The 56,912-nt window shown below is 60.7% G+C and carries 51 protein-coding genes and 1 pseudogene (2 of these 52 cut by a window edge); 31 read left to right on the top strand and 21 right to left on the bottom strand.

Going from position 1 to position 56,912, the window contains the following annotated elements; all coding sequences use genetic code 11:
* The 3 genes from tig to CFAEC_RS10460 all read left to right on the top strand — a co-directional run.
* Positions 1 to 877: the 3' portion of a trigger factor gene (gene tig / locus CFAEC_RS10470; protein WP_290276651.1), read on the top strand. Its footprint begins 476 nt before the window's first position; only the last 877 of its 1,353 coding nucleotides appear in the window; its start codon lies off the left edge, out of view; its stop codon occupies positions 875 to 877.
* A gap of 185 nt (positions 878 to 1,062) precedes the next feature.
* Positions 1,063 to 1,662 (top strand): ATP-dependent Clp protease proteolytic subunit, encoded by a 600-nt coding sequence (locus tag CFAEC_RS10465; RefSeq protein WP_290276649.1) that lies wholly within the window; start codon positions 1,063 to 1,065, stop codon positions 1,660 to 1,662.
* Between the two features lie 30 nt (positions 1,663 to 1,692).
* Positions 1,693 to 2,319, top strand: coding sequence for an ATP-dependent Clp protease proteolytic subunit (locus CFAEC_RS10460; protein WP_290276647.1), 627 nt, complete (start codon positions 1,693 to 1,695; stop codon positions 2,317 to 2,319).
* Positions 2,320 to 2,735: 416 nt separating this feature from the next.
* Here the strand turns inward: CFAEC_RS10460 and CFAEC_RS10455 are convergent, their stop codons facing one another.
* From CFAEC_RS10455 to benA, 6 genes are all read right to left on the bottom strand, one after another.
* Positions 2,736 to 4,124 (bottom strand): MFS transporter, encoded by a 1,389-nt coding sequence (locus CFAEC_RS10455; RefSeq protein ID WP_290276646.1) that lies wholly within the window; start codon positions 4,122 to 4,124, stop codon positions 2,736 to 2,738.
* A gap of 334 nt (positions 4,125 to 4,458) precedes the next feature.
* Entirely contained in the window at positions 4,459 to 7,146 is a 2,688-nt protein-coding gene (locus CFAEC_RS10450) for a helix-turn-helix transcriptional regulator (protein WP_353960109.1), read from the bottom strand.
* A 10-nt stretch (positions 7,147 to 7,156) separates the two neighbouring features.
* Entirely contained in the window at positions 7,157 to 7,987 is an 831-nt protein-coding gene (locus CFAEC_RS10445; protein WP_290276643.1) for a 1,6-dihydroxycyclohexa-2,4-diene-1-carboxylate dehydrogenase, read from the bottom strand.
* A complete protein-coding gene (benC, locus tag CFAEC_RS10440; protein WP_290276642.1) occupies positions 7,984 to 9,549 on the bottom strand; it encodes a benzoate 1,2-dioxygenase electron transfer component BenC in 1,566 nt (521 codons plus the stop codon). Before benC ends, CFAEC_RS10445 begins: the two co-directional genes overlap by 4 nt.
* Before the next feature lie 10 nt (positions 9,550 to 9,559).
* A complete protein-coding gene (benB, locus tag CFAEC_RS10435) occupies positions 9,560 to 10,066 on the bottom strand; it encodes a benzoate 1,2-dioxygenase small subunit (RefSeq protein WP_290276639.1) in 507 nt (168 codons plus the stop codon).
* Between the two features lie 60 nt (positions 10,067 to 10,126).
* Positions 10,127 to 11,623: a benzoate 1,2-dioxygenase large subunit gene (gene benA, locus CFAEC_RS10430; protein WP_290276637.1), complete on the bottom strand. Its 1,497-nt coding sequence runs from the start codon at positions 11,621 to 11,623 to the stop codon at positions 10,127 to 10,129.
* A gap of 484 nt (positions 11,624 to 12,107) precedes the next feature.
* On the opposite strand from benA, the gene catA reads away from it, so the two are divergent.
* The 7 genes from catA (at position 12,108) to pcaC (ending at position 17,624) form a co-directional block, all read left to right on the top strand.
* Positions 12,108 to 12,968, top strand: coding sequence for a catechol 1,2-dioxygenase (gene catA, locus CFAEC_RS10425; protein WP_290276635.1), 861 nt, complete (start codon positions 12,108 to 12,110; stop codon positions 12,966 to 12,968).
* Positions 12,969 to 13,044: 76 nt separating this feature from the next.
* Positions 13,045 to 14,166: a muconate/chloromuconate family cycloisomerase gene (locus CFAEC_RS10420; protein WP_290276633.1), complete on the top strand. Its 1,122-nt coding sequence runs from the start codon at positions 13,045 to 13,047 to the stop codon at positions 14,164 to 14,166.
* Positions 14,167 to 14,175: 9 nt separating this feature from the next.
* Positions 14,176 to 14,469, top strand: a complete 294-nt coding sequence (catC, locus tag CFAEC_RS10415; protein ID WP_290276632.1) for a muconolactone Delta-isomerase — start codon at positions 14,176 to 14,178, stop codon at positions 14,467 to 14,469.
* Between the two features lie 250 nt (positions 14,470 to 14,719).
* On the top strand, positions 14,720 to 15,412 hold the full coding sequence (gene pcaH, locus CFAEC_RS10410) for a protocatechuate 3,4-dioxygenase subunit beta (RefSeq protein ID WP_290276630.1): 693 nt from the start codon (positions 14,720 to 14,722) through the stop codon (positions 15,410 to 15,412).
* 52 nt (positions 15,413 to 15,464) lie between these two features.
* Positions 15,465 to 16,079 (top strand): protocatechuate 3,4-dioxygenase subunit alpha, encoded by a 615-nt coding sequence (gene pcaG / locus CFAEC_RS10405; protein ID WP_290276628.1) that lies wholly within the window; start codon positions 15,465 to 15,467, stop codon positions 16,077 to 16,079.
* A gap of 34 nt (positions 16,080 to 16,113) precedes the next feature.
* A complete protein-coding gene (pcaB, locus tag CFAEC_RS10400; RefSeq protein WP_290276626.1) occupies positions 16,114 to 17,229 on the top strand; it encodes a 3-carboxy-cis,cis-muconate cycloisomerase in 1,116 nt (371 codons plus the stop codon).
* Positions 17,226 to 17,624 carry a 4-carboxymuconolactone decarboxylase gene (pcaC, locus tag CFAEC_RS10395; protein WP_290276624.1) on the top strand — a complete coding sequence of 133 codons (399 nt, stop codon included), beginning with the start codon at positions 17,226 to 17,228 and terminating at the stop codon, positions 17,622 to 17,624. The genes pcaB and pcaC overlap by 4 nt, the downstream gene beginning before the upstream one ends.
* 32 nt (positions 17,625 to 17,656) lie before the next feature.
* Here the strand turns inward: pcaC and CFAEC_RS10390 are convergent, their stop codons facing one another.
* From CFAEC_RS10390 to CFAEC_RS10375, 4 genes are read right to left on the bottom strand one after another with little or no spacing between them, the layout of a single operon-like run.
* Positions 17,657 to 19,840 carry a helix-turn-helix transcriptional regulator gene (locus CFAEC_RS10390; RefSeq protein WP_290276622.1) on the bottom strand — a complete coding sequence of 728 codons (2,184 nt, stop codon included), beginning with the start codon at positions 19,838 to 19,840 and terminating at the stop codon, positions 17,657 to 17,659.
* Positions 19,841 to 19,851: 11 nt separating this feature from the next.
* Positions 19,852 to 20,610, bottom strand: coding sequence for a 3-oxoadipate enol-lactonase (gene pcaD, locus CFAEC_RS10385; protein ID WP_290276620.1), 759 nt, complete (start codon positions 20,608 to 20,610; stop codon positions 19,852 to 19,854).
* Positions 20,611 to 20,612: 2 nt separating this feature from the next.
* A complete protein-coding gene (locus CFAEC_RS10380; protein ID WP_290276618.1) occupies positions 20,613 to 21,833 on the bottom strand; it encodes an acetyl-CoA C-acetyltransferase in 1,221 nt (406 codons plus the stop codon).
* Positions 21,834 to 21,845: 12 nt separating this feature from the next.
* On the bottom strand, positions 21,846 to 22,613 hold the full coding sequence (locus tag CFAEC_RS10375; RefSeq protein ID WP_290276616.1) for an IclR family transcriptional regulator domain-containing protein: 768 nt from the start codon (positions 22,611 to 22,613) through the stop codon (positions 21,846 to 21,848).
* Between the two features lie 71 nt (positions 22,614 to 22,684).
* Here CFAEC_RS10375 and CFAEC_RS10370 point away from each other — a divergent pair, with 71 nt between their 5' ends.
* From CFAEC_RS10370 to CFAEC_RS10355, 4 genes are all read left to right on the top strand, one after another.
* Complete coding sequence (locus CFAEC_RS10370) at positions 22,685 to 23,428, top strand: CoA transferase subunit A (protein WP_290276614.1); 744 nt, start codon at positions 22,685 to 22,687, stop codon at positions 23,426 to 23,428.
* Positions 23,428 to 24,078, top strand: coding sequence for a CoA transferase subunit B (locus CFAEC_RS10365; RefSeq protein ID WP_290276612.1), 651 nt, complete (start codon positions 23,428 to 23,430; stop codon positions 24,076 to 24,078). The genes CFAEC_RS10370 and CFAEC_RS10365 overlap by 1 nt, the downstream gene beginning before the upstream one ends.
* A 152-nt stretch (positions 24,079 to 24,230) precedes the next feature.
* A complete protein-coding gene (gene clpX, locus CFAEC_RS10360) occupies positions 24,231 to 25,511 on the top strand; it encodes an ATP-dependent Clp protease ATP-binding subunit ClpX (protein ID WP_290276611.1) in 1,281 nt (426 codons plus the stop codon).
* Positions 25,512 to 26,444, top strand: coding sequence for an AEC family transporter (locus CFAEC_RS10355; RefSeq protein WP_290276609.1), 933 nt, complete (start codon positions 25,512 to 25,514; stop codon positions 26,442 to 26,444). It abuts the gene before it with no gap.
* Positions 26,445 to 26,463: 19 nt separating this feature from the next.
* Here the strand turns inward: CFAEC_RS10355 and CFAEC_RS10350 are convergent, their stop codons facing one another.
* On the bottom strand, positions 26,464 to 27,243 hold the full coding sequence (locus CFAEC_RS10350; RefSeq protein WP_290276607.1) for a TetR/AcrR family transcriptional regulator: 780 nt from the start codon (positions 27,241 to 27,243) through the stop codon (positions 26,464 to 26,466).
* 421 nt (positions 27,244 to 27,664) lie between these two features.
* On the opposite strand from CFAEC_RS10350, the gene CFAEC_RS10345 reads away from it, so the two are divergent.
* Positions 27,665 to 28,636, top strand: coding sequence for a malate dehydrogenase (locus CFAEC_RS10345; protein ID WP_290276605.1), 972 nt, complete (start codon positions 27,665 to 27,667; stop codon positions 28,634 to 28,636).
* 23 nt (positions 28,637 to 28,659) lie between these two features.
* Positions 28,660 to 29,548: pseudogene (locus tag CFAEC_RS10340) on the top strand (transposase family protein); the annotation flags it as partial.
* A gap of 205 nt (positions 29,549 to 29,753) precedes the next feature.
* Here the strand turns inward: CFAEC_RS10340 and CFAEC_RS10335 are convergent.
* Together CFAEC_RS10335 and CFAEC_RS10330 are read right to left on the bottom strand one after the other, a co-directional pair.
* Entirely contained in the window at positions 29,754 to 31,211 is a 1,458-nt protein-coding gene (locus CFAEC_RS10335) for an Hsp70 family protein (protein WP_290276603.1), read from the bottom strand.
* A gap of 104 nt (positions 31,212 to 31,315) precedes the next feature.
* A complete protein-coding gene (locus CFAEC_RS10330) occupies positions 31,316 to 31,615 on the bottom strand; it encodes a hypothetical protein (RefSeq protein WP_290276602.1) in 300 nt (99 codons plus the stop codon).
* 92 nt (positions 31,616 to 31,707) lie between these two features.
* On the opposite strand from CFAEC_RS10330, the gene CFAEC_RS10325 reads away from it, so the two are divergent.
* Genes CFAEC_RS10325 through CFAEC_RS10315 form a run of 3 tightly spaced genes read left to right on the top strand, consistent with a single transcriptional unit; the run spans position 31,708 to position 36,361 of the window.
* A complete protein-coding gene (locus tag CFAEC_RS10325) occupies positions 31,708 to 34,419 on the top strand; it encodes a valine--tRNA ligase (RefSeq protein ID WP_290279879.1) in 2,712 nt (903 codons plus the stop codon).
* Entirely contained in the window at positions 34,419 to 35,939 is a 1,521-nt protein-coding gene (folC, locus tag CFAEC_RS10320; RefSeq protein ID WP_290276600.1) for a bifunctional tetrahydrofolate synthase/dihydrofolate synthase, read from the top strand. Before CFAEC_RS10325 ends, folC begins: the two co-directional genes overlap by 1 nt.
* A gap of 2 nt (positions 35,940 to 35,941) precedes the next feature.
* Positions 35,942 to 36,361, top strand: a complete 420-nt coding sequence (locus CFAEC_RS10315) for a DUF4233 domain-containing protein (protein WP_290276598.1) — start codon at positions 35,942 to 35,944, stop codon at positions 36,359 to 36,361.
* A 75-nt stretch (positions 36,362 to 36,436) separates the two neighbouring features.
* Here the strand turns inward: CFAEC_RS10315 and CFAEC_RS10310 are convergent, their stop codons facing one another.
* A complete protein-coding gene (locus tag CFAEC_RS10310) occupies positions 36,437 to 36,787 on the bottom strand; it encodes a GNAT family N-acetyltransferase (RefSeq protein WP_290276596.1) in 351 nt (116 codons plus the stop codon).
* A 4-nt stretch (positions 36,788 to 36,791) separates the two neighbouring features.
* Here CFAEC_RS10310 and CFAEC_RS10305 point away from each other — a divergent pair, with 4 nt between their 5' ends.
* Together CFAEC_RS10305 and ndk are read left to right on the top strand one after the other, a co-directional pair.
* Positions 36,792 to 37,184, top strand: coding sequence for a hypothetical protein (locus CFAEC_RS10305; RefSeq protein WP_290276594.1), 393 nt, complete (start codon positions 36,792 to 36,794; stop codon positions 37,182 to 37,184).
* A 58-nt stretch (positions 37,185 to 37,242) separates the two neighbouring features.
* Positions 37,243 to 37,653 (top strand): nucleoside-diphosphate kinase, encoded by a 411-nt coding sequence (gene ndk / locus CFAEC_RS10300; RefSeq protein ID WP_290276592.1) that lies wholly within the window; start codon positions 37,243 to 37,245, stop codon positions 37,651 to 37,653.
* A gap of 56 nt (positions 37,654 to 37,709) precedes the next feature.
* Here the strand turns inward: ndk and CFAEC_RS10295 are convergent, their stop codons facing one another.
* The 3 genes from CFAEC_RS10295 to CFAEC_RS10285 form a co-directional block, all read right to left on the bottom strand.
* Complete coding sequence (locus CFAEC_RS10295; protein WP_290276590.1) at positions 37,710 to 38,162, bottom strand: carboxymuconolactone decarboxylase family protein; 453 nt, start codon at positions 38,160 to 38,162, stop codon at positions 37,710 to 37,712.
* Complete coding sequence (locus tag CFAEC_RS10290; protein WP_290276587.1) at positions 38,163 to 39,206, bottom strand: pirin family protein; 1,044 nt, start codon at positions 39,204 to 39,206, stop codon at positions 38,163 to 38,165.
* A 76-nt stretch (positions 39,207 to 39,282) separates the two neighbouring features.
* Positions 39,283 to 40,011 (bottom strand): hypothetical protein, encoded by a 729-nt coding sequence (locus CFAEC_RS10285; RefSeq protein WP_290276584.1) that lies wholly within the window; start codon positions 40,009 to 40,011, stop codon positions 39,283 to 39,285.
* A 252-nt stretch (positions 40,012 to 40,263) separates the two neighbouring features.
* Here CFAEC_RS10285 and CFAEC_RS10280 point away from each other — a divergent pair, with 252 nt between their 5' ends.
* The 3 genes from CFAEC_RS10280 (at position 40,264) to rpmA (ending at position 44,509) form a co-directional block, all read left to right on the top strand.
* Positions 40,264 to 43,665, top strand: coding sequence for a translation initiation factor IF-2 N-terminal domain-containing protein (locus tag CFAEC_RS10280; RefSeq protein ID WP_435384229.1), 3,402 nt, complete (start codon positions 40,264 to 40,266; stop codon positions 43,663 to 43,665).
* Positions 43,666 to 43,897: 232 nt separating this feature from the next.
* Positions 43,898 to 44,203 carry a 50S ribosomal protein L21 gene (gene rplU / locus CFAEC_RS10275; RefSeq protein WP_290276582.1) on the top strand — a complete coding sequence of 102 codons (306 nt, stop codon included), beginning with the start codon at positions 43,898 to 43,900 and terminating at the stop codon, positions 44,201 to 44,203.
* Positions 44,204 to 44,242: 39 nt separating this feature from the next.
* The gene (gene rpmA / locus CFAEC_RS10270; RefSeq protein WP_290276580.1) at positions 44,243 to 44,509 is read left to right on the top strand and encodes a 50S ribosomal protein L27; all 267 of its coding nucleotides are present in this window, start codon (positions 44,243 to 44,245) and stop codon (positions 44,507 to 44,509) included.
* A gap of 371 nt (positions 44,510 to 44,880) precedes the next feature.
* Here rpmA and CFAEC_RS10265 read toward each other — a convergent pair whose 3' ends face one another.
* Positions 44,881 to 45,546, bottom strand: coding sequence for a hypothetical protein (locus CFAEC_RS10265; protein WP_290276578.1), 666 nt, complete (start codon positions 45,544 to 45,546; stop codon positions 44,881 to 44,883).
* Positions 45,547 to 45,657: 111 nt separating this feature from the next.
* Between CFAEC_RS10265 and CFAEC_RS10260 the strand changes: the two genes are divergently transcribed.
* Positions 45,658 to 46,575, top strand: coding sequence for an aldo/keto reductase (locus tag CFAEC_RS10260; RefSeq protein ID WP_290276576.1), 918 nt, complete (start codon positions 45,658 to 45,660; stop codon positions 46,573 to 46,575).
* A gap of 48 nt (positions 46,576 to 46,623) precedes the next feature.
* On the opposite strand, the gene CFAEC_RS10255 is transcribed toward CFAEC_RS10260, so the two are convergent.
* Positions 46,624 to 48,495 carry a solute carrier family 23 protein gene (locus CFAEC_RS10255; RefSeq protein ID WP_290276574.1) on the bottom strand — a complete coding sequence of 624 codons (1,872 nt, stop codon included), beginning with the start codon at positions 48,493 to 48,495 and terminating at the stop codon, positions 46,624 to 46,626.
* 269 nt (positions 48,496 to 48,764) lie between these two features.
* Between CFAEC_RS10255 and obgE the strand changes: the two genes are divergently transcribed.
* The 3 genes from obgE to CFAEC_RS10240 all read left to right on the top strand — a co-directional run bounded on the left by obgE (position 48,765) and on the right by CFAEC_RS10240 (position 53,057).
* On the top strand, positions 48,765 to 50,273 hold the full coding sequence (obgE, locus tag CFAEC_RS10250) for a GTPase ObgE (RefSeq protein WP_290276573.1): 1,509 nt from the start codon (positions 48,765 to 48,767) through the stop codon (positions 50,271 to 50,273).
* A gap of 681 nt (positions 50,274 to 50,954) precedes the next feature.
* Entirely contained in the window at positions 50,955 to 52,064 is a 1,110-nt protein-coding gene (gene proB / locus CFAEC_RS10245; protein ID WP_290279875.1) for a glutamate 5-kinase, read from the top strand.
* Positions 52,065 to 52,145: 81 nt separating this feature from the next.
* Complete coding sequence (locus tag CFAEC_RS10240) at positions 52,146 to 53,057, top strand: D-isomer specific 2-hydroxyacid dehydrogenase family protein (RefSeq protein ID WP_290276571.1); 912 nt, start codon at positions 52,146 to 52,148, stop codon at positions 53,055 to 53,057.
* A 21-nt stretch (positions 53,058 to 53,078) separates the two neighbouring features.
* Here CFAEC_RS10240 and CFAEC_RS10235 read toward each other — a convergent pair whose 3' ends face one another.
* Complete coding sequence (locus CFAEC_RS10235) at positions 53,079 to 53,288, bottom strand: hypothetical protein (RefSeq protein WP_290276569.1); 210 nt, start codon at positions 53,286 to 53,288, stop codon at positions 53,079 to 53,081.
* 215 nt (positions 53,289 to 53,503) lie between these two features.
* Positions 53,504 to 54,127 carry a RodZ family helix-turn-helix domain-containing protein gene (locus CFAEC_RS10230; protein WP_290276566.1) on the bottom strand — a complete coding sequence of 208 codons (624 nt, stop codon included), beginning with the start codon at positions 54,125 to 54,127 and terminating at the stop codon, positions 53,504 to 53,506.
* 363 nt (positions 54,128 to 54,490) lie between these two features.
* On the opposite strand from CFAEC_RS10230, the gene CFAEC_RS10225 reads away from it, so the two are divergent.
* The 3 genes from CFAEC_RS10225 to CFAEC_RS10215 all read left to right on the top strand — a co-directional run.
* Complete coding sequence (locus tag CFAEC_RS10225; protein ID WP_290276564.1) at positions 54,491 to 55,786, top strand: glutamate-5-semialdehyde dehydrogenase; 1,296 nt, start codon at positions 54,491 to 54,493, stop codon at positions 55,784 to 55,786.
* Positions 55,787 to 55,873: 87 nt separating this feature from the next.
* Positions 55,874 to 56,812: a hypothetical protein gene (locus CFAEC_RS10220; protein WP_290276563.1), complete on the top strand. Its 939-nt coding sequence runs from the start codon at positions 55,874 to 55,876 to the stop codon at positions 56,810 to 56,812.
* 5 nt (positions 56,813 to 56,817) lie between these two features.
* A protein-coding gene (locus tag CFAEC_RS10215) for a PE-PPE domain-containing protein (RefSeq protein WP_290276561.1) crosses the window boundary here: on the top strand, positions 56,818 to 56,912 show its beginning. It continues 973 nt past the right edge of the window; only the first 95 of its 1,068 coding nucleotides appear in the window; its start codon is at positions 56,818 to 56,820; its stop codon lies off the right edge, out of view.

Here is a 56,912-nt window from a genome sequence, read left to right as displayed (position 1 = left end):
GAAGAAGGGTGAGTTCGTCACCATCAACCTGTCCGCTTCCGTGGACGGCGAGAAGGTTGAAGAGGCAACCACCGAGGGCCTTTCTTATGAGATCGGCTCCGGCGACCTGGTTGAGGGGCTGGACCAGGCACTGCTCGGCCAGAAGAAGGACGACACCGTCGAGTTCACCACCGAGCTGGCCAACAGCGAGTACCAGGGCAAGGAAGCAGTGGTCACTGTCGAGATCACCGCCACCAAGCAGCGCGAGCTGCCGGCGCTTGACGACGAGTTCGCACAGCTCGCATCCGAGTTCGACACTATCGAAGAGCTCCGCGAATCCACCCAGACTCAGGTTGAGGCCCGTTTCAAGAACGAACAGGCCGGCAACATCCGCGATGAGGTCCTCAAGGCCGCACTGGAGTCTGCAACCTTCGCACTGCCAGCATCCATCGTTGATGAGCAGGCACACTCCCAGCTCCACCAGCTGCTCGGCGAGCTCGCACACGATGACGCCGCACTGAACTCTGTTATTGAGTCCCAGGGCCTCACCCGCGAAGAGTTTGAGCAGCAGAACCGTGAGGACGCCGAGAAGGCTGTCCGCACCCAGCTCTTCCTCGACGTTCTCGCTGAGACCGAAGAGCCAGAGGTCTCCCAGCAGGAGCTCACCGACCACATCCTGTTCACCGCGCAGAGCTACGGCATGGATCCGAACCAGTTCATCGGTCAGCTCCAGCAGTCCGGCCAGATCGCGAACCTGTTCTCTGATGTCCGTCGTGGCAAGGCACTGGCTCAGGCCATCTGCCGCGTCAACGTGAAGGACTCCGAGGGCAACGAGGTTGACCCGAAGGCCTACTTCGGTGAAGAAGAAGTTGAAGAGGAAGCAGCAGACCAGGAGTAGTTTCTCCTAGTTTCCAGGCCCAGCAGACATCAGTGTGCTGGGCTTTTCCCATACCAGGATGAAGTTGCGGCACCGTGCTAAACGCTGATAGCGAACAGAAGCGGTGTACCGGAAATACGAGGGTAGTCTGGTGACATTGAACCTGACGAACCCTTTATTAGTCGAACGTAGGAGTTGACACATTCATGAGCGAAAACCTCAAGATGACAGCACCGGGCACTGGGCCTGGATACAGTGGCGACATTTATGATCGCCTGCTGCGCGAACGCATTATTTTCCTCGGCAGCCAGGTTGATGATGAAATCGCCAACAAGCTGTGCGCGCAGATTCTCCTGCTGTCAGCAGAGGATCCAACGAGGGATATCTCGCTGTACATCAACTCCCCAGGTGGCTCTGTCACCGCGGGCATGGCCATCTATGACACCATGAAGTACTCCCCATGCGACATCGCCACCTACGGCATGGGACTTGCTGCCTCCATGGGTCAGTTCCTGCTCTCCGGTGGAACCCCCGGTAAGCGTTATGCGCTGCCGCACGCACGAATCATGATGCACCAGCCATCCGCAGGCGTCGGCGGCACTGCTGCAGACATCGCCATCCAGGCGGAACAGTTCGCCCAGACCAAGCGCGAAATGGCCAAGCTCATCGCCGAGCACACCGGCCAGACCTTCGAGCAGATCACCAAGGATTCCGACCGCGACCGCTGGTTCACCGCCGAGCAGGCCAAGGATTACGGTCTCGTCGATCACGTAATCACCCTCGCTGAGGGCCCGATCAGCAACTAGGCGCACGGAAAACTTAAGGAGAAAATTTAAATGAGCAACGGATTCCAAATGCCTTCGTCCCGTTACGTGCTGCCTTCCTTCATCGAGCAGTCCGCCTACGGCACCAAGGAAACCAACCCTTATGCCAAGCTGTTCGAGGAGCGCATTATCTTCCTGGGTACCCAGGTCGATGACACCTCCGCCAACGATGTCATGGCACAGCTGCTGGTTCTCGAGGGCATGGACCCTGACCGAGATATCACCATGTACATCAACTCCCCGGGTGGCTCTTTCACTGCACTCATGGCGATCTATGACACCATGCAGTACGTCCGCCCCGATGTTCAGACTGTCTGCCTCGGCCAGGCAGCTTCTGCAGGTGCCGTTCTTCTGGCTGCGGGTGCACCAGGCAAGCGTGCTGCGCTTCCTAATGCTCGCGTTCTGATCCACCAGCCGGCAACCCAGGGCACCCAGGGCCAGGTTTCTGACCTTGAGATCCAGGCTGCTGAGATTGAGCGCATGCGCAAGCTCATGGAGCACACCCTGTCTCACCACACCGGTAAGACCCCGGAGCAGATCCGCATCGATACCGATCGTGACAAGATCCTCACAGCTGAGCAAGCCCTTGAATACGGAATCATCGACCAGGTCTTTGATTACCGCAAGCTCAACAACTAAGACTGTCCGATAAGGCCCTCATCAATTTGATGAGGGCCTTATTTGTTTGTCATCCAACTATCCCCAGGACACGGCTTAAGCACAAAGCGTCGTCCGATGAGACTGAGCTCCATCGCCGGATAACGCGAGGGATTGCAGCAGAGGATGATGCAATGCGGTGTCTTCATCTATTCGTCAATCCAAGGCCGAATTAACAGATCCAGACTTGTTCAGGGAGAACTAAAGGAGCAGGCTCGTAGCGGCACAGCAGGCAACAAGCTCGTGTCACCGTGGAAGAGAAGAAGACCGTTGGCAGCGTATTGCTGCCAACGGTCTAATGTCTTCTCACAGATCACCGTGATGCTTGTACTTTCATCTGCTCAGGATTCTCCAGTTTCAGGTGAACCTGGCGGAGGTGGATCGAACAGATCTTCTTCTTAGACGCGTGCTGGTGTCGGTTCGACGGTGATAGCCACGCTGGTCTCTGCCGGGGAGCGGGGGATCAGGCCGGTGCAGATGGCACCGATGACTGCAGCGCCAGCGAAGATGAAGAATGCGTAGGTTGGACCGAAGCCTGCACCGATGATGACACCACCGATGACGGGGCCGAAGATACCACCCAGGCGACCGAAGCCTGCACACCATGCGACACCTGCTGCTCGGCAGGCGGTGCCGAAGTAGTTGGAGGTCAGGCCGTAGGTGAGGACCTGGGTTCCCAGGACACCGATGCCAGCCAGGGCGATGGCGGTGTACATGAGTGGCCAGGAGGAGATGAACGGCAGTGATGCGAGGCAGATGGCGGCGAGGAAGAACGTGGAGGTGATGATGGTCTTGGCACCGATGCGATCAGCGAACCAGGATGCGATCAGACCGCCGAAGACTGCGCCACCGTTGAGGAACAGCAGTGAGTAGAGCGAATCGTGGGAGCTGGCTCCGTTGGACTCCATGATCTTAGGCAGCCAGGTGTTGAGACCATAGGTGGACAGCAGTCCGATGAAGCTCATTGCTCCGATCAGCAGGGTGCCGGGCAGGTAGGCGCGGGAGAAGATACCGGCGAAACCGGTGCGTTCCGGGGCTACAACTGTGTTGGTACGGGCAGCGCTGGTGGTCGGGACAGACACTGGAGCTTCTGCTGGAACGAAGTCCGCGGCGGGGAGATCGTAGCGGTCACAGAGGGCGAGGGCTTCCTTGCGGTGACCACGGCTGGCCAGCCAACGTGGTGACTCGGGGAGTGCGAAGTAGGCCAGTGGCAGCAGGAAGAGGATCGGGGTTGCACCGATGAAGAACAGTCCGCGCCAGCCGATCTGATCCTCCAGGAGGAGTGCCAGGAGCGAAGCCATGACTCCACCGGCAGGAACACCCGAGTACACGATGGCGTTGAAGAGGTTTCGGCGGTTTCGTGGAGCGAACTCCGCGATGACTGCTCCGCCTGTGGCCACGATCATGCCCACACCGAGGCCGGTGAGGAAGCGCAGGAAACCGAACATGGCGATGGAGTTGGCCATTGCGGTGAGAGCCATGCCGATGGAGAACCAGGCGATGGCGGTGAGCATTACCTTGCGACGGCCCAGTTTATCGCCGATAGCGCCGGCCGTAAGGGCTCCGATCATGACACCGATCATGGCGTAGGAACCGAGGGTTCCTGCCACCGCAGGGCTTAGCGCGCCGATATGTGATGGGTCATCCAAAAGGGTGGAGAGGACTGCGCCGTAGATGACGAGGTCGTAGCCATCGAAAAGGATCGCGATACCGACGATGCCGAGGACTGAATACACGGTGCGTCGATGCTTGGGGCTTTTCCAAACATCAGGGGAAGTGGTGGCCATGACGCCCTCCTAGGTGCTGTGAGATACAAGTTCATCACCAGTGATCGGTGATCTGATTCACAAGTCAATCCTGCGCAAACAATGTTTGAAACTAGGGAACACCCTAGTCCTTTCTAGGGGGTCATTGTGCGATGGCATCGGTGCTGATAGAACACCCATGCCGTGACAACTCGTATGTCACAACAGGGTCTCATCTAACGAATGAAGGGAAAATTCCCACGAATGAGAGGCGGTGTGGCTTGATTGGGTTGCACAGAGATGGCCGCATCACACAACAGAAAACCAGCGGCACCGCGGGGAGAAGGCCTTCTCACCTCATGCGTTTAAGAAGAACCTAATTCGAATCGTGGTACTTCTTCAATGCCTCACCCAGATCCATGCGGGTTCGTATATGGAGCTTCCTGTACACGCGGGTGAGGTGGTACTCCACCGTCTTGGGGGAGAGGAAGAGCTCATGGGCGACTTCACGGTTGGAATTGCCATCAGCGACCAACAGGGCGATCTCATACTCCTGGGGGGTGAGGCCACCGGCCTTTCCGGAACGGGGACCGAGACCACCCACGCGGCGTTCACGATTGGCCATGGACACCAGGGCTGTCGCACCCATCTCCTGAAACATCGACGATGCGCGGGCAAAGATCTCATCAGCGCGTCGCCGTTGTCCCTGGCGCCGGAGAGCCTGACCGTATTCGAAGAGGATCCGGGATCGGTAGAACGGTAGGGTGAGCCCATCGAGCATGTCCAGGGCCTCATCGAAACGGGCCAGGCCTTTACTGACGTCACCGTGGTGGATCATGAGCATGGCTTCCGGCACCGCGATCTTGGCCTTGATCGACATGATGCTGGTGTCCCGGTAGCTGTCCAGAGTGGATTCCACCAGCGCGGTGGCCTTGTCGATTTCACCCAGGCGGATGAGGTTGGTGGCATGGATGTCTTCCCAGGGCCAGAAACCTGGCTGGCCGACATTCTGAGCTGCGGCGATCTTCTCCAGGGTGTTGCCGGCGAGTTTGGCGGCAGCCATCTCATTTCGTCGAGAATAGACCCACATGCGACACATCGCTGAGGGAATGGACTGGACCACGAAGGAATCCTGATCTGAGGTCAGTCTGCTGAGATAGTGACGGGCCAGATCCATGTTGCCCTTGGCTGTGGCCACGGTGGCTCCGGTCCACAGAAGCAGAGGTTCAAGAAACCTGATGCCGAACTGTTCTGCGCGGGCCAGCCCGATCTCCACCGTGCGCATGGCGGAGTCCCATTCACCCAGGATGAGTTGGGAACGGGCGAGCCATGCATCCTGCCAGAGGCTGATGCGCTCAGATCCGCTGATGAAGGTGCGCCTCTCAAGTTTCTGGCGGGCAGTGATCGGATCATCATGGATCAGGTTCAACCATCCCATCGCCATGTGTCGACGCTGGGCGTGGAGGGTGGTCTCTCCTGAGATCGGTTCGTCCTCGGGGAGGGTGCCGTCCAGGATGGAGCGCCCGATGAGGGAAATGGCCTGGGCCTCGACCTTTTCGCCGGCATCCTCATCGGACCAGGCGATGGCACGATCAGCCCAGAGAAGAAGTTCCTCCGGCTCCCAGTCCAGGAGATTGAGCAGAACCTTGCGGGCAGCCAGGCGTGGTCCATGGACCGGATCGATGGGATCCTGCGCCAGGATCGCCTGGGCGGTGCGGTCGAGTAGGCTCCTGGCCTCTGACTGCCTGCCCTCATGGATGGCCAGGTATCCCAGCATGGAGTCCTGCTGGATACCGTGCTCACCCAGGTCCAGGGTGGCTGCCCGAATGCGTGCCTGGGGAAGATCAGATGCGGAGATCAGTGAATCGATCGATTCCAGCATGTACTGATCCGCCTCATCTGAATGGGCGGTACGGTTTGCAGCGAGGGACAACGCGTGGGCTGATTCCATCCACCGGCCACTGCGGCCGAGGTCATAACCGCGCATGGCCAGTGCTTTCACTGCCGAGTTGTTTGGTTCTGTGGCGGCGAACGCCTCGTGTTGGAGAGCCTGATCAACCTGGTCGAAGGACCGGTAGTAGGCAGCCACCTTGAGGTGGAGATCGGTGAGAATCTTCAAGGGGGTCCGGGATTGGATGACGGCGCGATCCGTGGGCAGAACCAGATCAAGGGTCGGGGGGCCATCCGTGGGCAGGATCGTGAGTAGGTCGTGCCGCACCGCCTCATCACAGGTGGTGCCATCCGGATCGTCGGCAAGCATCTTGATCAGGTCAATCGGACCGCCGCCGGGGAGCACCGAGGTGGCCAGCAGGACAGGCCACAGGCCTGTTCCATCAATGCGACGTGAGAGACTACTCCACCAACTCTCCGGAATCGGGACGTTGGGGTTGGTTTGTTTCCAGTGGTCAGGGGAGACGGCGTGGAGTACTTCCTGGACGCGTCCGAAGATACCACCGGTGATTCTCTGGATATCGGTGGCGGTGGAGGCAGTGATGCGGCCACGGACCATGGTGAGGGCGATCTGGCGGATCTCCTCGATACTCATGGGCGGGAGCACGTAGGTGACGTCGGCGAGATCACGGAGGTTGAGGGGCACTCCGGAGGTGTTGAGGTTTTCGCCTTCCAATCCAATGAGGATGAGGACAAACCTTCCAGACACCATGCGGCGAGTGAATTCAATGAGTTTGTGCAGTGAATCAATGTCAGCCCAGTGGGCGTCATCGATGAGAACAACCGTTGACGCCCCTTGTCGGTCAATCACACCACGAATGGAATTGGAGGACGAGGCCCCTAGTTTTTGACCGATATGGGTGAGCAGTGAGCGCTCTGCGTCCTGTAACCAGGACAGAGCAGAAACCTTGACCATCGACCAGCCCGGCAGCATGTCGATGAGGCTGTTGGCGAACTCAGATTTGCCCGCACCGTGTTTTCCCCCGATGTAGAACATCCTCCCCTCGCATTCAGGAAGCGTGAGAATGTTAGATGACATCTGCTGCAGAATAATTGAACTCCGCGGCAGAAAAGTCTGTGAGGATGACGGGGTGAACGGTACGGACGAAACCATGAGGTCGATCCTATCCTTGGTCGCCTCCGCCCACGGGCAATACTGTGCCTGTGATGTAGGAAGCTTCCTCGGATGCGAGGAAACAGATCGGTGCGGCCTGTTCCTCAAGGGTGGCGTAACGACGCATGTGGCTGGAGTTGATCGTCTGATCAACGATCGCCTGGTACCACTCCTGTTCCTGATCACCTTCCGGACCCGGTCCGCGTTGGACCTTCCGCTCAGGCGCCAGGGTGCCACCCGGAGCGGTGGCGACCACACGCACATTATGTTGGGCTGCCTCGTGGGCGAGTGCGGACACGAGGCCGTTCACACCACCCTTGGCTGCTGCATATGGCACACGGTTCACGCCACCGGTGGCAACTGATGAGACGTTCACAATCGTGCCGCCGCCATTCTTGATCAGGCAGGGCAAGGTTGCGCGGCACATCCACAGGGTGGGGAACAGGCTCCGCTGGATCTCCTTGGTGATTTCCTCCTCGGAGTACTCTTCAAACGGCTTCGCCCAGATCGTGCCCCCGACATTGTTGATCACAATGTCGAGGTTATTGAACTTGGTCCTGGCGAAGTTGATTGATTCAAGAGCCCCTTCGTAGGTCTCCAGATCCGCAGTGACAGAATCAACCGTGCCTTTTCCCACACCCCGCAGCTGTTCAGCTACCTCATGGACCAACTCAGAGCGGTCAACCAGCACGAGGTTGCCGTCTTCGTAGGCGATGCGGTGGGCAACGGCCAGGCCGATGCCCTGAGCGGCACCGGTGACGATGATGCTCTGTCCGAAGAACCGCTCATGGGTGATGTGGCTGGGAGCACCGGAGATACCCTGTCCTACAGGTGCACTCATGCCGTCTCAGCCTTCTTCATGGTTTCGATGCCATGCTGGGCGTGCGCACGGATGAGGTCGCGGGCGCGGTCCACATCCTTCGCAGCCACGGCATCAACCAGTTCCAGGTGCTCGGTGGCAATATTCGGGTCGATCCATTCCGCACCGGGGAGAGCCTTCTTCATTTCAGCAACCACGGTGAGGCTCTGGTACGCACCCAGCAACGCGGCGTTATCAGCGCGGCGGAACAGGAACTCATGGAAGTCGGCGTTGGCCTCGGTGAATTTCACGGCATCGATGATGCGTTCTCCGTCGATGAAGGAGTTCGCGGTTTCTGCCAGGTTGCGGAAACGCTCGATGTCGCGGTCGCCGAGCTTGCGGATCGCCAGCTCCAGTGCACCCAGCTCCAGTGCCATGCGTGCTTCAAGCTGTGATGTCGACGCTGGGTGGGATGCGTGGATCTCGCCGGTGGACATGCCAGGGGTGGAAATCTCCACGACTGAACGTGCCTCGCCGTCACGGGCATCGTCGATGGTCTCGGTGGTGACCTCAACCTCGGTTTTGCCCGGGGTGCCCGCTGCGGAGGTGAACTTCTCGTAGTAGAAGTCCAGTGGCGGGTTCTCCAGGGTGCCGAAGTACTGGCGTACGGCCTCCACCATCGGTGGGGGACCACAGAGATAGACGTCGGTGTCCTCGTCTGGCTCGTATTCGTCCGTCAGGTGTGCCGGGACGAAGCCCTTGCGCGCATGGTCGGATTCCTTATCGGAAATGACCGTGATGTAGTCGAAGTCAGCGATTTTTTCCTTGAAGGAATCCAGTCGCTCAAGCTCCACCAGGTCATGGTCGAAAGTGGCACCGTAGACCATGCGGATTGGGACGTCGAGAAGCTCATCGATGGCCAGCTTCTCCAGGATGGCCAGGATCGGGGCCAACCCGGTGCCACCTGCCAGCAGCAGGATCGGGCGGACGGGCTCGCGCAGGAAGAAAGAGCCCATCGGTCCGGTCAGTTCCAGCTTATCGCCGACGGCGGCGCGCTCATCCAGGTAGGAGGTCATGAGACCGCCCGGGGTGTTCTTGATGAGGAAGCTGACCTGATCGTCGGCGATGCTCGAGGAGAAGGAATAGGAACGGGTCTGTTCCGTCCCTGGGACCAGAATATTCATGTACTGGCCAGGCAGGAACGCGAGATCGCTTCGGTTCTCCAGCTTGATGGTGATGCCGAAGGTGGAGTCGGAGAGGCGGTCCAGTTTGACCAGTTCTCCGCTGAATGTAGCGGCGCCGGTCTTGGCCAGAACGGAGGTGGTCGCGATCTGCAGGATCAGATCGGACTTCGGGAACATCTGGCAGGGGAGGCAGTAACCCTCATCGGCCTCGTCCTCGGAGAGGGCGTCGTCGATGTAGTCACCCTCTTCATAATCGCCGGATTCGCAGAATGCCTTGCAGGTTCCGCAGGCACCGTCGCGGCAGTCAAAGGGGATGTTGATGCGGGCCTGGTAGGCGGCATCAGCAACGGTCTGCTCGTCTTCACATTCGATGAAGCGGGTGATTCCATCTTCGAAAGCCAGTGCAACTTGGTGGGACATTTTTTGGCTCCTAGATGTGATAGATATCGATGACGTGGTGAATGTAGTCGTTCTGCAGAACGACCTTCTTCTTCACAATCTTCATTGCTTCCGCGCTGGTATCGATGGTGAGAAAGGTGTTTCCGTAGTACATATCGGTGTGGTTGTAACGGAAGTAGTTGGTGATCCAGTTGAAGCGGATGTCTACTTCACCGTCGCGCTGTTCGAGGACCTCCACGTTGGAGATGTTGTGAACGGTGCGTGGCTCCGGCAGGGAGGTCGCAGAGGAACGCTCAGTGCGGATGCGGAACACGCGGTCTTCGAGGCCACCACGGTTCGGGTAGTAGATCAGGGAAATTTCGGACTGTGGATCTTCGGTGAGTTCACCGTTGTCATCCCAGGCTGGCATCCAGAATTCCGCGTCTTCGCGGTAGCACTGGATCCAGTCTTCGAAGCGGCGGTCATCGAGCAGACGGGCTTCGTAGTAGAGGAAATCTTCAATATCGCTGCGGGTGACCTGGGCTGCAGTGGTGGTCATGGGTTTCTCCAATGAAAGTGTCGGAATGAGGGAGGAGGATGACAGGAAGCGTGGAGGCTATTAGCCGCGTGAGCGGCGACGACGGCGTGGCTGATCCGAGGAGCTGGACTTCGCCGCGGCCTTGGCTGCCTCGCGTGCCTCAGCGGCTGCGCGGGTGACCTCAGCGGTGGCGGAGTCGTCGCTGGTTTCCTTTTCCTGGATGCTCTGGGTCTTAACGGCCTTCTGCATGAGCTCGTGCCAGTAGGTGTGCTGGATTGGGTAAAGTCCCTCATCCTCAGTGCGTGCGCCGGAGGAGAGAACCTCGTTCATGCCGAGGCCCTTGGCTACATCGTTTGGTCCCTCGATCTGGTGGCCGAGTCCACGGGTCATGTCGTTCCATGGGAAACCGGTGGCCAGGTAGGTCTTCTGGCAGGAGCGGAACTCCTCCAGGTCATCCGGGGTGGCCATGCCGGTGGCGTTGAAGAAGTCCTCGTACTGACGGATGCGGTTCGCGCGTGCCTCTGGTGCTTCGCCCTTGGGAGCGATGCAGTAGATGGTCACCTCGGTCTTATCCACCGAGATTGGGCGGATGTGGCGGATCTGTGAGGAGAACTGGTCCATGAGGTAGACGTTCGGGTACAGGCACAGGTTGCGGGAAGCGCCAACCATGAACTCGCCCTTCTCCTCACCGAACTTCTCCTTGAACTCTTCGCGACGGTCGTAGAGTGGGCGATCCTCTGGGTTGCCCCACCACATCCACAGCAGCATGTGTCCGTGTGGGTAGGAGAAGTAGCCGCCGCCCTGCTTGCCCCAGGTGCCGGCATCCATGGCCTTGGTCTCGTTGGCGGATTCGCCGGTGCCACGGCGGGAGGTGGTGGCTGCGTAGTTCCAGTGGGTGGAGGAGACGTGGTAGCCGTCTGCACCGTTCTCGGTCTGCAGCTTCCAGTTGCCATCGTAGGTGTAGGTGGAAGATCCGCGGACAACCTCGAGGCCGTCTGGGGACTGGTCAACCAGCATGTCGATCACGGTGCGGGTGTCGCCGAGGTGCTCTTCCAGGGAAACCACGTCTGGGTTGAGGGAGCCGAAAAGGAAACCGCGGTAGGACTCGAACTTGGGCACGCGACGCAGGTCGTGGGAGCCCTCCTTGTTGAAGTTCTCCGGATACGCGCCTTCTTTTTCATCCTTGACCTTGAGCAGTGCACCATCGTTGGAGAAGGTCCAGCCGTGGAATGGGCAGGTCAGGGTGGTGCGGTTATCGGTCTTGCGGCGGCAGAGCATAGCACCACGGTGGGAGCAGGCGTTGATGAGGCAGTTGAGCTTGCCGTCCTTGGAGCGGGTGATCATGATCGGCTGGCGGCCGATGTAGGTGGTGAAGTAGTCACCTGGGTTGGGGATCTGTGACTCATGTGCCAGGTAGATCCAGTTGCCCTCGAAGATGTGGCGCATCTCCAGATCGAAGATCTCAGGATCGGTGAAGATGTTGCGGTTAACCCGGACAATGCCCTCCTCGGGGCGATCCTCGAGTGCGCGGTCCAACGTGTATTGGACGCTGTCAAGGTTGAGGATAGGGGTGGACATGTTGTACCTCCAAGGGCTTGTTCGAGATATGGATTGCCAACCGGTGTCATGTTCCGCGTAGCAGTGAACGCGGTAGGTGACGGTGTCGAGCTGAAAATAGTTCTTCGGTGGCCTGATACTCAAGCATGCCCTAACGATGATGTGAATCACACTAGGGAAGTTCCTAGGGTTACCTCTGGGGGTTGCGTTCTCTGGGCGAACATTTTGGCTACCAGGCGAACATTGACCAGCACATATGCGAACATTGGTGGCGGTGACGTGCGATAAGTGTCATTTAAGGCCCGGGGGCAGGTGTTGACTCAGGCGATGAATGGGGCCACAGTATGGGTATCCAGTTAAGCGAATCACATGACGGGTCACAGTGTCAGTGAATTTCGGAAGCTGACTGGTATCAGCCACCAGGTGTCTGGGGTTAGCAGCGGTCCAGTCCCCGCCGCCCCCTAATTAGCACCCCCGCCCTGCCCCCACTTTGAGGAGTATCGAAATGACTTCAGTCGAGAATCAGACAGCCGAGGCAACTGCCCACGACTCAGGCAACAAGGCCACTGACAAGTTCAAGGCCAACCGCGTTTCCTCGGACACCTCCAAGGAGCGCGCCAACGCGATCTACACCGACCTGCTCGCCGCAATCGCTGAGGTTGCTCACAAGCACCAGGTCACCTACGAAGAGTACGCAGTGCTCAAGCAGTGGATGATCGACGTGGGCGAGTACGGCGAGTGGCCACTGTGGCTCGACGTTTTCGTTGAGCACGAGATCGAGGAAATCAACTACAACCGCCACGATTACACCGGCACCAAGGGTTCCATCGAAGGCCCTTACTACGTTGAGAACTCCCCGAAGCTTCCTTGGAACGGCGAAATGCCGATGCGCGACCAGGACAAGGCCTGCACCCCACTGTTCTTCGGTGGACAGGTCACCGACCTCGACGGCAACGGTCTTGCCGGCGCCGAGATCGAGCTGTGGCACGCTGATGAGGAGGGCTTCTACGCCCAGTTCGCGCCAGGAATCCCTGAGTGGAACCTGCGTGGCACCATCGTCACCGATGAGGAGGGTCGCTACAACATCAAGACCCTGCAGCCTGCTCCTTACATGATTCCTCACGACGGCCCAACCGGCTGGTTCGTTGAGTCCTACGGTGGACACCCATGGCGTCCAGCCCACCTCCACCTGCGCGTTTCCCACCCGGGCTACCGCACCATCACCACCCAGCTGTACTTTGAGGGTGGAGACTATGTTGACAATGACGTTGCAACCGCTGTGAAGCCAGAGCTCGTTCTGCACCCAGAGGCGAAGGAAGACGGCAACCACGTCCACTACCCATTCGTTCTGGACAAGGAAGACTAGAACTCTCCCCTCCGTTCCCTGAAGTCCCGATCACCGTTTTTAGGTGTCGGGACTTTAGCCAATTGAAAGAGATTTTATGGCTGATCTGACAATTAACCGCGTAGAGACCCGCATCCTCGATGTTCCCCTCATCCGTCCGCACGGCTTCGCCACCACTACGTCCACTGTTCAGCACATCCTGCTGGTCGGTGTCCACCTGGACAACGCTGTGGTCGGATACGGCGAGGGCGTTGTCCCCGGCGGCCCCTGGTGGGGCGGCGAGTCCGTTGAGACCATGAAGGCGCTTGTCGACGGCTACCTCGCCCCCGTACTCGTCGGCCGCGAGGTCTCCGAACTGGCTGGCATCATGGCTGACCTGGAGCGCGTCGTTGCCCGCGCCCGGTATGCCAAGGCTGCCGTGGATGTGGCAATGCATGATGCCTGGGCACGTGCCCTCGGTGTGTCCGTGCGTGACCTGCTGGGCGGCACCGTCCGCACCTCCCTCGACTGCACCTGGGCGCTCGGCGTCCTGCCTCTTGATGTTGCAGTCGCTGAGATCGAGGAGCGCATCGAAACCTGGGGCAACCGCTCCTTCAAGCTCAAGATGGGCGCCGGTGAGCCAGCCGAAGACACCCGTCGCGTGGCGGAACTGGCACGTGAGGTCGGCGACCGCGTCTCCTTGCGCATTGATATCAATGCCCGCTGGGATCGCCTCACCGCACTGCGTTACCTGCCTGAGCTTGCCGACGCCGGCATCGAGCTCTTCGAGCAGCCCACCCCGGCCGATGACCTGGAAACTCTGCGCGAGATCACCCGCCGCACCAACGTCTCCGTCATGGCTGATGAATCTGTCTGGACCCCGGCCGAGGCACTTGCCGTGGTGAAGTCCCAGGCAGCTGATGTCATCGCACTGAAGACCACCAAGCACGGCGGCCTGTTGGAATCCAAGAAGATCGCCGCCATCGCCGAGGCCGGCGGACTGGCCTGCCACGGCGCCACCAGCCTGGAGGGCCCGGTCGGTACCGCAGCATCCCTGCAGTTCGCCGCCTCCACCAAGGCAGTGTCCTATGGCACCGAGCTGTTCGGTCCGCAGCTGCTCAAGGACACCTACGTGGTCCAGGATATTGAGTACCGCGATGGTCAGGTCATCGTCCCTGAAGGCCCCGGCCTGGGCGTTGAGCTGGACATGGACAAAGTCAACTTCTACACCCGCAACTAAGGAGCTTCAATGCTGTTTCACGCCCGTATGGACGTACACTTCCCGGAATCGATGACCCCGGAGGTCATGGCTGATTTCCAGGTTAAGGAGAAGGCCTATTCCGGTGACCTTCAGTCACGCGGAATCATGAAGGCCATCTGGCGTGTGGTGGGCGAGTACGCCAACTACTCCATCTTCGAGGTGGATGATCACGATGAGCTGCAGGCGATCCTCAGCGGATTCCCTATGTTCAAGTACATGGACGTCAAGATCACCCCGCTGGCAAAGCACCCGAACGCTCTGGAGTATTACCTGAAGGGTTAAACCCCGGCAGAGCTGTCCAGATATGACAGGGGGTCACACCGGCACGATCCGGTGTGGCCCTCTTTCGCATTGTTGGAGCGGGAATCCCTTATCCACACCCCTGGTTAACCCCTGGGTACTGGCAAAGCTGCAGGTGACATTGCGATAGGAAGCCACCAGGATGTTCGGTAAGCGAACCACTTGTCTGAAAGGTTTCCACCCCCTACTTTGAGATCTATATCACTGGACTAGAAAGGCCCTACTCAATCCAATGGAGATCCCACACTTCGCACCGACGGCAGGGCAGTATTCACCCCTCCACTTCCCTGAGTACCGCACCACAGTCAAGCGCAACCCCAGCAACGATCTCATCATGATCCCAAACCGTCTGGGTGAGAGCACCGGCCCGGTCTTCGGCGACCGGGACCTCGGCGGCATTGACAATGACATGACCCAGGTCAACGGCGGCGAGGCCATAGGCCAGCGCATCTTCGTCCACGGACGGGTGCTCGGATTCGATGGCAAGCCGGTTCCCCACACGCTGGTGGAGGCGTGGCAGGCCAATGCCGCCGGACGTTACCGCCACAAGAATGATTCCTGGCCGGCACCCCTGGACCCGCACTTCAACGGAGTGGCCCGCACGCTGACCGACAAGGACGGCAACTACAGCTTCTACACCGTCATGCCGGGTAACTACCCATGGGGTAACCACCACAATGCCTGGCGGCCAGCCCACATCCACTTCTCTCTCTACGGGCGTCAGTTCACCGAGCGTCTGGTCACCCAGATGTACTTCCCCAACGATCCACTGTTCTTCCAGGATCCGATCTACAACGCCGTGCCCAAGGGTGCCCGCGAGCGCATGATCGCAGCTTTTGACTATGACGAGACCCGCGAGAACTTCGCACTGGGATACAAGTTCGACATCGTCCTGCGTGGTCGCAACGCCACCCCCTTCGAATAACCACACGCTTGCTTTAGCCACAACCCCGAGAGAAGAAACAGGAATCATCGCAATGATTGATACAGGGAAGAACGGCGAGTTCCGTTATGAGCAGTCCACCCTTGTTGACCAGGATGATGCCGAATTCGGCATCACCCCCTCCCAGACCGTCGGCCCCTATGTCCACATTGGTCTCACACTGGAGAACTCCCACCACATGGTGGACCCCGGCACCGATGGTGCCATCGAGCTGGAACTGACCGCCACGGACGGTGACGGCGCCCCCATCGCGGATGCCATGTTTGAGATCTGGCAGTCCGATGCCGAGGGTGTGCACAACTCCGATCTGGATCCATCCCGCTCCACCCCGGCCACCGCCGATGGGTTCCGTGGCCTTGGACGTGGCATGGTGGATGAAAACGGTACGGCCACCTTCACCACCCTCACCCCGGGAGCCTTCAATGATGAAGCGGCCCACTTCAAGATCGGTGTTTTCGCCCGCGGCATGCTGGAGCGACTCTACACCCGCGCCTACCTGCCGGAATCAGACCTGGAGACCGATCCGGTTCTGAACGCAGTGCCCGAAGAGCGCCGCCAGCTTCTCATCGCCACCAAGACCGAGAAGGGCTACCGTTTTGATATCACGGTCCAGTCCGACACCGGGGAAACCCCGTTCTTCGGCCTCTGAGCCGATACCACCCACCCTCCGAACAAAGAAGACGATGACCCGCTCCCTCTACTCTGACCTCGCCGGCGAATCACCCGCCCACCGTCATCTCTCCGATGAGGACTTCCTCCGGGGTCTGCTCACCGTGGAATCAGCGCTGTCCACCGCGGCGGCCCACGCCGGCGCCATCTCTGAGGCCGACGCTGCCACGGCCAGGGAGACCATCCAGGGCTATCACCTGGATGTAGAGGAGATCTCCCGACAGTCAGCAGACGGCGCCAATCCGACCATCCCGGTGGTCACGGCACTCAAGGCCATCGATCCCACTGGTATCCACCCCGGTGCCACCAGCCAGGACATCATTGATACCTCCCTGATGCTCTGTCTCCGCGACGCCACCGGCGAGATCATCACCACGCTGAGGGACCTCGCCGGACTCCTCGCGGAGCTGACCCGCACCCACCGTGACACCCCGATGATGGCGCACACCCTGGGCCAGCAAGCCGTGCCCACCACCTTCGGTTGCATCACGGCGGGCTGGCTCCAGGCGATCATGCGGTCACAGCAGGCACTATCTGGGCTGCAGTTCGAGGTCTCCTACGGCGGCGCCGCAGGCACCATGACCGCCACCCACCCGCACGGGTTCGCCATCCAGGATGCCCTCGCAACCGAGCTCGGTCTGCACAACTCCGGACTCATCTGGCACAGTGACCGCATCCCGGTCACCACCATCGCCGCAGCTCTGGCCACTGCAGCAGGGGCGGTCCGCAAGATCGCCGGCGACATCATCTTCCTCTCCGCATCGGAGATCCTGGAGCTGCGCGAAGCACAACCGGGCGGCAGCTCCGCCATGCCCCACAAGGCCAACCCGGCCGCGGCGATCGCCTGCGACGGTTATGCCCGCCGCGTCCCCGGCCTCCTATCGACGCTTTTCGACGCCCTGGACTGCCGTCTCCAACGCGGTACCGGCAGCTGGCACGCCGAATGGCAGACCATCCGCGAACTCGCGGCGGCCACCGCCTCGGCAATCAGCAGATGCCACCGCAGCCTTGATGGCATCGTGGTGGATACCCACCGCATGGGCACCCACCTCAGTGGTACCGATGTGGGACATGCCCCCGGGATCGCCGACCGCGTGCTCGAACTCTATGAAAGGAACAACCCCCGATGAGCCTGTATGACGACGGCCGTGAAGCCGCCTATGACACCGGAATGACAAACCGCCGCGCGGTTCTGGGCGACGCCCATGTGGATGCAGCCCTGGAGAAGCAGACCGATGTAACCAAGCCCTTCCAGGACTTCATCACCCGCACGGCCTGGGGGGATGTGTGGGAGCGCGATGGACTGGACCATACCCAGAGGCGTCTGCTCACCATCGCCATTCTCACCGCGGTGGGTAATCATGGGGAGCTGGACATGCACATCCGTGCCGCCCTGCGCGCCGGGGTGGAGTCAGAGATCATCGGCGAAACCCTGCTGCACACCGCGATCTATGCGGGTGTACCCAACTCCAACCATGGTTTCCAACTGCTTAATACCGCGGTGAAAGAACTCAGCGGTAACTAGAGGGGTTCAGGCGTGGCGTCGATAAGCAGGTTTTAAGCCTCAAGCGCACGGCGGAGCTCAGCCCGCCCACCCACGTTGAACTTCTTGTACACACGCGTCAGGTGGTATTCCACCGTCTTGGTGGACAGGGAGAGCTCGCGGGCCACGTCGGAGTTGCTGGCGCCTTCGACCACCAGGGCGGTGATCTGTTCCTCCTGCGGGGTCAGGCCCTGCGCGGAGCGGCGGGAACCACCCAGGCCGCTGACCTTGCGCTCACCGGCGCACCGGGCGGCGAGGGTCACCGCACCCATGGCGTTGAATACCTCCTCGGCGCGGGTGAACATCTCGGCCGCCTGACTGCGGCGGCCCATGCGGCGTAGCACCAACCCGTATTCGAAGAGGATGCGCGCCTCATAAGCGGGCATGTCCACCGAGGTGATGGCGTCCACAGCCTCAGCGAGCATCTTCACCCCGCGGGCGGAGGAACCACGCTGGATCTCGATGATCGCCCGTGGCACCAGATTGCGGGCATGCAGGGACACAATGCCCGACGCCTCCTGTCGCTCCGCGTTCTCCTCCATCACCATGGCCGCGGTATCCACCCGCCCGGAGCGGACCAGCGACAGGGCGTACATGTCCTCCCACGCCCAGAAACCGGGCTGCTGGGTGTCCGTGTCATAGACGATCGATGCCAGACGGTCACCAGCCGTGGCCGCGGTGCGGGTGTCCGACACCATGGCGGCCACGATCATCCGGCCCATCGCCGCGGGCAGCTTCTGGATCATGAAGGCATCAGCAGGAACGGTCATCCGGGACAGGTAGTGTGCGGACAGCTCGCCGCGCCCACTGAGGGCAGCCACCTGGGCGCCGGTCCACAGCAGCACCGGTTCCAGCAGGGGGGTGCCGGTGCGGTCGCCGGTGGCCAGACCACGTTCCACCACGGCTGAGGCTTGAGAGAACTCACCGAGCACATAGTGAGTGCGCGCCAGGAAGGCGGCCTGCCACAGCCCGATGAGTTCAGAATCCCCGTGCCGTCTGCGGGACAATAACTGCCGGGCCCGTGCGGGATCGTCGTACACCAGCATCAACCAGCCGGTGATGAAATCACGGCGTTGCTGCTCAAGGACGGTGTCTGGTTCTGTCACATAGGTGGGTTGTGGCCAGGGGCGGGCACCATGTTCGAGGGCATCTGCCAGGAGCCGGAAAGTGGCCGCATCGTGCGATTGACCACCGGCGAAAGCCCGCATGCCTTGCGGATCCCATCGCGCCAGACTGTGCAGCGCGGTGATCAATGAGGGCTCCGCACCCTCCAACAGAGTGGCTGTGGCCCGTGACTCCCCGGCATAGAGGCGCAATTCCGGCCGATCACGAGGCAGGTGCTGGGCGTGGATCCGTGCCAACGGCAGATTGCCGCGCGCATGGAGCGTGTCCACCACCCGCTCATCCGTCTGCCACGTGGTGGTATCCAGGTTGTGCTGAAGTTTTCTGGCCCTACCCGGAGGCGTGGCGGATCGCACCGCAGCACGGATCTCGGGGCGGGCGAAACGGATCTGGTCAGAGGCTGTGACCAGCAGACCACGGGCAACCTCTGCATCCAGCTCATCCACCAACTCATCGGGGATGTTGCTCAGTGGTGCGCCCTCCAGCGGGAAGGAGGCCACCAGTTGCAGCACCTCACCGGAATAACTGCCCCAGTGTTCCGGGATGATGATGGAGGGGTGATCCTGGGACCAGTGGTCAACCGGGGATGCGGTGAGCAGCTCACGGACCAACTGGGGAAGACCACCGGAGGCATCATGGAGCCGGTGGGCGGTCACCGGGGTGCACCGTCCCACCACCTGCACCGCCAGATGCCAGACCTCGTCCACCGTCAACGGGGGCAGCGGAACCACATCCGTGGCATCGTCCATCCGGTGTGGGGCGGTGCCCAGGATGATCAACCGGGGCGTGTTCGGAGCATGGAGGGCCGCCAGTACCTCGGTGAGGTTCGTGGCATCCTCAACATGCTCCGCCACGATCACGGTGGGGGAGATGGGGGCGGTGAAACCGGTCAGCGCCGGCTGGTGGAGTACCTGGTACTCCGTCAGCTGTGTGGCCAGTTCACGGATGAACTGGCCCTTGTTCACCCCTGCCGGTCCCGTCACCAGCAGGAAACGGTTGCGGTCATCGGAGACGATGTCGGCGAGAATCCTCTGCTGAAGTAACAGACGTCTGGGAAGGAGACCGGTGGTGAACATAGCCCCTATTATTACTTGAAGTGCTGCGCGAGCAGTGCGCTTACTTCCTCTGGGCGTTCAATGGTGGGCACGTGCGCGCCGGGGGAGAGCACCTCGGCGGTGGCGGGACCGGAGACACCATCGGCGATGATCTGGAGGATCTCCGGTGGGGTGGAGGGATCATCCGCACCGGCGATGGTGAGTACCGGCACGGTGATCTCAGCCAGGCGATCGGTGAAGTCCCAGGTGGCCAGAGCCTCACATGCCTGGGCATAACCCTCGGCGGGGGTGTCCACGACCATGTGCTCATAGTGCTCGCGGGAAGCCGGGTTGGCCTCGAGCCAGGTGGGGGAGAACCAGCGCTCGATGACGGCGGCTGCCAGGGAGGCGGTGCCGTTCTCACGGGTGGCGGCGGCGCGGTCATACCAACCCTGTGGCTCACCGAACTTTGCGGCGGTGCACAGGAAGGCAGCGGCGGTCACACGTGGGGAGGTGGCGGCCAGGTACTGCGCCACCGCACCACCCAGGGAGAGACCGATCACGCCGAAGTCCTCCACACCGAGTGAGTCCAGGGTCTCCAGCACATCGGTGGCCAGATCAGCCACGGTTGGGGTGTCCTTCACCAGCGGGGAGCTGCCGTGTCCGCGGTGGTCCACTGCGATGACGTGGAAATCACGGTGCAGGGTGTCCAACTGCGGCAACCACATGTCGGTGGTGGAACCGAGGGATCCGATGAACACGAGGGTCTTCTTGTTGTCTTCGCCGTAGGCGACATGGTGCAGAATAGGCATGTTTAGTTCTCCTTCTCAAAGATTGCTGCCAGGCCCTGGCCGCCGCCGATGCACATGGTGGCCAGGCCATAACGGGTGTCCTCGCGCTGCATGCGGTGGGCGAGGGTGACCACCATGCGGGCACCGGTGGCACCCACCGGGTGGCCGAGCGAGATGCCGGAACCCAGTGGGTTGAGGCGCTCATCATCCCAGGAGATGTCCCACTCGCTCAGCACCGAAAGTGCCTGCGCGGCGAAAGCCTCATTGAGTTCGATGGAGCCGATATCATCCAGGGTCAGCTCCAGGCGGTCCAGCACCTTCTTGGTGGCAGGAACCGGGCCGATGCCCATGGTCTCCGGTGGCACAGCCGCCAGAGCCCAGCCGGCCAGACGGATGACGGGGGTGAGGCCGAGCTCCTCAGCCTTGGCGCGGGTGGTCACCACGACGGCTGCAGCGCCGTCATTCTGACCGGAGGCGTTGCCGGCGGTGACGGTGGCCTGGTCATCCTGGCGCCCCATGACGGCGCGCAGGGAAGAGAGCTTCTCGACGGTTGTTTCAGGGCGTGGGTGCTCATCCCTGTCCACCACGATCGGATCACCCTTGCGCACCGGAATGGTGATGGGAACGATCTCATCCGCGAAGTGTCCATTGTCATGGGCGGCACCGGCACGCTGCTGGGATGCTGCGGCCATCTGGTCCTGGGTCTCGCGTGGGATGTTGTACTCGCGGCGGAGGTTCTCAGCGGTCTCGATCATGCCACCCGGGATCGGGTGGTCGCGGCCACCTGCGGTTTCACGGGCTTCCGCCAGACGGTCACGCAGCTGCATGTCCCCGCCCTTGACACCCCAGCGGATATCACCGGAGACGGTGTACTCGGTGCGGCTCATGGATTCTGCGCCGCCGGCGATGATCACATCGGCTGCGCCGGCGGAGATGTGTGCTGCGGCGGTGACGATCGCCTGCAGGCCGGAACCGCACCGGCGGTCCAGCTGCATGCCGGGAACGTTCTGCCCGAGCTTGGAATCCAGTGCCACGACACGGCCCAGTGCCGGTGCGGAACCATTCGGCGAGCCCTGGCCCAGGATCAGGTCATCCACCTGATCACCGGTCAGACCGGTTTTGTCCACGATCGCGTTGACCACCGCGGTGGCCAGATCCTGAACCGGAACACTGGTGAAGGCGCCACCATAACGGCCGACAGGGGTGCGCAGTGGGGAGCAGATGACAATATCTTGAGGGTTCATTGTTTCCTTCTACTAGATGGTTGCTGAGAGATCGGTGGAGATGGCCCGCGCGGTCTCAATGATGTGGGGCAGGAACTCCCGACGGACATCCTCGATGGAGTTGGAGGCCGACTGCGTGGAGATGTTGATCGCCGCCACCACACGGCCGCTGGCATCGGTGACCGGAGCCGCCAGGGAACGCAGTCCCGGCTCGAGCTCCTGGTCAACCAACGACCATCCACGCTGGCGGGCGGCCTCGATCTCCGAACGTACCGCCTGCGGTGGGAGTGCGCGGGCGGTGAGCTGTACCGGCGGGGTTTTGATGAGCAGGGCTTCCAGCTCCTCGGGAGCCAGCGCGGCCAGCAGGATGCGTCCCATGGAGGTGGCGTATGCGGGGAAGCGGGTGCCCAGCGTGATGGAGACCGTCATGATCCGGCGGACCGGGACACGGGAGACATAGATGATGTCCGTGCCGTCGAGCACCGACATCGAACTGGATTCGCCGACCTCACGGGACAGAGCCTCCAGGCGTGGCTGTGCGATCGCGGGCAGGGTCAATGCGGAGAGATAGCTGGTGCCCAGTTCCAGCACCCTGGGGGTGAGTTGGAACTGCGAGCCGTTGGTCACCGCGTATCCGAGATCCACCAGTGTGTGGAGAAACCGGCGCGCTGTGGCACGTGACAGGCCAGTGGCGGTGGCGACCTCCGACAGGGACTGAGACGGGGAGTCTGCGCTGAAACTACGGATCACGGATAGTCCCCTGGCGAAGGACTGCACGAAGTCCGGAGAGGTTTGTAGCATTTGATCAACTCCTTAAGGTTCGCATTGCGAACTGTTGTGCATTCAATGAACATTACGATAGCATGGCTGTCATGATAAACAAGACCCTTTCATCCACTGCTGAAGCTGTGGCCGATATCCCGGACGGTGCTTCCATCGCCGTCGGAGGGTTCGGCCTCGTAGGAATTCCGACGCTGTTGATCAACGCGCTGCGTGATCAGGGTGCCGGCGAGCTGACGATCATCTCCAATAACTGTGGCACCGACGGCCAGGGCCTCGGGCTGCTTCTGGAGGACGGCAAGATCATCAAGACGGTCGGCTCCTACATCGGCTCCAATAAGGAATACGCACGCCGTTACCTGGAGGGCGAGCTCACCGTGGAGTTCACCCCACAGGGAACCCTCGCAGAGCGCATGCGCGCCGGTGGCGCAGGCATCCCCGGGTTCTACACCACCGCCGGTGTGGGAACCCAGGTTGCTGAAGGTGGCCTGCCACAGCGTTACAACACCGACGGTTCCGTGGCTGTGTATTCCAAGCCCAAGGAAACCCGTGAATTTAACGGCCAGCTCTACGTACTGGAAGAGGGCATCCGCGCAGACTTCGCCCTGGTTCACGCGCATAAGGCAGACCGTTTCGGCAACCTGGTCTTCCGTAAGACCGCCCGCAACTTCAACCCAGATGCCGCAATGAGCGGCAAGATCACCATCGCCCAGGTCGAGCACCTGGTTGATGAGCTTGACCCAGACGAGGTGCACCTTCCAGGCATCTACGTCAACCGTGTGGTCCATGTCGGCCCACAGGAAACCGGAATCGAAAATAGGACGGTGTCTAACTAATGACCTGGGACCACAACCAGATGGCTGCCCGCGTAGCCCTCGAACTTGAAGATGGCCAGTACGTCAACCTCGGCATCGGCATGCCCACCCTCATCCCGGGCTACCTGCCCGAGGGGCTTGAGGTCATCCTGCACTCGGAGAACGGCGTCCTTGGTGTCGGTCCGTACCCGACTGAGGACGAGCTCGATCCGGAACTGATCAATGCAGGCAAGGAGACCATCACGGTCAATCCCGGCGCCTCCTACTTCTCATCCTCCGATTCCTTCGCCATGATCCGCTCCAAGTCCGTGGATGTAGCTGTCCTCGGCGTGATGGAGGTATCCCAGTACGGTGACCTGGCCAACTGGATGATCCCCGGCAAGCTGGTCAAGGGTATGGGCGGTGCCATGGACCTGGTCCACGGAGCCTCCAAGATCATTGCGATGACCGATCACGTGACCAAGAAGGGCGCCCCGAAGATTCTCGAGGCCTGCCGTCTGCCACTGACCGGAGCCAAGTGCGTGGACATGATCGTGACCACCCACGCGGTGTTCGATGTTCACCCTGAAGAGGGCCTCACCCTGATCGAGTGTGCTGATGGTGTGACCGTGGCTGAGCTGCGTGAGATCACCGAGGCTGACTTCAAACTAGGTGAAGGCATCACCGAATAGTTGGAGACCACGCGGGTCGGAATGACCCGCTATGACCCGCAACCACATCCGGAGACCCCGGCGCGATAAGATGGAACAACCCCTTGCCAATATTGTTGGTTAGAGTTGTAAGCAGTAAATCTTTTCGAAGTGGAAGCGGGTCTCACACTCTTATGGCACGAATGCAGGAAAGCGCCGATCTGCTCAAATGCTCTTTCTGTGGCAAGAGTCAGAAACAGGTCAAGAAGCTCATCGCTGGTGGTGCCGTCTACATCTGTGATGAGTGCATCGAGCTTTGCAATGAGATCATCGAGGAAGAACTCGGTCAGGCTCAAGGGCAGGAGGAGGAGCGCAGTGAGCTCCCCAGGCCCTCTGAGATCTCTGCCTTCCTGGACAAGTATGTCATCGGCCAGGATCAGGCGAAACGGGTGCTCGCCGTGGCGGTGTACAACCACTACAAGCGTTTGCGCGCCCATGAACAGATCGGTGGTCGTCGCCGGAAGGAAGACGAAGAAACTGAACTGATCAAGTCCAATATTCTCATGTTGGGCCCCACCGGTTCCGGTAAGACCTACCTCGCGCAGACCCTGGCCAAACTTCTTGATGTCCCCTTCGCCATCGCCGATGCCACCTCGCTCACCGAGGCGGGTTATGTGGGTGAAGATGTGGAGAATATTCTGCTCAAGCTCCTGCAGGCCGCGGACTTTGATGTGGAACGCGCCCAGCGTGGCATCATCTACATCGACGAAGTGGACAAGATCTCCCGCAAGTCCGAGAACCCCTCCATCACCCGTGATGTTTCCGGTGAGGGTGTGCAGCAGGCACTGCTGAAGATTCTCGAGGGCACCGTTGCCGCGATACCGCCGCAGGGTGGTCGCAAGCACCCCAACCAGGATTTCATCCAGCTGGACACCACAAATATCCTCTTCATCGTCGCGGGCGCTTTCTCCGGGTTGGAGAAGGTCATTGCTGATCGACGTGGAAAGAAGGGCCTTGGTTTCGGTGTGGAGGTGGCCTCGAAGAAGGATGAGGAGCAGGAGGATATCTTCAAGGATGTCCGTCCGGAGGATCTGGTGAAGTTCGGTCTCATCCCTGAGTTCATCGGGCGTCTGCCGGTGGTGGCCACCGTGGCCAACCTTGATCAGAAGTCTCTGGTCCAGGTTCTGACCGAGCCCCGCAACTCACTGGTGAAGCAGTACCAGCGGCTCTTCGAGATGGACGACACCCTGCTCACCTTCACTGATGATGCACTCGAAGCCATTGCGGATCTGGCCTTGGAGCGCAAGACCGGGGCCCGTGGCCTGCGTGCCATCATGGAGGAGATCCTCGTTCCCATCATGTATGACATCCCCGATCGTGATGATGTCACCGAGGTGGTCATCACCGGAGACGTGGCCCGCGGGACGGCAGAGGCAGAGCTGCTCACCCGTGAAGCTGAGGAGAAAACAGCCTAAGTGACCGGTGTCATCACCGGTTTTGCCATCATCCTCTCCGTCATTGCGGTGGGCTTCCTGCTGGCTAAAACCGGAGTAATCTCTGACGATAAGCAACGTCTGGTGCTCAACCGCATCGCCTTCTATGCGGCGACACCGGCGTTGCTGTTTTCTGTGGTGGCGAACTCGGATCCGCAGGAACTGCTGTCTCCGGTGATTGTGGTGACTTTTTTCGCCACCCTCGCCACAGCAGCGCTCTACTGCGTGATCTCCGCACTCTTCTTCAAAAAAGATATCGCCACCACCGCTATCGGTGCGGCCGCGGCATCCTATGTCAACTCCAATAACATCGGGCTGCCGGTGTCCATCTACGTGTTGGGAACCGGCGCCTACGTGGCCCCCGTGCTGGTGATGCAGATGGTCATCTTCGCACCATTGATCCTGGCGGCACTGACCACCGGCGAGACCGGTGGATCACGGGGATCAAAGATCTGGGCGGCGTTTCGTGGTTCGCTCCTGAGCCCGGTGGTGTTGGCCTCGATCGCGGGACTGGTGGTGTGTCTGACTCAGGTTGAGGTACCGGCTGCGGTCATGGAGCCGGCAACCATTCTCGGTGGTGCGTCCATCCCGCTGATCCTCATCAGTTTCGGCGCGTCCCTGCCCTCGACAAATGTGCTGTCCTCCCAACCTGACCGGGCGAGTGCGATCACCGCCACCGCCATCAAGATCGTCGGCATGCCGCTGATTGCCTGGCTCATCGGCCTGGCCTTCGGGCTTGAAGGGGACATGATGTATGCGGCTGTCATCCTGGCTGCATTACCTGCCGCGCAGAATGTGTACAACTACGCCGCCACCTACCGGCGCGGCGAGATCCTCGCACGCGATACGGTTTTCCTCACCACGTTCCTGGCGCTCGCCGGCATGCTGGGGATAGCGCTGCTGTTCGGCCGGTGATGAGAAGGATGGCTTCAGGCTATTCTTCGAAAGGGTCGCTGTCGAAGGAGTAGAGGTCTGTCTCCTGCTCCGGGGTGATGAGGCTGTCCCGGGTGGTGAGATAGCTGGATTGCTCCGGGTTCGGCAGGTTTGAGGTGAGGAATGCCAGCACGGTGTCCACGACGAGGCGACGCATTCCCTCCGTATTGGATTCCGAGCTCAGATCAACATCAAATATGTGGTCCATGGACAGCTTGTTGGACACCCTGAAGTAGCCGAGTGAGCTGATGAGGACAAGGACATCCTCGGCGGAAATACCCGGGCGGAAAGCTCCGGCATCCTGTCCGAGCATGAGAAGCTTATCCAGATTCAGCAGCAGGTTGGATTCGTCATTGATGGCTGCAGCACTTTCCAACCCACCATGGTTGTTGATGTTTTCCATCAGCAGCAGGCGGGTGGCTGCAGGGTTTTCAATGATGCAGTTGTATACGGCCTCAACGGTCTTGCGGACACCTTCCACCGGGACGGAGGATTCCAGCTGCATGGATTCAGACTGGGGGCGCAGCAGAACCAGTGCGTGGGCGATGGTCTTGACGTAGAGACCCTTCTTATCGCCGAAGTAATAGTGGATCATCCGTTTGGACATTCCGGACGCCTTGGCGATCTTCTCCAGTTTGGTTTCGGTGAAGCCGTGTTCAGAGAAGTGCTTGAGGGCGGTCACGACCACATCATCAGGGGTGGCGGTGTGTCCGGTGTCCGGATCGGTGAAATCGCTACCGTTATCCTCTGGGTAGTGTGAACCCTTGTCGGAGTTAACCATTGTCTCTTTGGTCCTTTCGGGTAACGATGTTCCACACGCAGAGGTGGGTGCGCGGGGCGGGTGCGGGTCTCTTGCAGGTATTCGACGAACGTGAAAAAGGTAACACCTTTGACTTAAACCCAACCAACACTACCAAATCGTGCCCGAAAGTCGTGGGAAATGCTCGCCTTCACGCGGGCGGAGCGGGAAATACCTGAGAAAATTCAGGTCAGGGGTACAGGAAACCCGCCAACGGGGGTGATGATAGGCCTGGGCCTGATGGTGAAATCGTCCGCTCAAACACTGGTAGGAACCTCAAACCGGGGATAGCATGGAAGACGTAGTGGTAACCCTGACGCATGAGGGTGTGAAGTTGAGGGAATCACTAGTTTGACCCCATAGGCAAGGCAACGTTCAACCATTTAAGGATTGAGGATCGTTTATGAATTCCCCAAAGAAGATCACCGTCACCGGAGCTGCAGGACAGATTGCTTACTCCCTGCTCTGGCGTATCGCCAGCGGTGAGGTTTACGGAGCTGACACCCCCATCGAACTGAATCTCCTGGAGATCCCCGAAGGTCTCGGAGGCGCCGAAGGCGTTGCCATGGAGCTGTCCGATTCTGCATTCCCCCTCCTGCACAACATCAATATCACCACCGATGCCAACGAGGCATTCGACGGTGCCAACGCCGCCTTCCTGGTCGGCGCGAAGCCACGTGGCAAGGGTGAAGAGCGTGCAGCGCTGCTCTCCAACAACGGCAAGATCTTTGGACCACAGGGCAAGGCCATCAACGACAATGCGGCTGATGATGTCCGCGTCCTCGTGGTGGGCAACCCCGCCAACACCAACGCGCTGATCGCCATGGCAGCAGCCCCGGATGTTCCGAACTCCCGCTTCAACGCCATGATGCGCCTGGACCACAACCGTGCCATCTCCCAGCTCGCTGAGAAGACCGGCCGCCTGTCCTCTGAATTTAAGGACGTTGTCGTCTGGGGTAACCACTCAGCCGTCCAGTTCCCGGACATCACCTACGCCACCGTCGGCGGCGAGAAGGTCTCTGACCTGGTTGACAATGACTGGTACGTGAATGAGTTCATCCCTCGCGTGGCCAAGCGCGGTGCGGAGATCATCGAGGTCCGCGGCAAATCTTCAGCAGCGTCTGCAGCATCCTCCGCAGTCGACCACATGCGTGACTGGATCCAGGGCACCGAAACCTGGGCGTCCGCCGCAATCCCATCCACCGGCGCGTACGGCATCCCTGAGGGCATCATCCTCGGCCTGCCAACCATTTCCCGCAATGGTGAATGGGAGGTTGTGGAAGGTCTGGACATCAATGATTTCCAGCGTGAGCGCATCAACGCCAACGTCGAGGAACTTCAGGCTGAGCGTGAAGCCGTGAAGGATCTGCTCTAATCAACTGCAGGGTTTCAAAGTAACAAGGTGCCGGATTCGGCTACTTAAGGGGGTCGTGGCCTCAACGCCCTGCTGGCCACGGTCACCACGAAGGATTCCGCCCCGGTGATCGTCGCACAGCGCCTGCACAAAGGCTCGTGTGGCTCCCCGCGTGGGGCCGACCGGTTGATTGCCGATGCGATCAACACCACCAGGCGGTTACCGGGACTCCAGCACCAGAAGTTGCTGGTGCTGGCGGATTCCGCGTTCTACGGTCGTCCCAGCATCCATGCTGCGATCAAGGCTGGGGCGGGTGTGTCGGTCACCGCGCGGATGACGCGCAACATCCGCCACGCGATCACCACGATCCCGGACACGTCCTGGGAAGCGATTGAGTACACCGATGCGCTTTTCGATGAGGACACCCAGCGCTGGAACTCCTCGGCAGAGGTCGCTGAAATACCATTCGTTGCGTTTGCCTCGAAGCCGGAGGCCGATCAGGTTCCCGGACGGTTGGTGGTGCGCCGGATACCGGAGTTGAACAACAAGAACGTGGATCAGCTGGGACTGTTTGATCTGCACTGCTTTCACGCAGTGTTCACCACCGCCGACCCAGACCTCCTCGATACCGTGGCCGCGGATAAAACCCACCGAAGCCACGCGGTGATTGATCAGGTCAACGCCGACCTGAAAAACAGTGCTCTGGCGCATATGCCTTCGGGGAAGTTCACCGCGAATGCTTCCGCGGCTGGTGCTGGCGGTCATGCCTTCAACTTCACCCGTACAGCCGGGACCATTGCTGCGGGGTCGATGGCCAGGGCCACGACAGCCACGATCCGGCACCGGATCGTGGCTGCCCCGGCCAGGGTGGCGCGTCGATCCCGGAGATTAGTGCTGCACCTGCCGGAGTGCTGGAAGTGGGAGTCGCAGTAGCGGAGGCTGTTCGATCACGGTCACTTCCCGCCGGTGGTTGTTTCTTCCTGACCATCTGAGCTGAACTCCTTCGGCCCGAGCTGACCTATCAATTCGTGGAACACCAGACGACGAGGTGATCTGGGGATCACTCTTGCCCGAAATCCTCGACGGTGCCCGACTCCGAGATCAATTGATCACCGAAGGACCATCGGCGGATCCAGGCTTAGATGACGTGATTAATGCTCACGCCGCCATCGACCTCGATGCGCACGGAAGCGATGCCGTCACTGTCAATGGTGAGGGTTTCAGAAACCTCGGGGCCATGGAACGGCTTGATCTCAGCGGAATCGACGTCAGTGATGGCTGGATCAAACGGAACCTTGACCTCACTGATCAGTGAGATATCCCCCGGGCTGCCATCAGCATTGAGGCTGGTGTATTCAACGAAGCGGAACCAACCCACATTGTGCGCGGCACGGTAGCGGCGGGTGATCACCACATCACGGTCAGCGGTATCCGGGGTGATCAGGGGATCAAAACTTACGGCATGGCCGGAATCGAATTCACGGAACACGCCGATACCGCGGGCGATTCGTTCCTGCAGATGGAACCCTGAGGTGGGATCTGCGGCGATGGCCAGCCCCACGGCGGTGGATCCGCCTGGGAAAGGGGACCGGTGAACCCTGCGACCGAAACGCTCACGCAGCATGCGGGGCACCAGGGGCAGGGCGGAGGCGCCGCCGACGAGGTAGATTCCCGCAACCTCGGAGTCACTGAGATCATCTGCACCGATGAGCGGGGACATCACATCCAGTGACTGCTGGATCAAAGGGGTGGCCGCATCGTAGAAATCAGCAACCGGAACGGTGACGTCCTTGTTGGCTACTTCCACGACAAGTCGACGGGACTGCGGGACAAGTGCTTCCTTGGCGGTCCGGGCTTCGTCGATAAGCGATTTTTTGGCGCGCGCGCCAAAGGCATCGTCGTGCCTACCTGCAATGTTGAGGGCGCACCCTGCAAGCAGCTCATCAAAGTCATCGCCACCGAGGTGGGAGATGCCCACAGATCCGATGACCTTGTGGTCTTTGCCGTCCACGCGGATCAGGGAGGAATCGAAGGTCCCACCGCCCAGGTCGTAGATGAGGATGTGGGAGCGCTTGGAGTTCAGGGTCTGGGCGTGGCGGTGGGTGTATTCAAAGGCCGCGGCGCTGGGCTCATTGATCAGACCGAGGACCTTCACGCCGGCTTCGCTGAAGGCAGACAGAGTGAGCAGACGCTGCGCGGAGTGCGCGTTAGCGGGGATGCCCAGCACGACCTCGATGGGGGTGGTGTCCTTGATGCTGCTCTGGAAAGCTCGCAGCGCTGTAACCACGGTGTCGGCGTAGGCACGTAATACCTCACCGAGCGGGCGCGTGACATCGCCGAGGAGAACCGGGGTGGCAGCGGTGACGGACTGATCCGACATGATCCGCTTGAAGGAGCGAACCAGGCTCGGGTCATCCGGTCCCAGCTTCATTGCCTCCCAACCGGCAACAAGGCGATCCCCGTCCAGTGCCACCACTGAGGGGATATATTCCTGTGCATCGCCGAGGTAGTCCTCCACGGTCACAACTGGATAGTTTCCGCGGTCGACTACGGCCGCAATTGTGCGCGTCGTTCCGACGTCGATCCCAAAACGCATGTTTCTGACCCTAGCAGTATTTTCAGCTTGTGCAGGCTAATGAAAGAGTTGATGTGGTATCTGGCAAACTGACCCAAAAATTGGGGTGCTTTGCCCCAGGTGAGCTACACCCGAATCCGATTGTTGTGCCGGAAAATCATGATGACACCAGGTAGGAACCCGAGGATCATCAACACGATGGCGTAATAACCCCACACATCCCTAAAGGCGAAGGCGGACAAATAGAGGAAGATAAATGCCCCTGCCCGGAGGGCACGGCTGCGAACAGGATCCTGGTGTGCGCGGCCGTAGAAGTGGGGGAGACCCCGGTCAGGGTTGGCCTTGATCAACTGCCGGCTACTAATCACCGCCAGGAGGACGCCCACCACCCATGCCATGGCACCCGCATACAGATATATAGCCATGGGATGACCCTAACCGGTAGCCAGCCCAGCTGCAGCAGATCACAAAAGCACAGAAACACCTGCATATAGCAAGCAGCACCCCAGGGGTTATGATGGTCTGCGTGACTGACCAGAATAATGAGAACTCAAGCCAGAACCGCGCAGACAAGCTGCCTAAATCCTGGGATCCCAAGTCTGTAGAGGCGGATCTCTACCAGGGTTGGGTGGATGCCGGTTATTTCACCGCCGATCCAGCTAGTGAGAAGCCTGGCTACTCCATTGTTCTGCCACCTCCGAATGTGACCGGCCAGCTGCACATGGGCCATGCACTCGACCACACCCTGATGGATGGTCTGGCTCGGCGCAAGCGCATGCAGGGCTTTGAAGTTCTGTGGCTGCCAGGAATGGACCACGCGGGTATCGCCACCCAGACCCGGGTTGAGGCGATGCTCAAGGAGACCGAGGGCAAATCCCGCTATGACTTCTCCCGCGAGGAGTTCATTGAGAAGGTCTGGGAGTGGAAGAAGGAATACGGCGGCAAGATCGGCGATCAGATGCGCGCCATCGGTGATTCCGTCGACTGGTCCCGTGAGCGCTTCACCCTGGATGAGGGCCTGTCCCGTGCTGTGCAGACCATCTTCAAGCAGCTCTATGATTCCGGCATGATCTACCAGGCCAACCGCCTGGTCAACTGGTCCCCGGTGCTGGAAACCGCTGTTTCTGACATTGAGGTGGTGTACAAGGATGTGGAAGGCGAGCTCGTCTCCATCCGTTATGGCTCCCTCAACGATGATGAGCCACACCTCGTGGTTGCCACCACCCGTGTGGAAACCATGCTCGGTGACGTCGCTGTGGCCGTCCACCCAGACGATGAACGCTACCGACACCTGGTGGGAACCACCCTGCCGCACCCTTTCCGCGATGACCTCACCTTGAAGATCGTCGCCGATGATTATGTGGATCCTGAGTTCGGTTCCGGCGCGGTGAAGATCACCCCGGCACACGATCCGAATGACTACGCCCTGGGCCTGCGCCACAACCTGGACATGCCCACCATCATGGACAAGACCGGTCGCATCGCTGATACCGGCACCCAGTTCGATGGCCTGACCCGCGAAGAGGCACGCATCCAGGTCCGCGAGGCACTGGCTGAGCAGGGTCGCATTGTTAAGGAGGTCCGCCCGTATATCCACTCGGTCGGCCACTCCGAGCGTTCCGGCGAAGCCATCGAACCGCGCCTGTCCCTGCAGTGGTGGGTCAAGGTCGAAGAGCTGGCGAAGATGTCCGGCGACGCCGTCCGCACAGGTGACACCACCATCCACCCGAAGTCCCTGGAGCCCCGCTACTTTGACTGGGTTGATGACATGCATGACTGGTGCATCTCACGCCAGCTGTGGTGGGGCCACCGCATCCCGATCTGGTACGGACCAGACGGCGATGTCATCTGCGTTGGACCTGATGAGCAGGCACCGGAGGGCTACACCCAGGATCCGGATGTTCTGGATACCTGGTTCTCCTCTGCACTGTGGCCATTTTCCACGATGGGCTGGCCGGACACGACCCCGGAGCTGTCCAAGTTCTATCCCACCTCCGTGCTGGTCACTGCCTATGACATCCTGTTCTTCTGGGTTGCGCGGATGATGATGTTCGGCACCTTCGCAGCCAAGCAGACCCCTGAACTGCTGGGCGAGGGCACCGATGGTCGCCCACAGGTTCCTTTCACTGATCTCTTCCTTCACGGCCTGGTTCGTGATGAGCACGGCCGCAAGATGTCCAAGTCCCTGGGCAACGGCATTGATCCGATGGACTGGGTCGAGAATTATGGTGCGGATGCCCTGCGCTTCACCCTGGCTCGTGGCGCCAACCCCGGTGTTGACCTTCCCGTTGGTGAGGATTCCGCTCAGAGCTCGCGTAACTTCGCCACCAAGCTGTTCAACGCCACGCGCTTCGCGCTCATGAACGGCGCTGTCTCCCAGGGCCTGCCGGCACGCGAGGACCTCACCGATGCCGACCGCTGGATCCTCGACCGCCTGGAAGAGGTCCGTGGACATGTTGACGCGTACCTGGATAACTACCAGTTCGCCAAGGCCAATGAGGAGCTCTACCACTTCGCGTGGAATGAGTTCTGTGACTGGTACCTGGAGATCGCCAAGGTCCAGATCCCACGTGAAGGCGAGACCGAACAGGGACGCAACACCCAGCAGGTGCTCGGCCATGTGCTGGATGCCCTGCTGCGCCTGCTGCACCCGGCCATGCCGTTCGTCACCGAGGTGCTCTGGCAGGCACTGACCGATGGCGAATCCATCGTCATCTCCTCCTGGCCGACCCAGGAGGACACCAACGGTGGGGCCGCCGTGGACGCGGATGCGGCAAGGCGCATCGCGGACGTCGAAAAGCTTGTCACCGAGATCCGACGCTTCCGTTCCGATCAGGGTGTCAAGCCCTCCCAGAAGGTTCCGGCCCGCCTGGACTTTACTGCCTGTGACCTCACCGACCTGGAAGGTGCAGTTCGCGCACTGGTCCGGATTGAGGAACCAGCCGCGGACTTCGAAGCATCCGCAAGCCTGGAGATTCGTCTCAGCACCGCTACAATCACCGTGGAACTGGATACCTCCGGCACGGTGGATGTGGCCGCTGAACGCAAGCGTCTGGAGAAGGACCTGGCCACCGCAGAGAAGGAACTCGAGACCACGGCGAAGAAGCTGGGTAATGAGGCATTCCTGGCCAAGGCCCCCGATGCCGTGGTGGAGAAGATCCGTGGCCGCCAGCAGGTGGCACATGAAGAAGTTGAACGTATTAACAAGCGACTGGAGGAACTGGGTTAGTGGCAACACACGATGAGCGTGAAGTCGGAGATTTCGGAGATGTGACGCTCAATGAGGCGGGGCTGTCCCTGCCGCTCGATCTCGGCGATGACCTTGAGGAAGCACGCGAAACCCCAGCCTCCCTGGAGATCACCGCGGAGGATCTGGTCAACCTGGCGATCGTCGAGGCGGAACTTGATGGCCGCTGGCTGGAGACCCAGATCGACCCGACCTTCAAGCGGATGTCCCATGTCATGGACCTGATGGGTAACCCCCAGGACACTTTCGCCTCGATCCACATCGCGGGCACCAACGGCAAGACCTCCACCACCCGCATGGTGGAGTCGTTGCTGCGCGCTTTTCACCGTCGTACCGGTCGCACAACCAGCCCCCACCTGCAGTTGGTCACCGAGCGTATCGCCATCGACGGCAAGCCGATCCACCCGCGTGATTTCGTGCGCATCTACAACGAGGTCAAACCGTATATTGAGATGGCGGACGCCCAGTCCCTGTCCGAGGGTGGCCCCCGCATGAGCAAATTCGAAGCCCTGGTCACCCTCGCGTATGCGGCTTTCGCCGATGCCCCGGTTGACGTGGGTGTGGTCGAGGTTGGTCTCGGCGGACGCTGGGATGCCACCAATGTGATCAACGCCCAGGTCGCGGTGATCACCCCGGTGGGAATGGATCACACCGACCGCCTGGGCAACACCATCGGTGAGATCGCCGGCGAGAAGGCAGGCATCATCAAGGCCCGCCCGGTCACCGATGATGTCCTGGCCCCACAGGAGAACGTGGTCATCGTGGGCAAGCAGGACCCGGAGGCCATGAAGGTCATCCTGGAGCAGGCTGCCGCCTCCGAGGCCGCGGTGGCGCGCCTGGGCATGGAGTTCGGTGTGGTGGATTCCACCATCGCCGTCGGTGGTCAGCAGCTCACCCTGCGTGGTCTGGGTGGCGAATACGCCGATATCTTCCTGCCGCTGTCTGGTGCTCACCAGGCTGATAACGCCGCTACCGCGCTGGCCGCGGTGGAGGCCTTCTTCGGTGCTTCCGCCGACCGCCCCCTGGACATGGACACCGTCCGCCAGGGATTTGCGCAGGTGGAATCCCCAGGCCGGCTGGAGCGCCTGCGTTCCGCCCCGACGGTGTTCATCGATGCAGCCCACAACCCCCACGGCGCCGCGGCGCTGGGTGCGGCACTTGACCGCGACTTCGATTTCCGTCGTCTCATCGGCGTGATCGGCGTGCTGGGGGACAAGGATGCCCGTGGCATCTTGGAAAGCCTTGAACCCTACCTCCACGAGGTGGTGTGCACCCAGACCACCTCGGAGCGTGCATTGGACGCGTATGAATTGGCCGAATACGCTCGGGGGATCTACGGCGATGAGCGCGTGCACGTCACCGATACACTGCCCGGTGCTGTGGAGCTGGCCATCGAATTGGCTGAGGACACCGATGTCCAGTCAGGTTCAGGCGTGGTCATCACCGGTTCCATCGTCACCGCCGGCGATGCACGCACCCTGTTCGGAAAGGACCCTGCATAAGAATGCGCGAAGAAACAGCGGACTACGGACCACTTGGCCCCGGCCATGAACCCCTCAAGGATCCCATGAAGGGTATCCGCGGTGTGATGGCTGGCACCCTGGTCATGGAGGCCATCACCATGGGGCTCGTGCTCACGGTGATCCTGCGGGTAGATAACGGCGCCTACTGGACGACCTTCAACTGGGTGTACGTGACCGCCGTTGCGGTGGCCATGCTCCTGGCGGCCTTCCTCCAGCGTTTCAGCTGGGCGATCCCCCTCAACATTGCCCTGCAGGTGTTCGCCCTGGCCGGTGTGTTCATCCACTATTCCATGGGCATTGTGGCCGTGATCTTCATCCTGGTCTGGGTCTACCTGTTCTACCTGCGTAAAAACATGATGGAACGCATGAAGCGCGGTCTGCTGCCCACCCAGCACACCTAGTCTTTTTTGCTTGACGACGCCCAACCCCGGCGCACCACTTCGGTGCGCCGGGGTTTGTGCTTGCGCCTTTGAGGGCTAGCGCTGCATCTCCTTGACAAAAGCCTTGTCATCCTCGGTGCCGGCGCGGTAAGCACCGTCATAGCCCTTCTTCTCCACATGACTGTGGACGAAGGGGCACAGACCCACCACAACCTGCCCGGAGGGGAAGGTGTCCTCGAGCGCCTCGGCGATGAGGATGGAGGCCAGGCCACGCCCACCGTAATTATCATCCACCTTGGTGTGGAAGAAGATGCGGTCATTGTCATTGATCAGGTAGTCGGCGAACCCGACCACTTTGTCATTGTCCGCATAGGTGATCTCGTAGCGGCTGTCGGCCTCGTTCCTACTGACACGGACCTCATTGTCCTTCTTATCAACCAGAGTCATGGTCTTGTCCTCTCTTGATGGTGTGGTGCGCCCCACTGTATGGAAAAGTTTCACCGGTCGCCGTAATCTGCTGGGTATGAAGAACCCCATGACCAATCTGGCTTTCTCACTTGCAGCGCTGTTCTGCGTGGTCGCGGTGATCACCCGGATCGCCGGTTCGCCCGTGATCGTCCCCATCCTGGCCATCGCGGTTGCTGCTGTTGCCCTGGTGCTGGGGATGCGTTCCCGCGCCGCCGGACTGACCGTGGACCAGCCTGTTGTGTTCACCGCCGACCAGGTGAATCAGCTGCAGGAACTGAAAAGTCAGGGGCAGGACAGCGCTGCCATCCGTCAGGCCCAACTGTGGAGCAGGGGAGCCTCGGCGGAGTCTGTGGCGGAGGCTGTTCGTAAGCTCTAGGCCACAATCCCCGACCTCGTTGCGACAAGACGGGACCCGTTGGGTAGAATCTGCGAACATGACTGAACGTACTCTCATCCTCATCAAGCCAGACGGCGTCACCAACGGCCACGTCGGCGAAATCATCGCCCGCATCGAGCGCAAGGGCCTCAAGCTCGCCGCTCTGGATCTCCGCGTCGCTGACCGCGAGACCGCTGAGAAGCACTACGAGGAGCACTCCGACAAGCCGTTCTTCGGTGAGCTCGTCGAGTTCATCACCTCCGCACCACTGATCGCCGGAATCGTCGAAGGCGAGCGCGCCATCGATGCATGGCGTCAGCTGGCCGGTGGCACCGATCCAGTGTCCAAGGCCACCCCGGGCACCATCCGCGGCGACTTCGCTCTGACCGTCGGCGAGAACGTGGTCCACGGCTCCGACTCCCCTGAGTCCGCTGAGCGCGAGATCTCCATCTGGTTCCCGAACCTGTAAAACACAAAAAACTGCACCCGCCGTCCCCCTTGGACAGTGGGTGCATTTTTTATCCCTTAAAGCAGCGGGTGACCACTGGCGATGGACACCCGGTTGAAGGCATTGATCATGATGATCGCCCACTCCAAGGCTGCCACCTGTTCCTCGGCGAAGACACTGCAGGCGGTACGTGCCGCCAGATGGCCTTCATTGCGGTCCAGGAGGGTCAGCGATTCGGCCAATTGCAGGGCGGCCTTCTCCTCGGCGGTGTATTCATCCACCATCCGCCAGGCCGGCAGCGCGTCGAGCTTCTTCTCGGGTACACCGGCCCGGCGTGCGGCGGGTACATGGATGCTCAGGCAGGTGCCACAGCCGTTGATCTGGGAGACCCGCACGCTTATCAGCTCAATGAGGGATTCCGGGAGATCCACCTCGGGGTAGATCTTCTTCAAGGTCTTGGATACCTCCACCAACTGCTTATAGGGCTCGGGGTAGAACTTATCGATGTACGGTCCGTGCTGGGAGCGCATTTAATCAATCCTTAAATCTGGTCGTGCGGTTGGGTCCGGATTCACCCTCGCCTTGATGGAGGCGTTGGGCAGTTTCGGAGCGGGTAGGCGGTGAAGTCCATCAGTGTGGTGGCTGATATATCCATGGGTGGTGCCGAAGCGCTCATCCTCTGATTCCCATTCGGCACGGAACTGCTCAATCTCGTCGTGGTTGCGTCCGATGAAGTTCCACCACATCACGATGTCCTCGGTGAAGGGTTCCCCACCGATGAGTAATACCAGTGCCGGGGTGTCGCCGGTGTTGCGGATCCGTAGCACCGTTTCACCCACACCGGTGTAGGCGAGTTCGCGCGGGGCCACGGTGACGCACTCCAGCTGAATGTCGCCGGAATCCACGAGAAGACCGTGCTCATGATCGGGGTTGACCTCCAGGGACATGGTTTCACCGGGGTTCACATGCAGCTCCGCACCGATCAACGGGGTGAAAGTGGTGACAGGGGAAGATTCACCCAATAGATCGCCCAGGAAAACCCGCGCCGTGCCACCCTCGACGGTGATCTGCGATGGAGCGTAGTGGTCGAATCGGCGTGGACCGTTGCGGTCCTTATCCGGTAGGACGGTCCACAGCTGCACACCGTGGAGGGTGGTGACTGGCGTGGCTGAGACCTCAGAATGACAAATGCCTGCGCCGGCGGTCATGAGGTTGACTTCGCCGGGCAGGACCACCGCGTGGTTGCCACCGGAATCGTGGTGGGTGACCTCGCCCTCGAAAAGCCAGGTGACTGTCTGTAGGCCGGTGTGGGGGTGGGGTGGCACATCCATTCCGCCGGTCTCAGAGACATCATCGGGGCCATAATGATCCACGAAGCACCAGGCTCCGATGAGGGTGCGTTGACGCTGGGGGAGCGTGCGGTAAACCGTCATGGCGCGCGGTCCACCGAGGGGAACTTCGCGTGCGGTGATGATCTCCACATCGGCGCCACCTTCACACTGTGGGTTCATCGGAGTGCCGGGCTGTGTGCTGGGCAGGTCATATTCATCAGGGTGGGGATCAAGATTGGACATGAATGTGGCTCCTGGGCTGAGGATGTCAGAACGTTGCCTCAAGTATAGTCACAAAACTTGTTGATGTATCTACAACTTAGCGTCCGCGGTGCAGTTCTCTCAACAGCACCACACCTTTTTCGGTCAGTTCCACATAGATCTTTGTGGGATCCCCACCTGACATGATGGTGGAACGACTCGTGATCCCACGCTTATCCAGGGGGCTGGCCACCTCGTGAACCTGCTCCACACTCCAGTCCAGAACCTTAGCCAGCTGGCGGGCCATCACGCGTGTGCCATCAATGGCACCATGGGCCAGGAGTGCTCTGCCCAGTATCCGTGGTTCGGGGTGGTCCAATGCGTCCAGGTTCGAGGTGGTGACCTCATCCAGGGAGGAGTTGCGGAGGATCAGCTCGATGTGTTCGCGGGTTTTACGGCGGTATACCGCGGTGGTTCTGGTGGCGGCGAATACAGTGGAGACCCCGAATGTCACGCCAAACGCAATCGAGGACACCAGGGGTGGAAGGCCCAGTGAAGAATCGTCGATAAGGATATTTCCCCCGAAGGTCGCGGCGGGGATCACCGTATGCATCACCGCATAGTTCTTATCCGCCTGTGTGAACGGTGCGATCTTCCAGGAATCAATGTCCTTCGGGTAGTTCTGGGTGGGGATGGCCAGGGAAACGATGCCAATTGCCATCAGCGCGATGCTGAGCACCATCTGGATATCCCAGAAGATCAGGCCGATGGATAACAGGGCCGCGCTGGGGATGTACTTCCACAGGGGTGTGGGTTCCATCCCGGCACGTCTCTCAATTTCTCCCATGGGTTCGGATCGTACCCCGGCGGATTGTGTGGTGGGATACGCGCCTGACGTTGTGGATGTGGAACAATGGTGCGCATGGGTTGTTGGAAAACTGCCCGAACATTTTTGAAAACTTGTACATAGACGATAAAGATCGCACCACCACCTGTGTGGCGGCGGCAGTGGAAGACCGCGGATTGCATTGAATAAGGTCACCTGCCAGCGCCCGGGAGTAGCGAGTGCGATCACGAGATAAGAAAATAGGAGTACGCCTTGGTTAAGAAAAAGGCTTCTACCACCCCATCGGATGCGGAAGTATCCCCGTCGGCTGTTCTGGCTGCGGATTTTGATCGTGCACAGCTGGGGGAGAAGACCCGTGTGCACCACCTGGCCAAACAGCTGGGACTGATGTCCAAGGATCTGGTGCTGGCACTGGATTCCATCGGACTGGTCAAGGTCGCCCAGTCCACTCTGAGCCGGGATGAGGCGACCAGGCTGCTCGATACCCTGGCCAAGCCTGCCCAGGAAGCTCCCGATGAGCTGGTTCCTGAAGTGGCACCGGTGGAGAAGATCCGTCGCCGGGTGGAGAAGAACGTGGCCAATGAGATCCAGCAGATCGAAGAGAAGATCGATCGGGAACTCGCGGAGGTTGCTGAATCCACCCCCCAGCCGCAGGAGCAGGAACCAGCCGGGGACGAAGGCATCCGTCGCCGGGTGGAGAAGAACGTGGCCAATGAGATCCAGCAGATCGAGGAAAAGGTTGACCGCGAACTCGCTGAGTTAGCTGAATCCACCGATGCTGAACAGTCACAGCCGGAACCCGTTGACCTGGTTGCCGCCGCCGAGGCTGAGGCGCACGCTGAACTGCTCGAGGACATCATCCCCGACATCACCCCGCCACCCGCGGAGACACCGGTGTACGCACCGATCTTCGTGGCACCGGAGTTCACCCCCACCGAGGACATCCACCAGACCGAGGATCCCCAGGTGCAGGAGCGCGCGGCGCGGAAGCGCCGTGGTCGTCGCGGTACCGGACGTGGCAAGGGCACGGACGCTGTTCAGCAGGGTGCGGAAGAGGAGGCGTCGACAAGCATCGTTGAGGCCCCGGAACCCGAGGTGGTTGACGAGCCCGTGGGCATCAAGGGATCCACGCGTCTGGAGGCGCAGCGCCGCCGCCGCACGGAGCTGCGCGAGGAGGGGCGCAACAAGAAGCGCCACGTGGTGAGCACCCGTGAGTTCATCGAGCGCCGCGAATCCATGGAACGCCGCATGATCGTGCGCGAGCGTCACCGCCATGACAACGCCGGCCTGGTCACCCAGGTGGGTGTGCTGGAGGATGACCTGCTGGTGGAGCAGTTCGTCACCTCTGATTCACAGTCGTCGATGGTGGGCAACATCTACCTCGGACGCGTGCAGAACGTGCTGCCGAGCATGGAAGCCGCCTTCATTGACATCGGCAAGGGGCGCAACGGTGTGCTCTACGCCGGTGAGGTTGACTGGAAGGCCGCAGGTCTGGGCGGTCGTGGCCGCCGCATTGAGCAGGCCTTGAGATCCGGTGACAAGGTGCTGGTCCAGGTGACCAAGGACCCACTCGGGCACAAGGGTGCGCGTCTGACCACCCAGATCTCCCTGGCCGGCCGCTACCTGGTGTACGTCCCCGGTGGCCGCAGCGCCGGTATCTCCCGGAAACTACCCGGGCCGGAGCGCAAGCGTTTGAAGGAGATCCTCGGACGCGTCGTGCCACCACACGGCGGCACCATCATCCGCACCGCCGCGGAAGGCGTCTCGGAGGAGAACATCGCCGCTGATGTGAACCGTCTGCACACCCTCTGGGAGCAGATCCAGGATCGCACCAGGCAGGAGAAGAAGTCCCGCAACGCCAAGCCGGTCACCATGTACGAAGAGCCGGACATGCTGGTCAAGGTCATCCGTGACCTCTTCAACGAAGACTTCACCTCCCTGATCGTGGACGGCGACCGCGCCTGGAACACCGTGCGTGCCTATATCCAGTCGGTGGCCCCTGACCTGGTCAGCCGCGTCGAACACTTCGAGCGTGCTGATTATGACGGCAAGGATGCATTCGAGGCCTTCGGACTCAACGCCCAGCTGGATGAGGCGATGTCGCGCAAGGTGAACCTGCCGTCGGGTGGTTCGCTGATCGTGGACAAAACCGAGGCCATGACCGTCATCGACGTCAACACCGGCCGCTACACCGGCAAGGGCGTGGGCAACCTCGAGGAGACCGTCACCCTCAACAATATTGAGGCCGCCGAAGAGATCGTCCGCCAGATGCGCCTGCGTGACATCGGCGGCATGATCGTGGTCGACTTCATCGACATGGTCCTGCCCGAGAACCAGGAACTGGTACTGCGTCGCCTCACTGAGGCACTGGAAAACGACCGCACCCGCCACCAGGTTTCGGAGGTCACCTCCCTCGGCCTGGTTCAGATGACCCGCAAGCGCATCGGTGCCGGACTGCTGGAGACCTTCTCCAGCGAATGTGAGCACTGTGAAGGCCGCGGACTGGTGATCCATCAGGATCCCGTGGACACCGTTGATGAGCGCGTGGAGGCCAAGGCAGAGGAGCGATCCAACCGGCACAAGCGCCAGCAGGAGGAGTCCACCCAGAGACCTGAACGCAATCCGGCCCAGCACCCCATGGTGGTGGCCATGCAGGACCTCGTTGATGACGAAGACCGCGACATGGACAAGGAATTCGAGGATCTCGCCGCATCGGTGATCATCACGGATGATTCTGTCGACGAGTCAGAATCCTTCGACGAGACGATTGGCACCGAGCAGGTCATCTCCACCGTGGAGCCGGAGGAGGGCCCACGCCGTCGTGCACGCAGGCGCCGGGGCCGTCAGCCAGAGGTTGCCGGCGGGGCTGATGATATCGCCGCGATTGCCGCTGCTGCTGTGGACATCGCCAACACCGAGGATCCTGATGAGCCGTCGGGTTCTGATTATGTAGCTGATGCAGTGGAGTCGGACACCCTGGCCCCGTCCACGGACAGCACCTATGAGCAGGCACGCGCAGTATTCGAAGCCAGCCCGCGTCGTCGCCGCGCCACCCGTGGTAACTCCCGTTCTGATCACGCGCCGAAGCCGGAGGACTTCAAGTCCGAACCAGCACGCCACGAGGTCGAGCCGATCCCGGTTGAGGAAGTGGATGAGGTTGAGAAGGTGCAGGCCTCAGAGAAGCCACGTCGCCGCAGCCGCGGTCGCGGACGGAGTCAGCGCCCAGCGCCCCTGGTCGAAGAGGTTATCCAGGAAGCCGTTGAAGACGATGTGGTGGAGGAGCCACGCCGCAACCGTCCGAGCGAGGTCGCAGCCAGCGCCCCCGCAACGCGCCCAGGACGTGGCCGCCGCCGCGCCGTGCGCAGGTCGAGTGGCCTGATCGAAGCGCTTGACGACGCAACCCCCACCACCCCTCAGCCCGACATCAAGGGTGAGGAAGAGGTGCGGGAGGCATCGCAAAGCGATAGTCGTCGTCGCCGCCGCCGCGCTGTTCGTGTCTCAAGTGATGCACTCGCACAGCCTGTTGCGCAGCCCTCTGCTCAGTCCTCTCCTCAGCCACTCGAGGAGAAACAACCGGAGACACAACCGGATTCTGCTCCCCGTAATGTCGGTGGTCGTCGACGCAGGGTGAGCCGTAAACCCCAGCGTGGATAGGGCATGAGCGCGGTTTGTATTTGAGCCGCGTTTAGGGGTAGTCTTGGACAGTCGCTGTTTTAGGCTATGTACGTCAATGCCCATTAGCCCATTTCACGGCGAATGAGTGCGTGACATCGTGCCCTTGTTTGGCTCATGCATGCCCAAAACGCAATTGTAAACGTAAGTCCCATCAGGCGCTCCCCGAACAGGGGGAAGCCTGAGCCGAGAATCAGATAAGGGGTAGCCCTCTATGTATGCGATCGTCAAGACCGGCGGAAAGCAGTACAAGGTTGCCGAAGGCGACCTCGTAAAGGTCGAGAAGATCGAGGGTGAGCCGGGTGCCTCCGTAGCTCTCACCCCGGTTCTGCTCGTCGATGGTGCCGATGTAACCACCGCTGCTGACAAGCTTGCTTCCGTCAGCGTCAACACCGAGATCGTCGAGCACGCCAAGGGCCCGAAGATCAAGATCCTGAAGTACAAGAACAAGACCGGTTACAAGAAGCGCCAGGGACACCGTCAGAAGCTGACCGTCCTGAAGGTCACCGGAATCAAGTAAGCCTGTCGGCTTTATTTCCTTTGAAGGAGGGAATCCAGAATGGCAACCAAGAAGGGTGCATCCAGCTCCAGCAACGGTCGTGACTCTGAGGCCAAGCGCCTTGGTGTTAAGCGATTCGGTGGCCAGCAGGTGAACGCAGGAGAGATCCTCGTTCGTCAGCGCGGCACCAAGTTCCACCCGGGCGAGAACGTCGGTCGCGGTGGCGACGACACCCTCTTCGCTCTGAAGACCGGTGCAGTCGAGTTCGCTACCAAGCGTAACCGTCGCGTCGTGAACATCGTCGAGAACGAGTCTGTCGACGCATAAGTCACTTCACAGTGCTGTCACTGCCCGTCACTCTCAACCTGGTTGAGGGAGGCGGGCAGTTTCTTGTGCTTTGTGAGTCTTCGGGGTGCTGGGGCCTGGCTGCTCGGTGGTGCTCGCAGATGAACAAGGTTGGGTGTTTCGCCCTGTTTGAGGCCTGGAATGGGGTGGTTTGTTCACCTGTGAGCAAAGGGGGGTTTCGCACAAGGCCCCTCGGTTTTCCCTGCCTCCTAACTTCTGGGGTCTGGGTGCCCGGTGGTGCCCGGTGGTGCTCGCAGATGAACAAGGTTGGGTGTTTCGCCCTGTTTGAGGCTTGAAATGGGGTGGTTTGTTCACCTGTGAGCAAAGAGGGCTTCGCACAAGGCCCTTCTGGTCTACTCCGCCACATCTTTCCAATCGTGGCCAGCTCCGAAGTCCGCAGCACCCTCAAACCAACCGGTGATCAAGCCGATCACATCCTTTGGAGTTTTAACCGCGGTGCCCTGTGCCGTGTTATCTGCCCCTGAGCCGTATTCCACCAGCCAGTTCTTCTCGTCTGAGCGGTACAGGGTCTGGATGAAGTGGGCGTCATTGGCTACGCGGGTGACACGGAGGTAGGGGACGCGGGAATCTTTGAGGCGCATGACCTCGAGAAGCAGGTGGGGGAGACCGTATGCAGAGAATCCGGGGGAGAAGAAAGTGTCGGTCTGGACCACGGCGTCGGTGTCCTCGTCACCGAACAACAAGATCGCATCGGAGTTCATGTCGGCGAGTCCAAGGCCGTAGTCGATGGCCACGTCGGTGAGCCACGCCGCTGTGGCTTCAGCGTCGTTGTAGTTGGTGGCCACGTAGAGGCAGCGGTCGCCGGTGAGCTGGATCGGATCGTCATCGTCGAGGGCGATACCAGTGGGAACGGTGTCACCGAGGCCGGCTGCGAGGGATTCCAGGACCGGGGTGGTGGCGGGTTCGGCGTAGTCGATGCGCTCGGTCAGGGGGGATTTGGAGATGCGTGCGTTGCCGGGGTCGCCGTCGGTTTCGAAGAGGACGAAGTCATAACTCATGGTTTCCAAGCATAGAGCTGCCCCCACCGGCGATCACACCGCCCCCGGTTCCGGAATAGAGTGGGCGCAGTAGTTTTTCGTATACCAATCAGGAATAAGAGGATCAACGTCATGTCGATTGTAGGTATTGGCCAGTTTTTCGGTTCACCCGAGGAGGAACGTGACAAGCTGCTCCAGGCTCTGATGGGTGGGAAGAGGCAGACCACGAAGCCGGCGGACATCCCGCAGGTGAGGTTGAATGATGGGAACACCATTCCGCAGTTGGGTTTTGGTGTGTTCAAGGTGGATCCGGCGGAGACTGAGCGGGTGGTCAGTGAGGCTCTGGAGGTTGGTTATCGCCACATTGATACCGCGGCTTTCTACGGCAATGAGGAGGGTGTGGGTCGCGCCATCGCCAACTCTGGCATCCCCCGGGAGAAGCTGTTTGTCACCACCAAGTTGTGGCCGAGCCGTTTCGATGATGCGGAGGCTGCCTTCACTGAGTCCCTGGATAAACTCGGCATGGATTATGTGGACCTGTTTCTGCTGCATTGGCCCGCGCCGCGCAACAACAACTTCATCCAGGCCTGGCAGGCCCTGGAGCAGCTGGGTGAGCGGTCGCGGTCCATCGGCGTGTGCAACTTTCTGCCTGAGCACCTGAGTGCGCTTATCGACGAAACAACGATCGTCCCCGCCGTCAACCAGATCGAATTACATCCTGCTCTTCAGCAGCGTGATATCCAGGAGGCCTCGAAAGCGGCGGGCATCGCGATTGAATCATGGGGACCTCTCGGCCAGGGCAAATACGATCTGTCCAAGGAAGCTCCCATCGCCGCCGCTGCGCAGAAGCACGGCAAGACCCTGGCCCAGGTGGTTATCCGCTGGCATATTCAGCATGGGTTCATCGTGTTCCCGAAGACGGTGAGCCGGGCGCGGATGGAGGAGAACTTCGCGGTTCTGGATTTCGAGCTCACGGCGGAGGAGATGGTGGCCATCGATAATCTGGAGCGTGGGGCCCGTGGTGGGTCGCACCCGAATGACATCAATTAGCGCATGAAAAAAGGGCAGATTCCGAAAGGAATCTGCCCTTTTTGGGGTTTAGCTCATGAAATCGGTGTCGGTGAACTTCCGGTCGAAGGCGGTGCGGGCAGGGTTGGCGTCTTCGAGGACGATATCGAAACGGTCGTTGGCGATCTCGATGATCTCGCTGAGTGATTGGCGGTGTTCCTGCTCATCGGAGTTATCCAGGCGACGCAGACCTTCGGCGATCACATCATCGACGGTGTCGGTGGTGTCGAAATAGGCCACATACGGCATGGAGAAGCGTTCGCGGTACTGGTTAGTCACGGTGGTGAGCTTCTCGCGGTCCACGTCATCGAGTTCCTCCAGACCGATGGAACCACGGTCCTGGGAGATCAGGGCGGCCTCGTCCTGGTCGGCGAGCAGGAGCTGGGCCATGTCGGGATAGTCGTGGATCAGATCTTCACGGGCCTGGATCGGTGCGGTGAGAACAGCGATCTGGATGGCTTCACGCAGTTCGGTGACATTGGAGAACGGGCGGGACTCCCACGCGATCTCCAGGGGCCAGGTCTTGCTGTTGAACAGTGGGGAGAGGGTATCCACGAACTGGTCCTGTTCCATGCCGTTGACCTGGTCCAGCGTCAGTTTCTTTCCGGAACCGGAGGTGGCCACATTGGTCCCTGACTGGCGGCCGATGTGGAAGAACAACAGGTTGAGGATGATCGCGGTGATCGCACCGACGGACATGCCTGAGGAGACAAAGATCCGTGCCCATTCAGGGAAGGCCTGGGCGATGTCGGGGCGGAAGGTGACCAGCATGGCCAGGCCCAGGGCAGAGGTCACGATGACGGCGTTGCGGCTGTCACGCAGGTCGGACTTGGCGATGGTCTGCAGACCCACCCAGGCCACATTGGCGAATAGTGCCAGGGACGCACCGCCGAGGACAGGGGAGGGAATGGAGGCCACGATGGCACCGGCCTTGGGCAGGACACCCAGGATGATCATGAACACCGCAGCGGAGGCGGCGACCCAACGGGACTTCACACCGGTGATACGGACCAGACCGACGTTCTGCGCGAAGCAGGTATACGGGAAGGAGTTCATGATGCCGCCGATGAAGGTGGAGAGGCCATCGGCACGCAGGGCGCGGGTGATGTCGTAGCGGCGGGTTCGCTTGCGCACGATTTCACCGGTGGCGAAGACATCGCCGGTGGTTTCCACCATGGTGATGATCATGACGATGATCATGGAGAAGATCGCCACCACGTTGAATTCAGGCAGACCGAAGTAGAAGGGGGTGGTGATTCCGAAGGCATCGGCGTTGCCGACCTCGTCGAGGTTGGCGTCGCCAAGCAACAAGGCCGTACCCGTGCCGACCACAAGGCCGAGCAGCACAGCCAGGGTACCCAGGAACCCGCGGAGGAAACGCTGCGCGAGGATGATGATGAACAGGGTGCCGAAGCCATAGGCGAGGTCACGGGGCGCGGGGACGCCATCGGCGTAGTTGACGAAGTCATTGGCTGATACCGACAGCAGGGATGTACCCATGACCAGCAACACCGAGCCGGTGACTACCGGTGGGAAGAAGCGCAGGAAGCGGGTGAAGATGGGTGCTGCGAAGAAGGTGAACAAACCAGCCACGATGACGGCGCCGTAGATGGCGGGCAGGGAGGCCACACCACCTTCACCGTCGGTGACACCGAGGCCGATCGCAATGATGGGGGCGACCGCGGTGGTGGTCACGCCCTGGACGATCGGGAGGCGGACACCGATGTGCTTGCCGATGCCGATGGACTGGATCAGCGTTGCGATACCGCAGGTGAGCAGATCAGCGTTGATGAGGTGAATGGTGGTGGCCGCGTCCAGGTTGAGCGACTGTGCAATGAGCAGCGGCACGATGACCGCACCGGCATAGAACGCCAGCACGTGCTGCAGGCCCAGAGCTGCCATTTTAGGTGCGGGTGGCACCTGATCGACCGGATGTACATTCCGGGTTACTGTTTGAGTGGTCACGGCGGTTCGGGAGTGTCCCTTCGTCCTCGATATGAAATTAATCCTCTGTCATTCTGCCCTTCTGGGAAGCACCAGCAAAATAAGTTTGGTCAGGATCACATCCGCAGCTGTCAATTGTGGTATTGGCACTGGTAGGATCGAAGAACCTTAAGGCGCAGTCAGTACAGGCGCCAGAATTACCTTTGATCAGGAGTGACACCGAATTTATGAACCGCTTTATTGACCGCGTTGTTCTTCATCTCGCCGCTGGCGACGGAGGCGACGGCTGTGTCTCGGTGCACCGTGAAAAATTCAAACCCCTCGGCGGCCCCAACGGTGGCAACGGTGGACATGGTGGTGACATCATCCTCGAGGTGAGCCCCCAGGTGCACACCCTGCTGGACTTCCACTACCACCCGCACGTGAAGGCTCCACGTGGAACCAACGGTGCAGGTGCTGACCGTCATGGTGCCCGCGGAGAGAACCTCACCCTCAAGGTGCCGGCCGGCACCGTCGTGCTGGATGCCAAGGGCGAAACCCTCGCAGACCTGACCACCGTGGGCATGAAGTTTGTTGCCGCAGCAGGTGGCCAGGGTGGTCTGGGTAACGCAGCCCTGGCCTCCCGTGCCCGCAAGGCCCCCGGTTTCGCACTCAACGGTGAGCCGGGTGAGCAGCATGATCTCATCCTGGAACTGAAGTCCATGGCTGATGTCGGACTGGTGGGTTTCCCATCGGCCGGCAAGTCCTCCCTGATCTCAGTGATGTCCGCAGCCAAGCCGAAGATCGGTGACTACCCCTTCACCACGCTTCAGCCGAACCTGGGCGTGGTCAACGTGGGACATGAAACCTTCGTCATGGCTGATGTGCCGGGTCTGATCCCGGGCGCATCCGAGGGCAAGGGCCTGGGACTGGAGTTCCTGCGCCACATCGAACGCACCTCCGTGCTGGTACATGTGGTGGACACCGCCTCCATGGATCCCGGCCGTGACCCCATCTCTGACATCGAGGCACTCGAGGCGGAACTGTCCGCCTACCAGTCCGCCCTGGATGAGGACACCGGACTGGGCGATCTGAGTGAACGTCCCCGCGTGGTGGCTCTGAACAAGGCTGATGTGCCTGAGGCGGAGGAACTCGCGGAGTTTCTGAAGAAGGATATTGAGGAACAGTTCGGCTGGCCGGTGTTCATCATTTCCGCGGTCGCTCAGAAGGGCTTGGACCCACTGCGCTATAAGCTGCTTGAAATTGTCCAGCAGGCCCGTAAGAAGCGTCCGAAGGAGAAGCTGGCGGAGAGCGTGATCATCACGCCGAAGCCGGTGGATGGCCGTCGTCGTCGCGCTGAGTTCGAGATCAAGAAGGACCCGGAGAACCCCGGTGGCTTCCTGGTTGTTGGTGAGAAGCCGGAACGTTGGATCCTGCAGACCGATTTCGACAACGATGAAGCCGTGGGGTACCTCGCTGACCGTCTGGCCAAGCTGGGTGTGGAGGACAAGCTCCGCAAGGCCGGCGCCCAGACCGGTTCCGAGGTCACCATCGGTGGCGTCACCTTCGAATGGGAGCCGATGACCTCCGCTGTGGATCTCGGTGCTTCCCCGCGTGGTACGGATATGCGCCTGGAGCAGACCGACCGCATCTCTGCTTCCGAACGTAAGCGTGCCTCCCAGGTGCGTCGTGGCCTCATCGATGAATTTGATTATGGCGATGGCGAAGAGGCTTCCCGCGAGCGTTGGGAAGGCTAGTTACTCCCAACCTGCCCGTCCCATGTCTGGATCCCGGACGTTGACACTGATCGGTTGACACTCATCTGTTGACCGCCACGGGGACGGGAGTGAGGGGCAGCGCCCCACCCGGTAGAGGGTAGAAAACTGGAGTTCTGTTACAACTGCCATGACATTTCCGCAGGCCGCGGGAAACAGGCGGAGACAGAACTCCAGTTTTGCTTTTTCGCCAGGCCCACATGGTGCGGCGCAGGGGTTATGCATCGATTCTTAAATCTAGAGACACCCCAGCTGCCCGCTCGTTGGCTCCTTCCGGCACTTCCCCTCAAAGACAACCCTCGCGACCCCATGAAACCGCTGCTCACAGTCGGTACTCCGCGCCCCACACACCCACTTAGGGCCATGGAATAAAAACCGTGGTCAATCCGCCTGCGCGTGGGATAATACTGTCAACCAAAGCATATCGGTGTATACGATGGGATTGCTATGAATCAACTGACCCCTTCTCAGTCCGAGGCCGACGAGCCTTCCGATATTCCAGATTCCGTCCGGTTGCGTGATGAACTCCCCACGCCCACCCCGGTGGGTACGGTCACGGGACTCCCTGTCACCCCTTACCGACAGGAGGACAGTATCGGTGCCAGCTTCCCGGCACCGTCACCGGGTACGGAGGAGAGCGCAGCATTCGGCCATGAGTCCGACATGCGTGAGCGAATCGCCAATGCCAAGCGAGTGGTGGTGAAGATCGGTTCCTCATCGCTCACCAGTGATGAAGATGGCCACACCGTTGATCCGAACCGCATCAACACCATCGTCAATGCCCTGCAGGCCCGCATGGAAGCTGACTCCGATCTGATCGTGGTGTCCTCCGGTTCCGTGGCCGCGGGTATGGCACCACTGGGGTTGACCACCCGCCCAACAGATCTGTCCACCAAGCAGGCGGCAGCGGCTGTGGGCCAGGTCCACCTCATGCACCAGTGGGGACGCTCCTTTGCTCGTTATGGCCGCCCCGTGGGGCAGGTGCTGCTCACCGCGGGTGATGCGGGGCAGCGTGACCGGGCGCGCAATGCACAGCGGACCATTGATCGTCTGCGCATGCTGGGTGTCATCCCGATTGTGAATGAGAATGACACCGTGGCCACCACCGGTGTGAATTTCGGTGACAATGACCGTCTGGCGGCCATCGTCGCCCACCTGGTCAGCGCGGATGCCCTGGTGTTGCTCAGTGACGTGGACGGACTCTTCGACCGCAACCCGACTGACCCCGGTGCGCGGTTCATCTCCGAGGTGCGTGACGGCAGGGATCTTAAAGGTGTGATCGCCGGTGACGGTGGAAAGGTCGGCACCGGTGGCATGGGTTCCAAGGTGTCCGCGGCGCGTCTGGCCTCCCGCAGTGGTGTGCCGGTGCTGCTGACCTCGGCTGCCAACATTGGCCCTGCACTGGAGCATGCCCAGGTGGGCACCGTGTTCCACCCCAAGGAAAACCGCCTGTCCGCGTGGAAATTCTGGGCCCTCTACGCCGCTGATACTGCCGGAAAGATCCGCCTGGATCAGGGCGCTATGGAGGCCGTCACCTCCGGTGGAAAGTCGCTCCTGGCGGTCGGCATCACCGAGATCGTTGGTGATTTCCGCGCCGGGGAAATCGTGGAGATCCTCGGGCCCAGTGGGCAGATCGTCGGTCGTGGTGAGGTCAGCTATGACGCGGAAACCCTTCTGCCCATGCTGGGAATGCAGACCCAGGAACTCCCTGATGATCTACAGCGGCCTGTGGTGCACGCGGACTACCTCTCGAATTACGCCAGCCGGGCGTAAGTGCTGAGGGTGGTGGGGCTTTTCGTCGATAAGCATTTTTTGGCTACCTTGGTGCATACCGCAACCTAAGGAGTAACCATTATGAAGTTTGTCATGATTCCCCATGTCTGGGAGGACACCGCCGCCGCGATCGAGGCCGGCGGGCACCAGCAGGTGACCGATCTGAACGACGCTGACCTGCTGTTCTTTAACGGTTCCGCGCCGGAGTTCCCCGAGCTGCCCGACAATATCAAGATCGTGCAGGCCTCCATGGCTGGCATTGATGCGCTGGTGCGCCGCGGTGTGGTCACCGATCAGGCACGTTGGGCGAACGCCGGTGGCCTCTACGCGGACACCGTGGCGGAATCCTCCGTGGCGCTGCTGCTCGCACAGCTGCACCGCCACAACATCACCGCACGCCGCAAGACCTGGGCGCGCGGCGAGGTGCAGCGCACCAAGCAGTGGCTTTACGACGAAAAAACCGTCGCCATCATGGGCGCTGGCGGCATCGGACTGCGTCTCATCGAATTATTGAAGCCCTTTGGTGTGCGCATCATCGCCGTGAATAACTCCGGCCGACCCGTCGAGGGAGCCGATGAAACCTTCGCCATGTCTGATGCAGATCATGTGTGGTCCGAGGCTGATTATTTTGTCATGCTCATGCCGCTGACCGAAGCCACCACGGGCATTGTCAACCGCGAGACCCTGGGCAAGATGAAGCCCACCGCCGTGGTGGTCAATGTGGGCCGTGGTCCGCTCGTGAACACCGATGACCTGGTGGAGGCCATCCAGAACGGCACCATCGCGGGTGCGGCACTGGATGTCACTGATCCCGAACCCCTCCCGGACGGACACCCGTTGTGGGACCTGGATGATGTGGTGATCACCCCACACACCGCGAATACCTATGAGCGCATCCGTTCCCTGACGGGGCCGCTGACCGTGCGCAACATTGAACTCTTCGAGGCCGGCGAACAGATGGAGACCGAAGTGGACGTGGTCGCCGGGTACTAGGTGGATGTTTCCCCGGGCTGGTTACGGTGATCTGGGCGGTGCGGGGAAGAGGTCAGCGCTGAGGTTGGACGAGACCGGTTGATAATCAGCGTCCCGGGTGGGAACAACCGGGGTCGTGGGCTCCGCCGGGGGACTCTGCCTGATCACTGGCGACACCAGCGCGAGAACCAACAAACCAACCGCCATGAAGACGATGATGGCGCGGGTGATTCCGGTACGCATGGTGGCCAAGTCCATCTCCTTCACTGCAGGTGCGGGGTGGGTGGGACGGAGCGGAGATGCAGTCTCATCTCTTCCCCGCAGACTAACCCAACGATCCCCCGACTGGTTTGATGTTATCCAACTGTGAACAGACTGCGATGCAGGAGAGATGAAGGCACCGGGATGATCACTGGGGCGATCACTGGGTGGTCATGGGAATGATCACTGGGGCCTTGCTGCGGAGATCAGTAGATGTACACCACCGCATCGTTTCCACCGGAACAGGCCATGAGCCTCTCACTGCGCTGCTCGCAGGTCAGATTGTAGGGTTCTCCCGTGACGGGGCTGGTCACGGTGATCTCTGGTCGGAGATTCTGCCGAATACTGTCCATGGTGGGGTTGAGGCCCTCAATGAGCTCCTGATGCACCTCGCTGACGAACTCACAGCTGGTGTTGGCGTTACCCGCCCAGATGTTGGTTCCCCAGCCATCCCCGTAGATGCAGATGGTGGCTGTCTCACCGGCGATGGTGGTGTCCTTGCCCACGGGGTCCGGTGGGAGCTCATCCCATCCCGGGATGTCTGTGGATGAGGCGTTGTTGGTTGTTGCAGGTGTGCCGGGTGCCTGTCCGGGGGTGGTGGGTTCCGCGGTGGCCGGGTTCGTGGGGGCGGTGTCGGTCTGGTCGCCGGAGATGCCGGGGGACGTGGCAATCGGGTCGGTGGTGAGTTCCGCGGTGGCAGTGGGAGTGGTCTCGGTGACCATGGTGGCGGATTCAACGGGGGCAGTGTCATCTGATGAATCCGAGGTACATCCGGCGAGGGCGAGGCCACCGACTGCCAGAATCACTCCGAGGGTACGAAAGGTGTTCATGTCTTCCTCCTCCCGTGTGGGGGATCCACACGGTATGTGGCGTGCTCTGCGCACGCGGTGTGCCTGCAGACTAATCCACACGAAAGGTAGGTGGTTGATCGATAACAAGTAGTTATCCAACTGTGAGCGCGTTGAAACCGGATGCGGGTGCGCCCGCGGGCTTCATACCCCGGAGGTTCCTCTACCGCAGCGATGCGTTAACCGCCTGGCAACGCTTATCGACGCCCCTTAACCTTCCGGCCCTCAGCGGTGGTTTCAGCGTCTGAGTCTGTCGCGCCCCCGGGTATGTGGCACACGTGGGTGGAGTGATTCCGGACGCGATCCTGGGGGTGGTTCCCTACGAGGTCTGTATGGTTGGAGAATATGACTTCACAGAACTCAGATACCCGTATCCGTGAAAATGAACGAGAAGAAGTACTGGCCAAGGCTGCAGCCGCCAAGAAGGTAGCCCCCGAGGTCGCCCAGCTGGGCACCGGTGTGAAGAACCAGATCCTGCTCGCAGCAGCAGAGGCACTCATTGAGCGCTCCGCAGAGATCATTAAAGCCAACGAAGAAGATATCGCCTCCGGTCGTGCCAACGGACTGGAAGAATCCCTCATTGATCGCCTGTCCCTGGACAATGACCGCATCGAAGGTATCGCATATGGCCTGCGGCAGGTCGCTGGCCTCACCGATCCGGTCGGTGAGGTGTTGCGTGGGCATGTCATGGAAAATGGCATTCAGATGCGCCAGATCCGGGTGCCGCTCGGAGTGATGGGCATGGTCTACGAGGCCCGCCCCAATGTCACCGTGGATGCCTTCGGCCTGGCACTGAAATCCGGCAACGTGGCCCTGCTCCGTGGTTCCTCCACCGCGGTGCACTCCAATACCGTCCTCGTCGGGATCCTGCAGGATGTGGTTGCCAGGTTCGATCTGCCACGCGAGACGGTTCAGTTGCTGCCATGTGAGACCCGCGATTCGGTCCAGGACCTCATCACCGCCCGTGGTCTGGTGGATGTTGTGATTCCCCGTGGTGGCGCAGGTCTGATCAACGCGGTGGTCATGGGGGCAACCGTGCCCACCATCGAAACCGGTACCGGCAATTGCCACTTCTACATTGATGCCGAGGGTGATCTGGATTCGGCCATCGCCATGCTCATCAACGGCAAGACCCGCCGGTGCAGTGTCTGCAATGCCACGGAAACCGCCCTCATTGATGCCGCGCTCCCTGATGCGGACAAGCTCAAGATCGTCCAGGCACTCCAGGAGGCCGGCGTGACCATCCACGGTCGTGTCGCTGAGCTTGAGGCCTTCGGTGCCACCGATGTCATCGAAGCCACCGAGACCGACTGGGACTCTGAGTACCTCTCCTTCGACATTGCTGTCGCAGTTGTGGATGGGGTGGATGCTGCGATCGATCACATCGAGAAGTACAGCACCCACCACACCGAGGCGATTGCCACCAGCAACGTCTTCACCGCGCAGCGTTTCGCCGACCGCGTGGATGCCGCGGCAGTGATGATCAATGCTTCCACCGCCTTCACCGACGGTGAGCAGTACGGCATGGGCGCGGAGATCGGTATCTCCACCCAGAAGCTGCACGCGCGTGGCCCGATGGCACTGCCGGAGCTGACCTCCACCAAGTGGATCCTGCAGGGCACAGGCCAGACCCGCCCATAACATCCTCTCGCCCCGTTCACCCCAGTGAGGGGGCGGGGTGCCCCCAGTTCCTGGATCCGCAGGCACGCCGCCATATAGTTGTCAGTTATGCATAAGGTGGCGCGTTTCCTGACTGGTATCCTCCTGAGCGCTCTGGTGTGTGCGTCCGCACCCATTGCGAGCGCGGGGGACATGGGGTTCGATGTCCCCGTGGCGGACTGCCCCTCCACCGTGGTGGTGGTTGCGCGCGGTAATGATTCCCGGGATAGCGTCACCCCGGTCCGGTACAGCCCGCAGTCGGATTTTGTCTCCACCGGCTGGGAAGGCGAGAACATCCGCACCTTCCTCCAATTTGCGGAGAACCGTCACGCGGCGGCCAACCAGGGACAATCCCTGTTGGCGGACACCTATGTCCTCGGCTTGAGCGAGGAGTACTACCCGGCTGATGTCAGCATCCCCGAGGTCACCGATGCCGCGGATCTGGGAGCCGTGCTTCCCCAGCTGGGCGGGTTGGTGACTGACACCGTCTCGGGTCTCAAGAACAGCCTCGACGTGTCCATCCCCGGTATCCGTACCGCCATTGAGAATTATGAGACCAGCTCGGGATGTACCCCGGGTTATATCCTGATCGGCTATTCCCTGGGAGCGACTGTCCTTTCGTTCCAGGAATCCTGGCTTGCGGAGAAGGGGCAGCTGGTGGGGACCCTGTACCTGGGCAGTGTGCACCAGTCACCGGGAGACCCTGCCGTGATCGGAGCGATCGCCAGCGCCGGGGGAGTGCTCGGGCGACTGCCCTATAACTCCCTGGAGACAGCACGCAGCCCCAACCGGATCATGTACTGCATCCCCGATGATGTGGCCTGCGATCCCACACCCACCGCTGTGCAGCGGGCGGTTGATGAAGCCAGTGACAGTCCCCATGCCCAGTATTTCCTCGATCCGGAGTCAGAGGTGCATATCGGTGAGGTTGCTGACAGGTTCAGCAGCTGGATTGTAGAAGAACACGGGAAACCTGCGCACCCAGCAGGCCAACAGACGATACATTAAAGGCCATGAGCATATTCGGTTCTGTGATGAAGTCAGCTGTTGCCGCCCTGTCAGCAGCCCTCCTGCTGGCAGGTCCGGCAGGGGCCGTCAGCAGCGGATC

The sequence above is a fragment of the Corynebacterium faecale genome (assembly GCF_030408735.1).
Classification (GTDB): Bacteria; Actinomycetota; Actinomycetes; order Mycobacteriales; family Mycobacteriaceae; genus Corynebacterium; species Corynebacterium faecale.
Note: the sequence above shows the minus strand (reverse complement) of the source record. Positions and strands in the feature narration are given on the sequence as shown.

Bases quoted from the DNA above. Each gene is read 5' to 3' on its own strand.
- CFAEC_RS10220 (WP_290276563.1), top strand. From the start codon at position 55,874: ATGCATAAGGTGGCGCGTTTCCTGACTGGTATCCTCCTGAGCGCTCTG.
- CFAEC_RS10450 (WP_353960109.1), bottom strand. From the start codon at position 7,146: ATGGTTTCGTCCGTACCGTTCACCCCGTCATCCTCACAGACTTTTCTG.
- CFAEC_RS10375 (WP_290276616.1), bottom strand. From the start codon at position 22,613: ATGCTACAAACCTCTCCGGACTTCGTGCAGTCCTTCGCCAGGGGACTA.
- CFAEC_RS10265 (WP_290276578.1), bottom strand. From the start codon at position 45,546: ATGAGTTATGACTTCGTCCTCTTCGAAACCGACGGCGACCCCGGCAAC.
- CFAEC_RS10290 (WP_290276587.1), bottom strand. From the start codon at position 39,206: ATGTCCAATCTTGATCCCCACCCTGATGAATATGACCTGCCCAGCACA.
- CFAEC_RS10345 (WP_290276605.1), top strand. From the start codon at position 27,665: ATGAATTCCCCAAAGAAGATCACCGTCACCGGAGCTGCAGGACAGATT.
- pcaD (WP_290276620.1), bottom strand. From the start codon at position 20,610: ATGCCTATTCTGCACCATGTCGCCTACGGCGAAGACAACAAGAAGACC.
- benB (WP_290276639.1), bottom strand. From the start codon at position 10,066: ATGACCACCACTGCAGCCCAGGTCACCCGCAGCGATATTGAAGATTTC.
- proB (WP_290279875.1), top strand. From the start codon at position 50,955: ATGCGTGAGCGAATCGCCAATGCCAAGCGAGTGGTGGTGAAGATCGGT.
- CFAEC_RS10240 (WP_290276571.1), top strand. From the start codon at position 52,146: ATGAAGTTTGTCATGATTCCCCATGTCTGGGAGGACACCGCCGCCGCG.
- CFAEC_RS10455 (WP_290276646.1), bottom strand. From the start codon at position 4,124: ATGGCCACCACTTCCCCTGATGTTTGGAAAAGCCCCAAGCATCGACGC.
- rplU (WP_290276582.1), top strand. From the start codon at position 43,898: ATGTATGCGATCGTCAAGACCGGCGGAAAGCAGTACAAGGTTGCCGAA.
- CFAEC_RS10260 (WP_290276576.1), top strand. From the start codon at position 45,658: ATGTCGATTGTAGGTATTGGCCAGTTTTTCGGTTCACCCGAGGAGGAA.
- benA (WP_290276637.1), bottom strand. From the start codon at position 11,623: ATGTCCACCCCTATCCTCAACCTTGACAGCGTCCAATACACGTTGGAC.
- CFAEC_RS10285 (WP_290276584.1), bottom strand. From the start codon at position 40,011: ATGGGAGAAATTGAGAGACGTGCCGGGATGGAACCCACACCCCTGTGG.
- clpX (WP_290276611.1), top strand. From the start codon at position 24,231: ATGGCACGAATGCAGGAAAGCGCCGATCTGCTCAAATGCTCTTTCTGT.
- CFAEC_RS10420 (WP_290276633.1), top strand. From the start codon at position 13,045: ATGGCTGATCTGACAATTAACCGCGTAGAGACCCGCATCCTCGATGTT.
- obgE (WP_290276573.1), top strand. From the start codon at position 48,765: ATGAACCGCTTTATTGACCGCGTTGTTCTTCATCTCGCCGCTGGCGAC.
- CFAEC_RS10370 (WP_290276614.1), top strand. From the start codon at position 22,685: ATGATAAACAAGACCCTTTCATCCACTGCTGAAGCTGTGGCCGATATC.
- CFAEC_RS10350 (WP_290276607.1), bottom strand. From the start codon at position 27,243: ATGGTTAACTCCGACAAGGGTTCACACTACCCAGAGGATAACGGTAGC.
- CFAEC_RS10330 (WP_290276602.1), bottom strand. From the start codon at position 31,615: ATGGCTATATATCTGTATGCGGGTGCCATGGCATGGGTGGTGGGCGTC.
- CFAEC_RS10460 (WP_290276647.1), top strand. From the start codon at position 1,693: ATGAGCAACGGATTCCAAATGCCTTCGTCCCGTTACGTGCTGCCTTCC.
- CFAEC_RS10365 (WP_290276612.1), top strand. From the start codon at position 23,428: ATGACCTGGGACCACAACCAGATGGCTGCCCGCGTAGCCCTCGAACTT.
- CFAEC_RS10255 (WP_290276574.1), bottom strand. From the start codon at position 48,495: ATGGCAGCTCTGGGCCTGCAGCACGTGCTGGCGTTCTATGCCGGTGCG.
- CFAEC_RS10225 (WP_290276564.1), top strand. From the start codon at position 54,491: ATGACTTCACAGAACTCAGATACCCGTATCCGTGAAAATGAACGAGAA.
- ndk (WP_290276592.1), top strand. From the start codon at position 37,243: ATGACTGAACGTACTCTCATCCTCATCAAGCCAGACGGCGTCACCAAC.
- benC (WP_290276642.1), bottom strand. From the start codon at position 9,549: ATGTCCCACCAAGTTGCACTGGCTTTCGAAGATGGAATCACCCGCTTC.
- catA (WP_290276635.1), top strand. From the start codon at position 12,108: ATGACTTCAGTCGAGAATCAGACAGCCGAGGCAACTGCCCACGACTCA.
- catC (WP_290276632.1), top strand. From the start codon at position 14,176: ATGCTGTTTCACGCCCGTATGGACGTACACTTCCCGGAATCGATGACC.
- pcaC (WP_290276624.1), top strand. From the start codon at position 17,226: ATGAGCCTGTATGACGACGGCCGTGAAGCCGCCTATGACACCGGAATG.
- pcaG (WP_290276628.1), top strand. From the start codon at position 15,465: ATGATTGATACAGGGAAGAACGGCGAGTTCCGTTATGAGCAGTCCACC.
- CFAEC_RS10390 (WP_290276622.1), bottom strand. From the start codon at position 19,840: ATGTTCACCACCGGTCTCCTTCCCAGACGTCTGTTACTTCAGCAGAGG.
- CFAEC_RS10295 (WP_290276590.1), bottom strand. From the start codon at position 38,162: ATGCGCTCCCAGCACGGACCGTACATCGATAAGTTCTACCCCGAGCCC.
- CFAEC_RS10335 (WP_290276603.1), bottom strand. From the start codon at position 31,211: ATGCGTTTTGGGATCGACGTCGGAACGACGCGCACAATTGCGGCCGTA.
- CFAEC_RS10445 (WP_290276643.1), bottom strand. From the start codon at position 7,987: ATGAGTGCACCTGTAGGACAGGGTATCTCCGGTGCTCCCAGCCACATC.
- pcaH (WP_290276630.1), top strand. From the start codon at position 14,720: ATGGAGATCCCACACTTCGCACCGACGGCAGGGCAGTATTCACCCCTC.
- CFAEC_RS10315 (WP_290276598.1), top strand. From the start codon at position 35,942: ATGCGCGAAGAAACAGCGGACTACGGACCACTTGGCCCCGGCCATGAA.
- pcaB (WP_290276626.1), top strand. From the start codon at position 16,114: ATGACCCGCTCCCTCTACTCTGACCTCGCCGGCGAATCACCCGCCCAC.
- CFAEC_RS10465 (WP_290276649.1), top strand. From the start codon at position 1,063: ATGAGCGAAAACCTCAAGATGACAGCACCGGGCACTGGGCCTGGATAC.
- CFAEC_RS10325 (WP_290279879.1), top strand. From the start codon at position 31,708: ATGGTCTGCGTGACTGACCAGAATAATGAGAACTCAAGCCAGAACCGC.
- CFAEC_RS10310 (WP_290276596.1), bottom strand. From the start codon at position 36,787: ATGACTCTGGTTGATAAGAAGGACAATGAGGTCCGTGTCAGTAGGAAC.
- rpmA (WP_290276580.1), top strand. From the start codon at position 44,243: ATGGCAACCAAGAAGGGTGCATCCAGCTCCAGCAACGGTCGTGACTCT.
- CFAEC_RS10230 (WP_290276566.1), bottom strand. From the start codon at position 54,127: ATGAACACCTTTCGTACCCTCGGAGTGATTCTGGCAGTCGGTGGCCTC.
- CFAEC_RS10380 (WP_290276618.1), bottom strand. From the start codon at position 21,833: ATGAACCCTCAAGATATTGTCATCTGCTCCCCACTGCGCACCCCTGTC.